The organism is Mycolicibacterium stellerae (genome assembly GCF_003719305.1).
GTDB classification, from domain to species: Bacteria; Actinomycetota; Actinomycetes; order Mycobacteriales; family Mycobacteriaceae; genus Mycobacterium; species Mycobacterium stellerae.
The window spans coordinates 170,741-211,840 of sequence record NZ_RARC01000009.1; the positions used below are offsets into that span (position 1 = coordinate 170,741).

General features: G+C 67.6%; 37 protein-coding genes and 3 pseudogenes (1 of these 40 running past the window's edge). 12 read left to right on the top strand and 28 right to left on the bottom strand.

Annotation, left to right across the window (positions count from 1 at the left end; all coding sequences use genetic code 11):
• From murG to D6M19_RS14250, 11 genes are all read right to left on the bottom strand, one after another.
• Positions 1 to 908: the 5' portion of an undecaprenyldiphospho-muramoylpentapeptide beta-N-acetylglucosaminyltransferase gene (gene murG / locus D6M19_RS14200; RefSeq protein WP_123025855.1), read on the bottom strand. 235 nt of this gene lie to the left of the window's left edge; the window shows 908 of its 1,143 coding nt (coding positions 1–908); it begins with the start codon at positions 906 to 908; its stop codon lies beyond the left edge, outside the window.
• A complete protein-coding gene (gene ftsW / locus D6M19_RS14205) occupies positions 884 to 2,452 on the bottom strand; it encodes a putative lipid II flippase FtsW (RefSeq protein ID WP_164478483.1) in 1,569 nt (522 codons plus the stop codon). The genes murG and ftsW overlap by 25 nt, the downstream gene beginning before the upstream one ends.
• Before the next feature lie 5 nt (positions 2,453 to 2,457).
• Positions 2,458 to 3,891 (bottom strand): UDP-N-acetylmuramoyl-L-alanine--D-glutamate ligase, encoded by a 1,434-nt coding sequence (murD, locus tag D6M19_RS14210; RefSeq protein ID WP_123025856.1) that lies wholly within the window; start codon positions 3,889 to 3,891, stop codon positions 2,458 to 2,460.
• A complete protein-coding gene (mraY, locus tag D6M19_RS14215) occupies positions 3,884 to 4,963 on the bottom strand; it encodes a phospho-N-acetylmuramoyl-pentapeptide-transferase (protein WP_123025857.1) in 1,080 nt (359 codons plus the stop codon). Before mraY ends, murD begins: the two co-directional genes overlap by 8 nt.
• Positions 4,960 to 6,441 (bottom strand): UDP-N-acetylmuramoyl-tripeptide--D-alanyl-D-alanine ligase, encoded by a 1,482-nt coding sequence (locus tag D6M19_RS14220; protein ID WP_123025858.1) that lies wholly within the window; start codon positions 6,439 to 6,441, stop codon positions 4,960 to 4,962. Before D6M19_RS14220 ends, mraY begins: the two co-directional genes overlap by 4 nt.
• Complete coding sequence (locus D6M19_RS14225; protein WP_123025859.1) at positions 6,438 to 7,961, bottom strand: UDP-N-acetylmuramoyl-L-alanyl-D-glutamate--2,6-diaminopimelate ligase; 1,524 nt, start codon at positions 7,959 to 7,961, stop codon at positions 6,438 to 6,440. The genes D6M19_RS14220 and D6M19_RS14225 overlap by 4 nt, the downstream gene beginning before the upstream one ends.
• Positions 7,962 to 8,003: 42 nt before the next feature.
• A complete protein-coding gene (locus D6M19_RS14230; RefSeq protein ID WP_164478485.1) occupies positions 8,004 to 9,917 on the bottom strand; it encodes a peptidoglycan D,D-transpeptidase FtsI family protein in 1,914 nt (637 codons plus the stop codon).
• On the bottom strand, positions 9,914 to 10,927 hold the full coding sequence (locus D6M19_RS14235) for a cell division protein FtsL (RefSeq protein ID WP_123025861.1): 1,014 nt from the start codon (positions 10,925 to 10,927) through the stop codon (positions 9,914 to 9,916). Before D6M19_RS14235 ends, D6M19_RS14230 begins: the two co-directional genes overlap by 4 nt.
• The gene (gene rsmH, locus D6M19_RS14240) at positions 10,927 to 12,105 is read right to left on the bottom strand and encodes a 16S rRNA (cytosine(1402)-N(4))-methyltransferase RsmH (RefSeq protein WP_206428526.1); all 1,179 of its coding nucleotides are present in this window, start codon (positions 12,103 to 12,105) and stop codon (positions 10,927 to 10,929) included. The genes D6M19_RS14235 and rsmH overlap by 1 nt, the downstream gene beginning before the upstream one ends.
• Positions 12,080 to 12,511: a division/cell wall cluster transcriptional repressor MraZ gene (gene mraZ / locus D6M19_RS14245; RefSeq protein WP_123025863.1), complete on the bottom strand. Its 432-nt coding sequence runs from the start codon at positions 12,509 to 12,511 to the stop codon at positions 12,080 to 12,082. The genes rsmH and mraZ overlap by 26 nt, the downstream gene beginning before the upstream one ends.
• A gap of 260 nt (positions 12,512 to 12,771) precedes the next feature.
• Positions 12,772 to 13,176, bottom strand: a complete 405-nt coding sequence (locus tag D6M19_RS14250) for an SCO2097 family morphological protein (protein ID WP_123025864.1) — start codon at positions 13,174 to 13,176, stop codon at positions 12,772 to 12,774.
• A 225-nt stretch (positions 13,177 to 13,401) separates the two neighbouring features.
• On the opposite strand from D6M19_RS14250, the gene D6M19_RS14255 reads away from it, so the two are divergent.
• The 4 genes from D6M19_RS14255 (at position 13,402) to D6M19_RS14270 (ending at position 17,383) form a co-directional block, all read left to right on the top strand.
• Positions 13,402 to 14,004, top strand: a complete 603-nt coding sequence (locus D6M19_RS14255) for a GNAT family N-acetyltransferase (protein WP_164478486.1) — start codon at positions 13,402 to 13,404, stop codon at positions 14,002 to 14,004.
• A gap of 26 nt (positions 14,005 to 14,030) precedes the next feature.
• A complete protein-coding gene (locus D6M19_RS14260; protein WP_164478487.1) occupies positions 14,031 to 14,714 on the top strand; it encodes an LppM family (lipo)protein in 684 nt (227 codons plus the stop codon).
• A 90-nt stretch (positions 14,715 to 14,804) separates the two neighbouring features.
• Positions 14,805 to 15,884, top strand: coding sequence for a bifunctional (2E,6E)-farnesyl/geranyl diphosphate synthase (idsA2, locus tag D6M19_RS14265; protein WP_123025865.1), 1,080 nt, complete (start codon positions 14,805 to 14,807; stop codon positions 15,882 to 15,884).
• 5 nt (positions 15,885 to 15,889) lie between these two features.
• Positions 15,890 to 17,383, top strand: a complete 1,494-nt coding sequence (locus D6M19_RS14270) for an alpha-(1->6)-mannopyranosyltransferase A (protein WP_234834850.1) — start codon at positions 15,890 to 15,892, stop codon at positions 17,381 to 17,383.
• Here the strand turns inward: D6M19_RS14270 and D6M19_RS14275 are convergent.
• Positions 17,338 to 17,742: an Rv2175c family DNA-binding protein gene (locus tag D6M19_RS14275; protein WP_123025866.1), complete on the bottom strand. Its 405-nt coding sequence runs from the start codon at positions 17,740 to 17,742 to the stop codon at positions 17,338 to 17,340. The genes D6M19_RS14270 and D6M19_RS14275 overlap by 46 nt on opposite strands.
• A 76-nt stretch (positions 17,743 to 17,818) precedes the next feature.
• Here D6M19_RS14275 and D6M19_RS14280 point away from each other — a divergent pair, with 76 nt between their 5' ends.
• On the top strand, positions 17,819 to 19,030 hold the full coding sequence (locus tag D6M19_RS14280) for a protein kinase domain-containing protein (protein WP_123025867.1): 1,212 nt from the start codon (positions 17,819 to 17,821) through the stop codon (positions 19,028 to 19,030).
• 6 nt (positions 19,031 to 19,036) lie between these two features.
• On the opposite strand, the gene D6M19_RS14285 is transcribed toward D6M19_RS14280, so the two are convergent.
• From D6M19_RS14285 to D6M19_RS14300, 3 genes are all read right to left on the bottom strand, one after another.
• Complete coding sequence (locus D6M19_RS14285) at positions 19,037 to 20,425, bottom strand: class II 3-deoxy-7-phosphoheptulonate synthase (RefSeq protein ID WP_123025868.1); 1,389 nt, start codon at positions 20,423 to 20,425, stop codon at positions 19,037 to 19,039.
• 593 nt (positions 20,426 to 21,018) lie between these two features.
• A complete protein-coding gene (locus D6M19_RS14295) occupies positions 21,019 to 21,498 on the bottom strand; it encodes a polyadenylate-specific 3'-exoribonuclease AS (RefSeq protein ID WP_123025870.1) in 480 nt (159 codons plus the stop codon).
• Positions 21,499 to 21,505: 7 nt separating this feature from the next.
• Positions 21,506 to 22,345, bottom strand: a complete 840-nt coding sequence (locus D6M19_RS14300) for a hypothetical protein (RefSeq protein WP_123025871.1) — start codon at positions 22,343 to 22,345, stop codon at positions 21,506 to 21,508.
• 129 nt (positions 22,346 to 22,474) lie between these two features.
• Between D6M19_RS14300 and D6M19_RS14305 the strand changes: the two genes are divergently transcribed.
• The gene (locus tag D6M19_RS14305) at positions 22,475 to 23,809 is read left to right on the top strand and encodes a glycosyltransferase 87 family protein (RefSeq protein ID WP_123025872.1); all 1,335 of its coding nucleotides are present in this window, start codon (positions 22,475 to 22,477) and stop codon (positions 23,807 to 23,809) included.
• 58 nt (positions 23,810 to 23,867) lie between these two features.
• Here D6M19_RS14305 and D6M19_RS14310 read toward each other — a convergent pair whose 3' ends face one another.
• The 5 genes from D6M19_RS14310 to D6M19_RS14330 form a co-directional block, all read right to left on the bottom strand.
• Positions 23,868 to 24,566 carry a lysophospholipid acyltransferase family protein gene (locus D6M19_RS14310; protein ID WP_123025873.1) on the bottom strand — a complete coding sequence of 233 codons (699 nt, stop codon included), beginning with the start codon at positions 24,564 to 24,566 and terminating at the stop codon, positions 23,868 to 23,870.
• Between the two features lie 52 nt (positions 24,567 to 24,618).
• Positions 24,619 to 24,987 carry a hypothetical protein gene (locus D6M19_RS14315; RefSeq protein WP_123025914.1) on the bottom strand — a complete coding sequence of 123 codons (369 nt, stop codon included), beginning with the start codon at positions 24,985 to 24,987 and terminating at the stop codon, positions 24,619 to 24,621.
• Positions 24,984 to 26,246, bottom strand: a complete 1,263-nt coding sequence (locus tag D6M19_RS14320) for an ArsA family ATPase (RefSeq protein ID WP_123025874.1) — start codon at positions 26,244 to 26,246, stop codon at positions 24,984 to 24,986. The genes D6M19_RS14315 and D6M19_RS14320 overlap by 4 nt, the downstream gene beginning before the upstream one ends.
• Complete coding sequence (locus tag D6M19_RS14325) at positions 26,239 to 26,676, bottom strand: SRPBCC family protein (RefSeq protein ID WP_123025875.1); 438 nt, start codon at positions 26,674 to 26,676, stop codon at positions 26,239 to 26,241. The genes D6M19_RS14320 and D6M19_RS14325 overlap by 8 nt, the downstream gene beginning before the upstream one ends.
• Before the next feature lie 74 nt (positions 26,677 to 26,750).
• Positions 26,751 to 27,140, bottom strand: coding sequence for a polyketide cyclase / dehydrase and lipid transport (locus D6M19_RS14330; protein ID WP_123025915.1), 390 nt, complete (start codon positions 27,138 to 27,140; stop codon positions 26,751 to 26,753).
• An 82-nt stretch (positions 27,141 to 27,222) separates the two neighbouring features.
• On the opposite strand from D6M19_RS14330, the gene D6M19_RS14335 reads away from it, so the two are divergent.
• Positions 27,223 to 29,028 carry an AMP-dependent synthetase/ligase gene (locus D6M19_RS14335; RefSeq protein WP_123025916.1) on the top strand — a complete coding sequence of 602 codons (1,806 nt, stop codon included), beginning with the start codon at positions 27,223 to 27,225 and terminating at the stop codon, positions 29,026 to 29,028.
• A 6-nt stretch (positions 29,029 to 29,034) separates the two neighbouring features.
• Here the strand turns inward: D6M19_RS14335 and D6M19_RS14340 are convergent, their stop codons facing one another.
• The 4 genes from D6M19_RS14340 to D6M19_RS14355 all read right to left on the bottom strand — a co-directional run bounded on the left by D6M19_RS14340 (position 29,035) and on the right by D6M19_RS14355 (position 32,517).
• On the bottom strand, positions 29,035 to 30,180 hold the full coding sequence (locus D6M19_RS14340) for a glycosyltransferase family 4 protein (RefSeq protein ID WP_123025876.1): 1,146 nt from the start codon (positions 30,178 to 30,180) through the stop codon (positions 29,035 to 29,037).
• Positions 30,181 to 30,185: 5 nt separating this feature from the next.
• Entirely contained in the window at positions 30,186 to 31,022 is an 837-nt protein-coding gene (locus D6M19_RS14345) for a peptidase (protein WP_123025877.1), read from the bottom strand.
• Positions 30,991 to 32,127, bottom strand: a complete 1,137-nt coding sequence (gene ripC / locus D6M19_RS14350; protein ID WP_407665341.1) for a peptidoglycan hydrolase RipC — start codon at positions 32,125 to 32,127, stop codon at positions 30,991 to 30,993. The genes D6M19_RS14345 and ripC overlap by 32 nt, the downstream gene beginning before the upstream one ends.
• A 153-nt stretch (positions 32,128 to 32,280) precedes the next feature.
• Positions 32,281 to 32,517 carry a hypothetical protein gene (locus D6M19_RS14355; RefSeq protein ID WP_123025879.1) on the bottom strand — a complete coding sequence of 79 codons (237 nt, stop codon included), beginning with the start codon at positions 32,515 to 32,517 and terminating at the stop codon, positions 32,281 to 32,283.
• Positions 32,518 to 32,622: 105 nt separating this feature from the next.
• Between D6M19_RS14355 and D6M19_RS14360 the strand changes: the two are divergent.
• Positions 32,623 to 34,422: pseudogene (locus D6M19_RS14360) on the top strand (DEDD exonuclease domain-containing protein); the annotation flags it as partial.
• On the opposite strand, the gene trpD reads toward D6M19_RS14360, so the two are convergent.
• On the bottom strand, positions 34,360 to 35,421 hold the full coding sequence (gene trpD, locus D6M19_RS14365) for an anthranilate phosphoribosyltransferase (protein WP_407665342.1): 1,062 nt from the start codon (positions 35,419 to 35,421) through the stop codon (positions 34,360 to 34,362). The pseudogene D6M19_RS14360 and the gene trpD sit on opposite strands and share 63 nt — an antisense overlap.
• Before the next feature lie 67 nt (positions 35,422 to 35,488).
• On the opposite strand from trpD, the gene ctaE reads away from it, so the two are divergent.
• The 4 genes from ctaE to qcrB are packed head-to-tail and all read left to right on the top strand — an operon-like array spanning position 35,489 to position 39,937.
• Positions 35,489 to 36,100, top strand: a complete 612-nt coding sequence (gene ctaE / locus D6M19_RS14370) for an aa3-type cytochrome oxidase subunit III (protein ID WP_123025881.1) — start codon at positions 35,489 to 35,491, stop codon at positions 36,098 to 36,100.
• Complete coding sequence (qcrC, locus tag D6M19_RS14375) at positions 36,097 to 36,966, top strand: cytochrome bc1 complex diheme cytochrome c subunit (RefSeq protein ID WP_123025882.1); 870 nt, start codon at positions 36,097 to 36,099, stop codon at positions 36,964 to 36,966. The genes ctaE and qcrC overlap by 4 nt, the downstream gene beginning before the upstream one ends.
• A 29-nt stretch (positions 36,967 to 36,995) precedes the next feature.
• Positions 36,996 to 38,210: a cytochrome bc1 complex Rieske iron-sulfur subunit gene (qcrA, locus tag D6M19_RS14380; RefSeq protein ID WP_123025917.1), complete on the top strand. Its 1,215-nt coding sequence runs from the start codon at positions 36,996 to 36,998 to the stop codon at positions 38,208 to 38,210.
• Complete coding sequence (gene qcrB, locus D6M19_RS14385; RefSeq protein ID WP_123025883.1) at positions 38,207 to 39,937, top strand: cytochrome bc1 complex cytochrome b subunit; 1,731 nt, start codon at positions 38,207 to 38,209, stop codon at positions 39,935 to 39,937. The genes qcrA and qcrB overlap by 4 nt, the downstream gene beginning before the upstream one ends.
• 30 nt (positions 39,938 to 39,967) lie before the next feature.
• Here qcrB and D6M19_RS14390 read toward each other — a convergent pair whose 3' ends face one another.
• From D6M19_RS14390 to D6M19_RS14400, 3 genes and pseudogenes are all read right to left on the bottom strand, one after another.
• Entirely contained in the window at positions 39,968 to 40,663 is a 696-nt protein-coding gene (locus D6M19_RS14390) for a DUF2561 family protein (protein ID WP_123025884.1), read from the bottom strand.
• Positions 40,663 to 41,007, bottom strand: a pseudogene (locus tag D6M19_RS14395) (MmpS family transport accessory protein); the annotation flags it as partial. The pseudogene D6M19_RS14395 and the gene D6M19_RS14390, both read right to left, overlap by 1 nt.
• Positions 40,988 to 41,100, bottom strand: a pseudogene (locus D6M19_RS14400) (NAD-dependent deacetylase); the annotation flags it as partial. The pseudogenes D6M19_RS14395 and D6M19_RS14400, both read right to left, overlap by 20 nt.

The following is a 41,100-nucleotide window of genomic DNA, read 5'->3' on the forward strand; positions in this document are numbered from 1 at the left end:
CGCTGCTCACCGTTGCCGATGGGCAGCGGGACGTACACCGCGGGCAGTCCGACGGCGGAGACCTCGGCGACCGTCATCGCACCGGACCGGCAGATCGCCAGATCGGCTGCGGCGTAAGCCAAGTCCATCCGGTCGAGGTACGGCACGGCCACGTAAGGCGGGTCGCCGTCGCCGGGTGCGCGCAGATCGAGGGTGTTCTTCGGGCCGTGCGCGTGCAGCACCGAGATACCCGCGGCGGCGAGAGCGCCTGCCGCAGGTGCCACGGCACGGTTGATCGACTGCGCACCCTGGGAACCGCCGAACACCAGAAGCACCCGCGCGTCGTCGGCGAAGCCGAAATGCGCGCGGGCTTTCGCCCGTTCGGCCATCCGATCCAGCGATGTGATCGCCGCGCGCACCGGCACACCGACGACCTCGGCGCGCGGCAGGCCGGGTTCGGCAACCGCGGAGAGCACGCGGCGCGCCGACCGGGCGCCGAGCTTGTTGGCCCAGCCCGCGCTGGCGTTGGCTTCGTGGACGACCACCGGCACCCGGCGTCGGCGCGCCGCCAGGTAGGCGGGTACCGCGACGTAGCCGCCGAAGCCGATGACGACGTCGGCCTCGACGTCGTCGAGCACTCGGCGGGTCTCGCTGACCGCACGGCGCACCCGCAGCGGCAGGCGCAGCAGGTCGGCGGAGGGCTTACGTGGCAGCGGTACCGGCGTGATGAGCTCGAGGTCATAGCCGCGCTCAGGAACCAACCGGGTCTCGAGGCCGCGATGGGTACCCAGAGCGGTGATCCGCACGTCGCGTTCGAGCGCGCTGAGCGCATCGGCGACGGCCATGGCGGGTTCGATGTGGCCTGCCGTCCCGCCGCCGGCGATAACTACCGAGATCGGCCCATTCACCCGTGACGTTGACCTTCCAATGTGCGAGCCCGTCGGCCCTGGTGGCGCTGTTGTCCAGCCGCACTGGAGCTGATTTGCTCCTCGCGTGCGCGATGAGCGCGCTGGTCGCCTCCATGATGCCCTGAGCGTCGCACCGGCCGGTCGGCCGTATGGGGTTTGCGTCGGTTGCCGCTTGCCGGCTTGCGTTGCGGCTTGGCCGCCTGCTTGCGGTGGGGCTTGGCCGCCGGCTTGCGTTGCGGCTTGGCCGCCTGCTTGCTGTCACGGGACCGCAGCCGGTCGCGAAGCGCCTCGGTGCGGGTCGGCGAGTAGGGCTCGGGTGGCGGCAGCCGCAGCAGTCGATTGACCCGGTCGTCACGGCCCGCGCGCAGCGCGGCCACCGCCTCGGGCTCGTGTCGCGCGGCGTTTGCGATCACGCCGATGATCAGAAGCGTTGTCGCCGTTGATGTTCCACCAGCAGAGATGAGTGGTAGCTGCAGCCCGGTGACCGGCAGTAGGCCGATGACGTAGCCGACGTTGATGAACACCTGACCGAGCACCCACATGGTGGCGGTCGCGGTGAGCAACCGCAGGAACGGATCGGCAGACCGGCGCGCGATCCGCATCCCGGTGTATGCGAACAGCCCGAAAAGGCACAGCAGCCCCGCGGCGCCGATGAACCCGAGTTCCTCGCCGATGATCGCGAAAATGAAGTCGTTGTGCGCGTTGGGCAGGTAGTTCCATTTCGCGGTGCCCTGCCCGAGCCCGTCGCCGAAGACACCGCCGTTGGCCAGCGCGAATCTAGCCTGCTTGGCCTGATAGCCGGAGCCCTGGGAGTCGGCGCCAGGGTTCAGCCAGGACATCACCCGGTCGGACCGGTAACCCTCCGACACGGCGAGGATGGCCGCCGACACCACGACGGCGAACATCGAGGACAAGAACACCCGCAGCGGAAGGCCGGCGTACCACAGCAATGCCAGTAGGATGATGCCGAGCGACACCGTCTGGCCGAGGTCGGGCTGGGCGACGATCAGCGCCAGTGCGATCACCGCCGCCGGCACCAGCGGGATGAGCATCTCGCGCAGCGATGCCCGCTCCATCCGGCGGGCAGCCAACAGGTGGGCACCCCAGATCGCGAACGCGATCTTTGCCAGCTCCGACGGCTGCATGGACAAGCCGGCGACGACGAACCAGCCGCGGGAGCCGTTGGCCTCCTTGCCGATTCCCGGGATGAGCACCAGCACGAGCAGCACGATGGTGATCGCGAAGCCGGTGAACGCGAGGCTGCGCATGGTTTGGACGCGCATCCGCATGGCCGCATAGAACGCGAACAGGCCGACGAGCGTCCAGATCAGCTGCTTGCCGAAGATCACCCACGGCGAGCCGTCCTCGTCGTAGGAGTGCACGCCGGATGCCGAGAGCACCATGATCAGCCCGAGCGAGGTGAGCAGCGCGGCGACGGCGATGATGAGGTGAAACGAGGTCATCGGCCTGTTGAGCCATGCGCCGAAGCGGGTGCGCGGAACGGCCGCATCGGCAGTCGTGGTGCCGGTCCGGCTGAGCCGCAGCCGGGTCAACAGGGTGCTCACGGCCGCTACCGGGTTGCGCGCACGGCGGCGGCGAAGGCATCTCCGCGCTCGGCGTAGCCGCTGAACTGGTCGAAGGACGCGCCCGCAGGGGCCAGCAGCACCGTGTCGCCATGGCGAGCCAGCCTGCGCGCCGCAGCAACCACAGCGGTCATCAAGCGAGTCACAGAATTAACATCTGACTCATTTGTCTCAGGCACCTCAGAATCCTCCCCCGTCACAACCTCCACAACGGGGACATCCGGGGCGTGTCGCGATAACGCATTGGCGACCAGTGCCCGATCCCGGCCGATCAACACGGCGCCGACCAGCCGATTCGACACGTCGGAGACGAGTTCGTCGACAGATGCGCCCTTGAGCAGACCACCGGCGATCCACACCACCCGCGGGTATGCGGCGATGGACGCGTGCGCTGCGTGCGGATTGGTGGCCTTGGAATCGTCGACGTAGGTCACGCCGTCGATCTCTGCGACCACCTCGGCCCGGTGCGGGCCGACGTGGAACGACGACAACGCATCGGCGATGGCGGCCGCGGGCACGTCGACGGCGCGGGCCAGAGCCGCGGCGGCCAACGCGTCGAGAACACCGACGGGCCCTGGCACGGGGACCGACGCGGCATCGGCGAGCACAAGGCCGTCGGCGAAAGCCCGGTCGATCAGCGCGCCGTCGCGAACCCCCAGCTGCCCGGCGGCCGGATCGCCGAGCGTGAAGCCGACCCGCACCGCTGCGGCGGCACCGTCGAGCAGCCCGGCGGCGATCGGATCGTCGAGCCCGACGACCGCGACCCGGCCGTCCAGCGCCCGCGCCTTGTCGGCCGCGTAGGCGTCCATCGAGCCGTGCCAGTCGAGGTGGTCCTCCGCGACGTTGAGCACCGCGCCTGCGTCGGGCCGCAGCGACGGTGCCCAGTGCAGCTGGAAACTCGACAGTTCGACCGCCAGCAGCTCGGCGGGCTCGGCCAGCATGTCGATCACCGGATTGCCGATATTGCCGCACAGCACCGCGCGTCGCCCGCCCGCGACCAGCATCGCGTGCAGCATCGACGTGGTGGTCGTCTTGCCGTTGGTGCCGGTCACCACCAGCCAGCGCTTCGGGGTGCCGAACCAGCCGGCCTGATCCAGCCGCCACGCCAGCTCGACGTCACCCCAGATCGGCACGCCCGCGGTCGCCGCGGCGGCCAAAACCGGTGCGGTGGGCGGAAATCCGGGGCTGGTGACGACAAGGGCGTAGTCGGTGATCCGGTCGACGGCCTCGACCGTGGTGACGACGGTCGCGGGCGTGATGAGGCGTTGAAGGGCCAGCGGGTCGTCGTCGCAGATGGTCAGGCGCACACCCGTCGGCTCGAGCGCGGCGCCCACCGAGCGGCCCGTGATGCCTGCCCCGGTCACCAGCACGCGGGTGCCGGGCGTGAGCGGCGCAACTGCAGAGCGGACCACGTCAGGCACCAACGGTGGTGAGCCACTCGCTGTAGAAGAGCGCCACCCCGAGGCCGCACGCGATCGCGGTCAACAGCCAGAAGCGGATGATCACCGTGGTCTCCGCCCACCCGACGAGTTCGAAGTGATGGTGGAACGGCGCCATCCGGAACACGCGGCGCCCGGTGGTGCGGAACGCGAGGATCTGCACCACCACCGACGTCACCTCGGCGACGAACAGTGCACCGAGCACCACCGCGAGCATCTCGGTGCGGCTGAGCACCGACAGCGCGGCGATGATGCCGCCGAGCGCCAGCGAGCCGGTGTCGCCCATGAAGATCTTCGCGGGAGCGGCGTTCCACCACAGGAACCCGATACACGCCCCCGCCGTCGCGGCGGCGATCAGTGCGAGGTCAAGCGGGTCCCGCACGTTGTAGCAGCCGACCCCCGGCGCCGTCGCGCACGCGTTGCGGAACTGCCAGAAAGTGATGATCACGTAGGCCGCACAGACCATCGCCATCGCGCCCGCGGCCAGCCCGTCGAGCCCGTCGGTGAAGTTCACCGCGTTCGACCATGCGTAGACGATCAGCACGCCGAACAGCACGAAAATGGCGGGAGCCAGTGTGACCGTGGCGATTTCACGCACGTAGGACAGTTCGGCACTGCCGGGCGTGAGGCCGTCGGCGTTGCGGAACTGCAGGGCCAACACGCCGAACAGCACAGCGGCCAGCAGCATGCCGACCGTTTTGGCGCTCTTGTTGAGGCCGAGGTTGCGCGATCGGCGGATCTTGATCAGGTCGTCGATGAATCCGACGATGCCAAGGGCGGTCGCCAGACCGAGGGCCAACAGGCCCGATGCCGACGGGCCGCGGCCGTCGAGCGCCAGCCCCACCAGGTGGGTGCCGAGGTAACCCGCCCAGATGCCTGCCAGGATCGCGACGCCGCCCATCGACGGGGTACCGCGCTTCTTGTGGTGGCTCGGCGGGCCGTCCTCGCGGATCTCGTGGCCGAAACCCTGCCGGGTGAACAGCCCGATCAGGACAGGGGTCAGCAGGATCGACACCGTCAGCGCGATACCGACGGCGATGAGGACCTGCCTCATGAGGCGACCAACGCCTCAGCCAGCTTTCCCAGCCCCGCAGCGTTCGATGCCTTGACGAGCACCACATCCCCCTCGCGAAGTTCTGCTCGCAACAATTCCAGCGCGGCGTCAGCGTCGTCGACCATGGTGGCCTCCCCTCCCCACGAGCCCTCCATGACCGCCCCGTGATGCATGGCGCTCATAGATCTCCCGGTTCCCACGACGATGAGTCGACTGACATCTAATCGCACCGCCAGCCGGCCGACGCGGTCGTGTTCCGATATCGCGTCGTCGCCGAGCTCGGCCATCTCGCCGAGCACCGCCCAGCTGCGCCGCGGCTCGGTGCCCTGGCGCGCCATCCAGGCCAGCGACTTCAGCCCGGCCAGCATCGAATCCGGGTTGGCGTTGTATGCGTCGTCGATGACGGTTACCCCGTCTTCGCGGGTGCTGACGTTCATCCGATGCTGCGACACCGGGCCCGCGCCCGCCAGTGCGGTCGCGACCTGTGCGCCGCTGGCTCCGCACTCCAGCGCGACGGCGGCCGCGCACAGCGCATTGGACACCTGGTGTTCGCCGTGCACAGCCAGCGAGATGTCGGTTTCGACGCCGCCGGCATGCATTGTGAAGTGGGGGCGGGCCACCTCGTCGAGCGCGACCGGGCCGGCCCACACGTCCGCGCCGGGTGACCGCGACACCCGAACCACCCGGGCCGCGGTCTGTTCGGCCATGCCGGCAACGGCGTCGTCGTCGGCGTTGAGGATCACCACTCCCGATGACGGAACAGCTTGTGGGAGTTCGGCTTTGGTGCGTGCGATGGCCTCGCGAGAACCGAACTCGCCGAGATGGGCGGTGCCGACGTTCAGCACGACCCCGATCGACGGTGGGGCGATCGAGGCAAGCGCCGCGATGTTGCCGGGATGGCGGGCAGACATCTCCAGGACCAGATAGTCGGTGTCCTCCCCCGCCCGCAGCATCGTCCACGGGGTGCCAAGCTCGTTGTTGAACGAGCCCGGCGGGGCGACCACCTCGCCGAGCGGAGCGAGCACCGCAGCGACGAGGTCCTTGGTCGAGGTCTTACCCGACGAGCCGGTGATGCCGACGATCGTCAGGCCACCCGCCACCAACTCCGCGGCCACCGCGGCGGCCAGCCTGGCCAGTGCGGCAAGCACGGCCGCGCCCGATCCGTCCGTGTCGTACTCCAAAACGCTGGCTCCCGCGTCGGTTGCGGCGTCGGTGCGTGGCGTGACGACGATCGCAGGCACTCCCACCGGCCGCGCGGCCAACACCGCTACCGCACCGGCTGCCACCGCCGTCGCCGCGAAGTCATGGCCGTCCGACCGCGCGCCGGGCAGTGCGATGAACAGCCCGCCGTCGGTCACCGCCCGCGAGTCGAACTCGACCGTGCCGGTCACCCTGGTCGCAGCGGCGTCGGCGGCCGAGATATCGGCGAGCTCACCACCGACGATGTCGGCGATCTGGGCGAGGGTCATGGCGATCATGCGTCCGGCCCAAGCGCCTCGATGGACCCGGCCAGCTCGTCGCGGTCGTCAAACGGCCGGGTAACGCCGTTGCTGGTCTGGCCCGCCTCGTGGCCCTTCCCCGCGATCAGCACGACGTCCCCCGCGCGGGCCCACGCGACGGCGTGGTCGATCGCTTCGCGCCGGTCGCCGATCTCGACGACCTGTGCCGGGCCACCCGCCGTGCCCGCGACGATCGACGATCGGATCGAGGCGGGATCCTCGTCGCGCGGGTTGTCGTCGGTCACCACGACGAGGTCGGCGAGTTCGGCCGCCACCTGGCCCATCGGCTCGCGCTTGCCCGGGTCGCGGTTTCCGCCCGCGCCGAATACCACCGCGACCCGACCGGTGGTCTGCCCGCGCAGGGTCTCCAGCACGGCGCGCAGCGCCCCGGGCTTGTGGGCGTAGTCGACCAGCGCCAGGAAGGGCTGGCCGCGATCGATGGGCTCGAGTCGGCCGGGCACCCGTGCATCGCGCAGCCCTGGCGCGGCCTGTTCAGGTGACACCCCGACCGCGTCAAGCAGCGCCGCGGCGAGCAGACAGTTGGCGACGTTGTAGCGGCCGGGAAGTCCGATGCGCAGCCCGTGATGCACTCCGGCGGGATCGACGGCGAAGAACTCCTGTGCGCCGCGCTCGACCGTGCGGATGTCCTCGACGCGCCAGTCGGCGGCCTGGTCGGTCGCGCTGACGGTGACCGGGTCAGGCGCCAGCTCGGCCATGGCGCGGCCCGCCTCGTCGTCGATGCATACCACCGAAGCGGCTGCGGCCGTTGGTGATCCGGGCGCGAACAGTCGCGCCTTGGTGTCGAAGTAGTCCTCCATCGTTGGATGGAAGTCCAGATGGTCACGAGACAGGTTGGTGAAGCCGCCGACCGCGAACTCGACGCCGTCGACGCGTCCGAGGCTCAGCGCGTGGCTGGACACCTCCATCACCACGGTGTCGACGTCCTGTTCGAGCATGAGCGCCAGCAGGGCCTGGAGGTCGGGCGCCTCGGGTGTGGTCAGCTTGCTCGGCAGATCCTCACCCGCGATCCGGATGCCGACGGTGCCGATCAGGCCCGCGACCCGATCCGCCGCCCGCAGCCCCGCCTCGACCAGATAGGTGGTGGTGGTCTTGCCCGATGTGCCGGTCACCCCGATCACCCGAAGGTGCCACGACGGGTTGCCGTACACGGTGGCCGCCAGCCCGCCGAGCACCGACCGCGGGTCGGCGCGGACCAGCACCGGCACCGTCGCGTCGCCGCCCATGTGGGTCAGGCCGTCCGAGTCGGTGAGCACGGCGACCGCGCCGCGCTCGATCGCGTCGGCCGCGAAGAGTCCGCCGTGCGACGACGCGCCGGGCAGCGCCGCGAACAGATCCCCCGGCTGGGTGTCCTGGCTGCGCAGAGTCACGCCGGTGACCACGGTCTCCCGCCCCGTTCCTGCAGGCGCGATGACCGCGCCTATCCGGTCGGCCAGTGGGCCGAGCGCCTGGCCGGCGGGATGCGAGGGACGCAGCTTCATGGCGATGACACAGTACCGGCCCGCCTTCCGGCGGCCCCGCCCTCAGGTGGCTTGCAGCGTAAGCGGCGGGCCGGGGTCGGGCGAGAGCGGGATGTTCTCGCGCTGCAGCAGCCAGCTGGCGATGTTGTGGAACAGCGGCGCCATCGTCGTGCCCGGCTGGCCGTCGGCGGTGCGGTGCGGGTTGTCTGCCATGATGCCAACCACATAGCGCGGGTTGTCGGTGGTGACCATGCCCGCGAAGGTGATCCAGTAGACGTCGCTGTAGTAGCAGCCGCAGGCCGGGTTGATCTTCTGCGCGGTGCCGGTCTTCCCGGAAAGCTGGTAGCCCTCGACCGCCCCGGTTGAACCGGTGCCTTGCTGGTAGCCCATCGGGTCGCGCTGCAGCGTGGCGCGCAGCATGTTGCGCACGGTGATCGCGGTCTGCGGGGAGACCACCTGCACGCCGTCGGGACGAGGTTCCTCGGTCCTGGTGCCATCGGGAGCGATGGTGGCCTTGACGATGCGCGGCGGGATGCGCATGCCGTCGTTGGCAATGGCCTGGTACATGGCCGTCATCTGCAACAGCGTCATCGAAAGGCCCTGTCCGATCGGCAGGTTCGAGAACGTGCTGCCCGACCACTGATCGATCGGCGGGACCAATCCCGCGCTCTCGCCGGGCAGGCCGACGTTGGTGCGCTGACCGAGTCCGAACTTGTCAAGCATCTCGGCGTACCGCTCCGGGCCGACTCGTTGCGCCAGCATCAGCGTGCCGACGTTTGAGGACTTACCGAAGATTCCGGTGGTGGTGTAGGGCATCACGCCGTGCTCCCACGCGTCGCCGACGGTGACCCCACCCATGTCGATGGAGCCGGGCACCTGCAGCACCTCGTCGGGGTTGGACAGCCCGTACTCGATCACCGAAGCGGCGGTGACGATCTTGTTCACCGAACCCGGCTCGAACGGTGACGAGACGGCCGGGTTGCCCAGCTCGCGGCTGTCCTGGCGGCCGATATCCTGGCTCGGATCGAACGTGTTGTCGTTCGACATCGCAAGCACCTCACCGGTTTTCGCGTCGAGCACCACCGCCGACACGTTGCCGGCGCCTGAGGCATCCTTGGCCTGCTGCACCTGCTGTTGAACGTAGAACTGGATGTCGTCGTCGAGGGTCAGCTGGACGGTCGAACCGTTGACGGCGGTGTGCCGGTTGCGGTAGCTGCCGGGAATCACCACGCCGTCGGAGCCGCGGTCGTAGGTCACCGACCCGTCGGTACCCGCCAGGGTGGCATCGAGGGAATCCTCGAGGCCGAGCAGGCCGTGGCCGTCCCAGTCGATGCCGCCGACGATGTTGGCGGCCAGCGAGCCGCCGGGATACTGGCGCAGGTCTTGCCGTTCGCTACCGACCTCGGGGAACTTCTTGGAAATCGCCTCGGCGATGGCGGGATCCACCGCACGGGCCAGGTAGACGAACGACTCGTTGCTCTTGAGCTTCTTGAGCACCGTCTTGGCGTCGGGCTTGTTGTTCAGCCGCGACGCCACCTCGGCGGCGATGTCGCGCAGCCTGCCATCGGGATCGGGCGCTTCCGGCGTCTTCTGCCTGGCATCGGCGAGCTGTTTGCGGATCTTGACGGGCTGGAAGGTCAGCGCGCGCGCCTCGATGGTGAATGCCAGCTTGTCTTCGTTGCGGTCGACGATGCTCCCGCGCAGAGCCTGGTCGACGTCGGTGACCTTGAGCTGACCCGCCGCCTCGGCGCGCAGCCCCGCCGCCCGCGGCACCTGCAGGTTGAACAGCTGCGCTGCCGCGACGATGAGGACAAGGAAGATGACGGCGTTGCCGGCCCGATGCCGGAATACGAACGACGCACTGCGCAAACCGGTGTCGGTGTCTGGCGCCCGGGTGCGGCGGGCACGGGCCGACCGCCCCTGACCGGGGCGCGGCGGTGGGGTCTTGCGGGCGCGCTGGCCGGTGTCGCGGCTCACGTCGTTGCGCCGGGGACGGTCACGGTGACCGGACCGAACTGCTCCGCGGGTGCAGGCGCGGCAGGTGCGACCGGCCCAGGCGGGGCAGATGCGACCGGCGCAGGCGCGGCAGGCGGCCCCGGCAACGGCCCTGCCAACGGAGCAGCCAACGGCTCTGCGGGTCCGGGCGCGGGTGGCTGGCCGCTGGTTCCGTGCGGGCTGTCGGGCAGTGGCGCCGCCAACGGGACGCCTGCCGGATCGGGCGCGGGAGCGGGCGCTGGCGGCTGCGCCCGGTCAGGCACCCGGACGACCATTTCGCGAGGATCGGCGACCGGCGGCGGTGCGGGCCTGCTCGCGGCGGCCTGGGCAGGCGGCGCAGGGGTGTCGTCGGGAAGCGGCACGTTGAGCGGCGGCGGCGGAACGCCTTCGGCCGGTTTGGGAGTGCCGACCACGACCCAGTTGCCTGCCGGATCCTGCACGAGGTGCGCAGTATCACGTGACGGGATCATGCCCAGCTCGCGGGCTGACTCGGCGAGGGCTGGTGCGGCCTGGGCCTCCAGCACGTCGCGCTCGAGGGCTTCCTTCTGCTGCTGCAGCGCCTGATTGATCTCCCTGGCGCTGCCCAACTGATACGACCGCTCGGCAGCGTCTGTCGACAGCCACAATGTGACGCCAAGGCCAAGCCCGAGCGACCCGATGACCAGCACCACAAACGGGACCCTGGCTACCAGCGTGCGCGGGTTGAGGTCGATCTCCGAGATCCGGACCAGCAGCCGCTCCCGCAGGAGTGGCCGGATAACCTTGGGCGCCTTGGCTTTCCGCGCCTTCGCGCGGGCCTTTGCCTGGCTGGCATTCTTCGGCCGGACCGGCTTGATCTGCGGCCGGGCGATCGGCGCAGTGTCGGTCGCGCGCGGCCGTCCCCGCCGCGGTGGCGCGTCGGGCGTGCGGCGTTGCGCTCCGCGCACGGGCTGACGCGTGGTGCGCCTGCGCTCGTCTGCGCCGCGCACTGCGGTGGATCGCTTGGCCTTCATCAGACAGTCCCTTCTGACCTTCCGGCAATCTTTTCCAGTGCCCGAAGCCGCACGGACGCGCTTCGTGGGTTGAGTTCGATCTCGCCCGCCCCCGCACGCTCGGCGCCGCGGGTCAGGCTCACGAATTCCGGCTCGTGCCCGGGGAGTTCGACGGGCAGTCCTGGCGGGGTGCGCGACGCCGTCGCCGCCGCGAAGACGTTCTTGACGATGCGGTCCTCCAGTGACTGGTAGGACATCACCGCGATACGCCCAGCCGGGCCGAGCGCGTCCATCGCGGCGGGCAGCGCGGCGCGCAGCACGTCCAGCTCGCCGTTGACGGCGACACGCAGCGCCTGGAATGTGCGCTTGGCCGGATGTCCACCGGTGCGGCGGGCCGGCGCCGGGATCGCCTCGTAGAGCAGCTCGACGATTTCGCCGGTGCGGACGAACGGCCTGCTGGCGCGCCTGCGGACGATCCTTGAGGCGATTCGGCTCGCGAACCGCTCCTCACCGAACTCACGCAGGATGCGCGCAAGCGACTTCTCGTCGTAGGTGTTGACGACTTCAGCTGCGGTCAGCTCTGCGTCTGGATCCATCCGCATGTCCAGCGGCGCGTCGGCCGCATAGGAGAAGCCGCGCTCGGTGCGGTCCAGTTGCATCGAAGACACGCCGAGGTCGAACAGGATCCCGTCGATCTTCGGATGGCCGGATTCGCTTGCCCAGTAACCTGATTCGGCGAGGACAGCTTCGATCCCGTCGAATCTCGCGCGGGTGAGCAGGACACGATCGGCGAATGGCGCGAGGCGCTCGCCGGCGATCCACAGGGCGTCGGGATCGCGGTCAAGACCGACGAGCCGCAGCCCGGGCAGCTCGGTGAGGAACCGCTCGGCGTGTCCACCTGCCCCCAGGGTGGCATCCACCAGCACGGCTCCGAAGCCGTCGGGGCTGCGCCGTGTCAGCGCGGGCGTGAGCAGTTCGACGCAGCGGTCGAGCAGGACCGGGACGTGTCCGTGGTCGCCGGCCGCCCGGCCGGATGTGTCAGCCATGGCAAGCCCTCCGAAGAAAGGCGCCGCTGCACCGGGGTCCCTGTCCGAGCGCGCGGACCTGGCGTTGGGGAAGTACGCCAGGGCCGGCTCGGACAGAGGCCGCGATGCACGGTCCCCTAAGCCCCAATCAAATGATGTCGCGCAGAATTTCATCGCTGGCCGCGGAGAAGTTCTCTTCGTGCGTCTCTTGGTAGTCACGCCAGGCCTGGGCATCCCAGATCTCCAGGTAGTCGACCGAGCCGATCACCACGCAGTCCTTGGAAAGGTTGGCGTAGCGGCGGTGGTCGGCCGACAGCGTGATGCGGCCTTGCGAGTCCGGATGCTGTTCATCGGTTGCGGCAGCGAGGTTGCGCAGGAAGGCCCGCGCATCCGGGTTGCTTCGGGACGCTTTCGACGCTCGCCTGGCCAGTGCCTCGAACTCGGTGCGCGGGTAGACGGCGAGGCTGTGGTCTTGGCCCTTGCTGACCATCAATCCTCCTGCCAGCGCGTCGCGGAACTTGGCGGGCAGCGTCAGCCGCCCCTTGTCGTCGAGCTTTGGCGTGTAGGTGCCGAGAAACATCCCCGCCACCTCCCGCCGGTGATGGAGCCCCGGTCGCTCCAACACACGCCACTTTACCCCACAATCCCCCACTTTGTGCCAAACGCCAGCAAATGTCCCCACCATTTCCCCACCATTAGGGATCGTGGGCGCGGATCCACCGCGAAGGTCACGGTGCCAACAAGGCAAACAGGCAGCTCACACCGCTGTGGGGGGATGTGGGGGACGTGAGCGCAAAAAAATGGGGCAGCCCGTTTGGCTACCCCATTGTGATAAGTGCGTTATTCGTCGAAGCGGCGGCGGAACCGGTCTTCCATCCGGCTGGTGAACGACCCACCCCCACCCTTGGCCCGCTTCTGCCGTGGCCCGCCCTGCTCGGGGCCCGAGCGGTCGCGGCCGCCGGACACCCGGTTGCCGGTGATCGCGAACACGACGCCGCCGAACATCACCAGGAAGCCGAAAACGGAGAGGATCGGGAAACTTCCGATCATGGTGGCTTTGAATGCCACACCGCACACCAGCATCGCCAGACCGATCACGAACAGGGCCGCACCCTGCAGTCGGCGCCGGGCCGACGGGGCACGAAGACCGCCGCCGCGCACGCTCGACGCGAACTTGGGGTCCTCGGCATACAGCGCGCTCTCGATCTGATCGAGCATGCGCTGCTCATGATCGGAGAGTGGCATGCGTCCCTCCTTGCCGCCCGTCGCTTGGTCTCACCGCAGTTTATGTCCGCGGCCGCGGACATCTAACAGTCATGATACGAGGTGAATCTGAGCCGTACCACCTAGTTCACCCCTTTCGATTGTATGACGTGTGCCGCCCAAGTGACCCACCGGCTCGCCATGCCGATAATGGCACTGGCTCTTGGGAGACATGCCCACGACGGCGCAGGAAGGCGGAGACGGAACTTGGCGACATTTCTCATCGATCTGTCGCCTGCCGACATGGAGCGAAGGCTTACCGATGCACTTGGCGTCTACGTCGACGCGATGCGCTACCCGCGCGGCACCGAGGACCAGCGCGCATCGATGTGGCTCGAACACACCCGCAGGGACGGTTGGAAGGCCGTCGCCGCGGTGGAAGTGGCGGATCGGCCGGACGCCGCCACAGCCACGGCCGCCGAGCTGACCGCGGCACCGATAGTGGGCGTCGCCTACGGCTACTGCGGCGCGCCCGACCAGTGGTGGCAGCAGCAGGTCGTAGCGGGGTTGCACCGGGTCGGCACCGACGGGGTGCGCATCGCCGAACTGATGACCAGCTACTTCGAGCTGACGGAGCTGCACATTCACCCCCGCACGCAGGGGCGCGGCCTCGGCGAGGCGCTGACCCGCAGGCTGCTCGCGGGCCGCGGCGAGTCCCATGTGCTTCTGTCCACACCGGAGATCAACGGCGAGTCGAACCGGGCCTGGCGGCTCTACCGCAGGCTCGGCTTCACCGACGTCATCCGCGGCTACCACTTCGCCGGAGACCCCCGCCCGTTTGCGATTCTCGGCCGGTCACTGCCCCTCTGACGGGCCGGGTCTGGCACGATGACCTGGTGTCGAACCGCCGCAGAATTCGCCTGCTGGCGATCGTGCTGCTGCTGGTGATCCTGCCGGCCGCCGTCGGCTGCGTGCGGGTCAGGGCGAGCATCACCGTGTCCCCCGACGACCGCGTGTCGGGGCAGATCGTCGCGGCCGCGAAGCCGCGCGGGGCCGAGGACAAAGGCCCGCAGCTGCTGAACAACCTGCCGTTCAGCAACAAGGTGGCGGTGTCGGACTACGAACGCGACGACTACGTCGGCTCCCAGGCGGTGTTCTCCGATCTGACCTTCGCCGAACTGCCGCAGCTGGCCAATATGAACCGCGACGCCGCTGGCGTCGACATATCACTGCGCCGCGCAGGCGATCTGGTGATCCTCGACGGTCGCGCCGATCTGACGTCGCTGACCGATCCGGACGCCGATGTGTCGCTTTCGGTGTCCTTCCCCGGCGAGGTGACGTCGACGAACGGTGACCAGGTGGCCGCGGAGGTCGTCGAGTGGAAGCTCAAGCCCGGCGTGGTGAGCACCATGTCCGCCCAGGCCCGGTACACCGATCCGAGCGCCCGGTCGTTCACCGGCGCCGCGATCTGGTTGGGCCTGGCGTCGTTCCTTGTGGCCGCCATCCTGGCCGCACTGGCGTGGGTGAACAGGGACCAGTCCCCTCGGTTCGCCGACCCTGCGTCGTCATCACGCCGTTAGCGGCGCCCAGACTTGCTACAAAGCTGTGGTCACGCTCTACTCTGAAGGCACTCACGGCCATCTGCGACTGAAAGGGGCGCCGCGCTGAGCGTGGATACAGCGGCACCGTCAGCCATCGAGTTGGCCAGCGCCGTGACCGACCAACTGCGGGAGTATCTCGAAGAGCGCCGCAGCCAGTGCGCCTACATCGGCACCGACTACGCCGACCTCACCGCGGCGCTCGAGGAGTTCGTGCTCCGCGGCGGCAAGCGCCTGCGACCCGCGTTCGCCTACTGGGGCTGGCGCGCCGTCGCCGACCGAGACGCAGATCCCGCCGCGCTGCGGCTGTTCGCGGCACTGGAACTGCTCCAAGCATGTGCATTGGTGCACGACGACGTGATCGACGACTCCGCAACCCGCCGGGGGCTGCCCACGGTGCACCGCCTGTTCACCGAGAAACACCGCGACAACCGCTGGAACGGATCCTCCGAACAGTTCGGTTTGTCGGCGGCGATCCTGCTCGGGGATCTCGCCCTTGTGTGGGCCGACGACATCGTTGCGACGGCTGAGCTCCGCCCGGACGCACAGCGTCGGGTTCAGCGGGTCTGGGCCGATATTCGAACCGAGGTGCTCGGCGGCCAGTATCTCGACATCGTCGCCGAGTCCAGCGGCGCGACGACGGTGGCGTCGGCGATGAACGTCAACACCTACAAGACCGCCTCCTACACCGTCGCCCGGCCGCTCCAGCTGGGGGTGGCCGCTGCCGCCGACCGGCCCGACGTGCAAGCGATCTTCCACGAGGTCGGCAATGACATCGGCGTCGCGTTCCAGCTGCGCGATGACGTGCTCGGCGTTTTCGGCGATCCGGCGGTGACCGGCAAACCTTCGGGTGACGATCTCCGCTCGGGTAAGCGCACGGTGCTGCTCGCCGAGGCTGTCGAGCTCGCCGACAAGTCCAATCCCGAAGCCGCCCAGCTCTTTCGGTCCTTGATCGGCACCGAGCTGTCCGATGACCAGGTCCGCGAATTGTGTCGGGTCATCGAGTCGGTCGGCGCGCTCGCTGCCGTCGAGCGCCACATCGACCTGCTCACAACGCGGTCGCTGGATGCCATCGGCACCGCACCGATCGACGCGCAGGCGAAGACGGGCCTGTCCAAGCTCGCCAGGTTGGCCGCAAACCGATCCGCCTGACTGTCGTGACAACGTTCGCGCGGCTGTCCGCGTTCACCACCTCACCCGAGGGCAGGCCCGCGCTACTGGGCTTTCTGGGTGCGGTGATGATCACCGCAGGCGGGCTCGGCGCGGGCAGCACGCGTCTGCACGATCCGCTGCTGGAGTCGATGCACCTGTCGTGGCTGCGGTTCGGTCACGGGCTGGTGCTGTCATCGGTGCTGCTGTGGGGCGGCGTCGCGGTGATGCTCTTCGCATGGTTGTGGTTGGGCCGCAGCGTGGTCGACGGGTCCGCACGCGAGTACACGATGGTCGCGACCACCGGCTTCTGGCTGGCGCCACTGCTGGCCTCGGTGCCGGTTTTCAGCCGCGATACGTACTCCTACCTGGCGCAGGGCGCGCTGTTGCGCGACGGCTTCGACCCGTATGCAGTCGGACCTGTCGATAATCCGAACTCGTTGCTGGACAACGTCAGCCCGATCTGGACGACGACGACCGCGCCGTACGGGCCGGCTTTCATCCTTGTCGCGAAGTTCGTCACCTTGCTGGTCGGCGATCACGTGATCGCGGGCACGATGGTGCTCCGGCTGTGCATGCTGCCCGGGCTGGTGCTGCTGATCTGGGCCGCACCCCGACTGGCCCGGCACGTCGGCGCCAACGGCGCCGCCGCGCTGTGGATCTGCGTGCTCAACCCGCTGGTGATCATCCATTTGATGGGTGGCGTGCACAACGAGATGCTGATGGTCGGGCTGATGGCGGCCGGTATCGCGTTGATATTCCAGCGCCATCCGATCGCGGGCAACGCGCTGATCGTGGTCGCGGTAGCCGTGAAAGCCACAGCGGGCCTTGCGCTTCCGTTCATGGTGTGGGTATGGGCCCGCCAGCTTCGCGAAAGCCGCGGCCTGTCGCCGCTGCGGGCGTTTGCGGCGGCAACCGCAGGGTCGATAGCCATCTTCGTAGCGATGTTCGCCGTGCTGTCCTGGCTCGCCGGTGTCGGCCTCGGCTGGCTTACCGCCCTCGCCGGTTCGGTGAAGATCATCAACTGGCTCACGGTGCCGACCGCCGTCTCCAACCTAGTCAACGCCGTTGGCGGACTGTTCTTCCCGGTGAATTTCTATGCCGTCCTCGAGGTCGCCCGGATCATCGGGATCGTCATCATCGCGATCTCACTTCCGTTGTTGTGGTGGCGATTTCGGCACACCGACCGCCAGGTGCTCACTGGCATCGCGTTGGCGATGGTAATCGTCGTGCTGTTCGTACCCGCAGCGCTGCCCTGGTATTACACGTGGCCGCTGGCGATCCTCTCAGCGCTCGCCCAGAGCAGGCGGTCGATCGCCCTGATCGCCGGGTTCTCCACCTGGATCATGGTGATCTTCAAACCCGATGGCAGCCACGGCATGTACTCATGGATCCACGTGCTGCTGGCCACGGCCTGCGCAGCGGTGGCGTGGTATTCGCTCTACCGGGAGCCCGATCAGTACGCCATCGCCTGGGCGCGGCGAACCACCTCGCGGGCCTGATGGCTGTGCAGCGCGTCGACCGGCCGGGCATTGTCCTGGCGATCCCCTGATCCGTCGCGCCTGATCGTCAGCGACGGATCCGGCGTGAACAACCAGCGCAGGATCTCGGTGTTCTGATAGCCGCCGTCGTGCAGCACGACGAGCAAGCCGGCCAGGCTCTTGACCACGTGACCGGTGTCGTCGAAGAACGCCCTCGGCACCACGACCGTCCCTTTGCGGCGGATACCGACCAGGTGACCTTCCCGCAACTGCTGGTGGACCTTCGTCACAGGCACGCCGAGCAGCTCGGCGACATGAGGCAGGTCGTAAACGTCTTCGCCAGGGTCGAGTACATCGTCAGCGGCTGGAATACTGCTCACCGCCCCGAGTCTAGGGCGCGCGACGCGTCCACGTTGGCGCTCCGCGACCACAGTTGCCGCCAATTCGCTCCGTAACATGTGTTCAGTGGAGACCCACCAGCAATCCGACCCGCTCGCAGGGGCCGTGCTGGACGGGCGCTACCGCGTCGACACCCTGATCGCCACCGGTGGGATGTCGGGTGTGTACCGCGGGCTGGACCTCCGGCTGGATCGGCCGGTGGCCCTGAAGATCATGGATTCTCGCTACGCGGGCGACAACCAGTTCCTGACCCGCTTCCAGCGCGAAGCACGCGCCGTCGCGCGGCTGAAGGATCCAGGGCTGGTCGCCGTGTACGACCAGGGCATCGACGGACACCATCCGTTCCTGGTGATGGAGCTCGTCGAGGGCGGCACCCTTCGTGAACTGTTGGTCGAGCGCGGACCGATGCCGCCGCATGCGGTCGCGGCGGTACTGGCACCTGTACTCAGCGGCCTCTCGGTGGCCCATCACGAAGGGCTGGTGCACCGTGACGTCAAGCCGGAGAACGTGTTGATCTCCGACGGCGGCGACGTCAAGATCGCCGACTTCGGATTGGTCCGCGCGATCGCGGAAGCCAAGATCACCTCGACCAGCGTGATTCTGGGCACCGCGGCGTACCTGTCACCCGAGCAGGTCAGCACCGGCGACGCCACCCCTGCCAGCGATGTCTACGGCGTCGGCATCCTCACCTATGAGCTGCTGACAGGCAGCACCCCGTTCACGGGTGACACCGCTCTGACGGTGGCATACCAGCGGATGGACCACGACGTCGCCCCGCCCAGCACCGTGATCGGCGGCGTACCAAAGCAATTCGACGAGTTGGTATTACGCGCGACCGCCAGGAATCCGGTCGATCGCTATCCAGATGCCGAGGACATGGCGGCCGAACTGGAGGCGATCGTCGACGAGTTGGGGTTACCCGACTTCCGGGTGCCTGCGCCGCAGAACTCGGCACAGCATCTGTCGGCGGAGGTACACCGCAGCAGGGTCAGCCAGAACGCCACCACCGACACCGTCCGTCCAGCGCCGCCGCGCCAGCACACCAAGGCACTCACGCGCGGCCCCGACGACTGGCAAACCGACGAATCGGAGTCCGAATCTTACGGCGTAGCAGCACAATTCGCGGGTATCGAGATGAGCGAGTTCTATTGGGCCAGGCAGCGCGCCAAACGCGCGCTGTTCTTCTGGGTGATCGCCGTGCTGGTTCTCACCGGGTCGATCGCGGCAGCCGCGTGGACGATCGGCAGCAACCTGTCCAACCTGATCTAGGCGTGTCTAGTCGCGCAGCATCTCCGCGACGAGGAACGCCAACTCCAGCGACTGCTGGGTGTTGAGCCGCGGATCGCACGCGGTCTCGTAGCGGCCCGCGAGGTCGGAGTCGGAGATGTCTTGTGCGCCGCCGAGACATTCGGTGACGTTCTCCCCGGTGATTTCGACGTGGATGCCGCCGGGATGGGTGCCAAGCGCGCGGTGCACCTCGAAGAAGCCCTGCACCTCGTCGACGATCCGGTCGAAGTGGCGGGTCTTGTAGCCGGTGGACGACTCGTGGGTGTTGCCATGCATCGGATCGCACTGCCAGATGACCTGGTGACCGGCCGCCTGCACCTTTTCGATGATCGGCGGCAACAGGTCTCGCACCTTGTTGTTACCGAGTCGGCTGACCACTGTCAGGCGACCCGGCTCGTTGTTCGGGTCGAGCTTCTCCACGTACTCGACGGCAAGCTCGGGTGTCATCGTCGGGCCGATCTTCACCCCGATGGGGTTGGCGATGACCTCGGCGAACGCGACGTGCGCACCGTCGAGCTGACGAGTGCGCTCACCGACCCACACGTAGTGGGCCGACAGGTCGTAAAGCTTCGGCGTGCCCTCCTCGTCGGTCGAAAGCCGCAGCATCGCACGCTCGTAGTCGAGCACCAAAGCCTCATGGCTGGCGTAGATTTCGGCGGTCTGCAGGTTGCGGTCGTCGACGCCACACGCGCTCATGAACGTCAGGCCGCGATCGATCTCGCCCGCAAGCGCCTCGTAGCGCGCCCCCGCGGGCGAGGTCCGGACGAACTCCCGGTTCCAGTCATGCACCGCGTGCAGCGAAGCCAGGCCCGACGACGTCAGGGCCCGCACCAGGTTCATCGCGGCGCTGGCGTTGGCATACGCGCGCACCAGGCGGGACGGGTCGTGCTCGCGCGCCGCGGCGTCAGGGGCGAAGCCGTTGATCATGTCGCCGCGGTAGGACCTCAGGCCGAGCGCGTCGATGTCGGCCGACCGCGGCTTGGCGTACTGGCCCGCGATACGGGCGACCTTGACCACCGGCATGCTGGCGCCGTACGTCAACACCACCGCCATCTGCAGAAGCGTGCGGATGTTGGCGCGAATGTGCGGCTCGGTGTTGTCGACGAACGTCTCGGCGCAGTCCCCGCCCTGCAGCAGGAAAGCCTTGCCGAGGGCGACGTCGGAAAGCAGGCCCTTGAGCTTCTCGATCTCCGAGGGCACCGTCACCGGCGGCACGCTCTCCAGCACCCTCCGCATCGCCTTGGCCTGCTCGGCGTCCCAGCTGGGCTGCTGTGCGGCCGGCTTGGCCAGTGCGGCGTCCAGCCGGTGCCGCAGGTCGTCAGGCAGCGGCGGCAGGTCCGGCAGCTGGTCGATAGGTACGTCGACGGTCCAGTTCACTCGTCAATGGTAACCAGCGCAAACCGCTCATCAGCACAGCGGGCCGGATCGGCAAACGTAGGGAAACACCCTTTTTTCACAGGTTCTTCGCAGCTAGCGTTTGCCGGCAGGGGGTCACCGACCAGCAGAACCTGCGAAATGGCGTAGCACAAATGTCGAAGGGCAATTTGACGACAATGCCGGTGTTCGCCGCGGCGGTTGCGATTGCCGGCGCAGGGGCGATGACGGTCACAGCACCTGCACAAGCAGCACCGGGCGACTGCCAGCAGTGGGGTTTCCGGACCAGGTGACCTTGCGTCAGGGCACCGGCGAACTGCTTGTGTTCAACTCGACGGGTCCCGCTGCCGGCGGGAACGTCAACGTCGCGGGCGCCATCGAGCCAAACGGAGCAATGCGCGTGACGGTCACCGAAAGAGGGACCGACGATCTCGTTCGATCCCACTCTCGGCGGCCTGGTCACCCACATCACCGACCGCAGCGGCGTGACCTCGCAGATCGTCCCGGCCATACCAGAACTCCGCGACCGGCCGATCGACATCACCGGCGACAACGGCACCGAAACCCACACCAGCACCTTCTTCTGAGGAGCGGCCTCAGCCAGAGGTCATCAGCTGATACCGCCGCAGGTTGTGTTTCGCGTCGACCAGGGCGTCGTGCGCGTCGCGCGGCCGCGGCGGCATCCGCGGACAGCCCCGCTCCTCCCAGAACTGGCGCAGCTCGCGGGTGAAGCGCGGAATGGCGGGCGGCAACGCGGTCATCGGCCCCCACAGCTGGCACAGCACCACGTGGTCGTAGGCGCCGACCCAGGCCCACAGCTCGATCGGCTCGTCACCGTCGACGCCGAAGAAGTCCTCCAGTTCCGACCGGATCTGTTTTCGCGACCGATAGAGCTGAGATGACGGTGACGGCAGTTTGGGCAGCACATGGGTGCGCACCCAGCGCCCCGCCCGCTCCGGATTGAATTCGCTTGAGATGCCGTAATATTCGCGGCCGTCCTCGGATGCAACGCCGATCGAGATGAGCTCGATGGTGCGTCCGTCGTCGATGAACTCGGTGTCGTAGAAGTATTTCACGCCGCGCCTACGCAGTCGCTTTCTCGGGGACGGCCTGCGGATCCGGCGGTGGCGCGGGTGCCGCGTGGATCTCTTTGTCGAGTTGCTGGTTCACCTCGGTGTCGTCGGGGAACCGGGGCTCGCCGGCAATGACATGCTGCAACCAGAGCTTGGCCTGCACCACCGGCCTGCGCAGCACGCGCTCCCGGACCAGTGCCCTGTGCATTTTGCGGGGCTTGTCCGTGTAGCGCCAACGCGCCCACGGCGCATGCGGCCGGGACAGACGGAACGCCCCGACGAACAGCAGCGGGGTGATGAACATGCCGATCAAGCCCGTCCATAACTTTCCCTTGAGCAGCACCACCACGGCCAGTGCCAGCGTGATGACCGCGAGGGCGACGACCGAGGCCCTGGCAGCGAGGTTGTGGTCTTCGCGCCAGATGTCGATGTCGAAGAACGACAGCGGGTTGAAACCGAGGACAAGCAGCCCGGCCACCGCGACCGCGGTGAACACCGCGTCGACGGATGTGCGGCCGTCCTCGGCCCAGTACACGTCCTCGAGGTGAAGGATCAGCGCGAACTCGTCCAGCACCAGTGCCGCACCGATCCCGAAAAAGGTTGCTGCGACGGTGAATTCGGGTACCCCTCCGTCGACAGCCAAAGTGACCATCGAGATGCCGGAGATCATGACCAAGATCACACCGATGACCACATGGTGGATGTGCAGGCCCCCTCCGGCCGAGATGTTCCTCGGTTGCCACCATTTGCGCGGTTTGTCGCTGCCGGCGTGGCTGCGGATGTATCGCACGATCGTGCGCGTGACGAAGAAGGTGAGGATGAACGCGACGAGGCAGAAGACCAGCGGCATCCGCCCCTGCGGTATCTCCAGACTCCAGTCCAACCTCAGGTGCACGAAGAGAACTTACGCTGCTCAGGCCGCGACGTGCCGGGGATATGGTCCGACGCGCCGCGACCGGCCGATAGTCTGGGCTGCACGATGAGTAGGTTGGGGCCGCGCACGCGAGGAGCGGAGAAGCCACGGCCCGGCGGGGCTGGTTGGTGGCCAACCGTGGCGTGGCGGCTGTTCCAGCTGGTGACGCTTGTGGCGCTGGTCTGGGCGTGTTGGCGGCTGCTCGGCCACGTCACGTACCGCATCGACATCGACGTCTACCGTATGGGCGGCAGGGCCTGGCTGGACGGTCGGCCGCTGTACGCCGACGGCGCGATGTTCGAGACCCGCGCTGGGCTGGAGCTGCCGTTCACCTATCCCCCTCTTGCTGCGATCGCTTTCGCGCCGTTCGCCCTGCTCCCGCTCTCGGTGGCCAGCGCCGCCATCACGGTGACCACATTCGTGTTGTTGATCGCATCCACGGTGATCGTGCTGACGCGGCTGGACGTCTGGCCGCAGTCGTCGATCACCACCGAGCCCGCTTGGCTGCGGCGGTGCTGGCTGGCCGCCGCAATCGTCGCCCCCGCCGCGGTCTACCTGGAGCCGATCCGGGCCAACTTCGACTTCGGCCAGATCAACGTTGTGCTGATGACGCTCGTCATCGCCGACTGTGTGCCCCGCAAGACTCCGTGGCCGCGCGGCATTCTGCTCGGTCTGGCTATCGCCCTTAAACTCACCCCCGCGGTGTTCCTGCTCTATTTCCTGCTGCGCCGGGACACCCGCACGCTGATCGTCACCGTGGCCGCGGCGGTGGTCGCCACTCTGGTCGGCTTCGCGTTCGCCTGGCGCGACTCGTGGGAGTACTGGACGGACACGGTGCGCAACACCGACCGGATCGGCACCGCGACGCTGAACACCAACCAGAACATCGCCGGCGCGCTGGCCCGCCTCGGCCTCGGTGAGGGCGAACGATTCGTGCTGTGGACGCTGGCCTGCTTCGCGGTGCTCGGGGTGACGATCTGGGCGGCGCGACGCGTGTTACGGGCTTCCGGAGCCGCTCGGCCGGCGACATCTGACCAAGGACCCGTGCTGGCGCTGATCTGTGTGGCGATGTTCGGCCTCGTGGTGTCGCCGGTGTCGTGGTCGCACCACTGGGTATGGGCGCTGCCGACGGTGATCGTGTGCAGCGTGGTCGCCTACCGGCGCAGGCATGTGTTGCTCGGCGCGGTCACCGCCGCAGGGGTGGCCCTGATGGTGTGGACTCCCATCACCTTGATGCCCGAACACCACGAGACGTCGGCGTCACTGTGGCGCCAGCTCGTCGGTGGCTCCTACGTGTGGTGGGCGCTTGCCGTCATCGTCGTCGCAGGTTTGGTGTCCACCCGCCAGACCGACTCACAACCCGCGGCCCTCAGCGCCTCGCCTGTGCCTGCGACCAGCTAGACGCCGGCTCTTTCAACGCGGCTCGGAGTTCGCCGCGTGATCGTCGCCCGGCGGAAGGCTAGGCAGCGAGCTCTGCGGCGGGTTGTTTACCCTCCTTGATGTCGGCGGCATACAGATCGACGTACTCCTGACCCGACAGGCGCATCAGCTCGTACATCACCTCGTCCACGACCGCCCGCTCGATGAACCGGTTGCCCTCGAGGCCCTCGAATCGGCTGAAGTCCATCGGTTTGCCGAACCGCACTGTCACCCGGCCGAACCGCCACATCTTGCTGCCCGGCGGATTGACCTCGTCGGTGCCGATCATCGCGACCGGGATGACCTTCACGCCCGTGCGCAGCGCGACCCGCGACATTCCCGTCTTGCCCTTGTACAGCCTGCCGTCGGGCGAGCGCGTGCCCTCGGGATACATGCCGAGCAGCTTGCCCTCATCCAGCAACCGCGAAGCGGTTTCGAGGGCGGCCTGTGCGGAGTCGGCGTCGGTGCGGTCGATCGGCACCTGCCCGGCCGCTGTGTAGAACCAGCGCTGGAACCACCCCTTGAGCCCGGTACCGGTGAAGTATTCGGACTTGGCCAGGAAGGTGATCCTGCGCTTGACGACGAGTGGTAGGTAGAAACTGTCCGCAACCGCCAGGTGGTTACTCGCCAGGATGACCGCGCCGGAGTCCGGAACATATTCCAGCCCTTCGACTTTGGGCCGGCCGAGCAAAGTCAGCACGGGTCCCATGAAGACGTATTTGAACAGCCAATACCACATGGACCCTCCCGGATTGGGGCGCACCGGACGGTGCTTGGCGCTAACTCTACCGTCACTCCTCGACGGTCACCGGGATGTGCTGATACCGGCTGGGTCCCGACGTTGGCGGCCCATCCGGCGGCGGTTCATCCGGCGGCGGCTGTTGCGGGCCCGGCGTCGACTCGATGTCGCTGACCATTGCGCGCACCACGGTCAGCAGCGCCACGCTGTGCTCGGCGATGATCGTCAGCAACGGGTGCTGCTCGCCGCTCACGAGTGCCGCCAGCGCGCACACCGGGCACCACACCTGCTGGCACTTGCCGGGTCCGTCGGCGCCGGCGGCCGCTGTCGCCGCGGCCCGCACCGCGGGGTCGATGCGGTCCAGAATGGACTGCGCCAGCGCCCTCAACTCAGGGCCAAGATCGGAGTGAGCATCATTCATGCCGGCCACACCTCCGGATCTGGTCTGAATCGCACGGTCAGCTCACTGCCCTTGAGCTGAGCGTCCATCACGATGCATCGCCGCAGGACAGACGCGAGCCGAACCCGGCGCCGCAGCCCACCGGCGCCGATGATCAAGTCGTCGCCGACCCGGCCAAGACGCAGGGCGCCCGACTCGATTTGAGGCAACTCTAGCCGCAATCGATACACCGAACCCAGCCCGGACCCGGACTCGCGGTCGACGATCGGGCGCAGCGGGCCTGGCGGCGGCGAGCCGTCGCGCCGGCGGGCGCATTCGAGCAGCTCGCCGAGTGCCTTCGGCCCGATCGGCTCGCCCGCGAGGTGCGGAACCAGCACCAACTGCACGTCGCCGACGGTGGTGTCGAGTTCGTCGAGCACGGCCTGCTGTTCGGAGATCCGTTCGGCGTACCAGTCGAATGCCGGATGTTCAGGCAGGTTGCGGTACTCGTATGAATCATCCTGCACCAAAAGCTGATTGACGATCAGCTCGTCGACGCGGACCCCCATCAACGCCAGCGAGCCGAGAGTGCGCGCAGCCTCGGCAGCGACCACCCGCTCCGCGGTGAGCACGAGATGCGCGCTCACCCAGTCTCCGTCGGTGAGCAAACCGGTCAGCGCACCGTTGCCCGCGTCGACGCGCTCCATCAGATCCACGATCGCCGCCGTGCGCGCGTCGCCGACCGCCGAGCTGAGCCTGCGGTGGCGCGGCCATGCCCGCTCCAGGTACAGGCCGAAGGTCGAGGGCAGTGTCAGCATCCGCATCGCATCGGCGGTCGACGCACAATCGACGACGATACGATCCCAATCCCCCGATTTCGCCAGCTCGCCGACCTCGTGAAGACCCAGCACCTCCTGAATTCCGGGAAGCGCCGAAAGTTCTTCTGGCGCAATATGCCCCAGCTCCGACTCGTCGAAACTTGCCGTCAGAACGCCGACGACGTCGCGCCAGCGCGCCTCCAGGAGGGCCAGTGTGTCCAGCGCCAGCGCGTCGAGGAACCCTCCGCCGGCATCCGCGTCGTCGGCGAGCACCCGCGTCGGCTCCCTGCGCCCGGTGGGCACCACCGGCGTGCCGAGTACGTCACCCAGCGAGTGCGCCTGGTCGGTGGACACCACAAGGACCCGCAGGCCGCTTTGCGCGTCGCGCACCGCGGTCGCGGTCGCCAGCGTCGACTTACCTACACCGCCCTTGCCAACGAAGAGACTGATCCGGGCGTGGGTAGGCGCGGGGGAATCACTCAGCCTCGACTCGTTTCTTGAGATCCTTCAGTGCGGTGTCGGTCAGCCTGCGTTCGGCCTTGCGCTTGAGCAGGCCGATCATCGGAATGACCAGGTCCACCGACAGTTCATAGGTGACATCGGTGCCAGATCCCTTGGGTGCCAACCTGTATGCGCCGTCAAGCGACTTGAGCAGCGAACTCGAGACCAGCTTCCAGGTGACCGAGCCATGGTCGGGCGGCCAATCGTAAGCCAGCACCATCGTGTCCTTGAGCACCGCTGCGTCGAGCACCAGCCGGGCCGTCTTCGGGTAGCCCTCGTCGTCGGCCTCGAGGACCTCGGTCTCCTTGTACTCGGCAACCCAGTCTGGATAGGAACCGATGTCGGCGATGACGTCCATCACCGTGGAAGGATCCGCATCGATGTAGATGGTCTGCGCCGTCTTGTCCGCCACGTGGTCTGTTCCCCTGATTGGATCGCACTCGATGGAATGGAAATCTACCCGTCGCCGCTGCGTCTAACCCAATATCAGGCTTGCGGGGGCATCCCGACCGGCCGCGTTGCCTCCAGCTTCTGCTTCAGCTCGAAGGACATCTTCTTGCCCGCCACCCGGCGTTGGTGGTTCAGCTTGGCCAGATTCATCCTGGCCAATTGCCACGCGGCAGCGCCGGCGGGCTCTGCGTGCAGGAAGTAGTTGAGGATGACGCCGTCCAGCGACGGCTCCAGCCAGACCTCCATGGTGCCGGTCAGCGCCCCATTGACGCTCCAGCGATGACCGACGGCGCCGCGGTCCTCGATCACCGTCAGATGCAGGTCCGGCCACCAGCGTCGCCAGCTCGCGGGGTCCGCCACCGCCTTGCCGACCTCGACCGGGTCGGCCGCCACGAACGTCTGATCGGCGACCTGAATGCTGTTCATCGCCATTAGCTTCACATATGGCACCGGGGTGCCGACTAGGCTGGTCGGTGGCAAAACCGCTACCACCTCGGAGGCCGACACCGTGCGCGAGTTCAGCATCCCCGCATCGTTCGAAGTCGGGGAGCATGACAACATCGTCGACTCCGTCTATGCGCACGAACGCGACGACCCCGACCACGTGATCTTTCAGCGCCTCGTCGACGGCGACTGGAAGGATGTGACGGCCGGGCAGGCGGCCGAACAGATTCGTTCGGTCGCACTCGGTTTGATCGCCGAAGGGGTAGCGCCAGGTGACCGGGTGGCGGTGTTTTCGGCAACCCGCTACGAGTGGCCGATCATCGACTTCGCAATCCTGTCGGTCGGCGCCCTGACAGTGCCGATTTACGAGACCAGCTCGGTCGAGCAGGTGCGCCACGTGCTCAGCGATTCGGGTGCTGTTCTGGTGTTCGCCGAGACCGACGCGCACGCAGACAAGATCGAGCATCTCGCCGACGAGCTGCCGGGGCTGCGGAAAGTGTTGTGCATCGACAGTTCCGGCACGTCGGCGCTGGACGAGCTGACCGAGGCGGGCAAGTCGATCGACCGTGGCGAGCTCGACAACAGGCTGGCCGGGATCAAGTCCACCGATCCGGCCACGCTGATCTACACCTCTGGCACCACCGGCAAGCCGAAGGGTTGCCAGCTGACACATTCGAACCTGGTCTACGAGATCCGTGGAGCCAAGGCGGCGTTCCCGACGTTGCTGAACAAGGGCGAGCGTCTGCTGGTGTTCCTGCCGTTGGCGCACGTGCTGGCCCGCGCGCTCACCATATCGGCGTTCTCGAACAAGGTGACGCTGGGTTTCACCAGCGACATCAAGAACCTGGTGCCGATGTTCGGGGTCTTCAAACCGACGCTGGTGGTGTCGGTGCCAAGGGTGTTCGAGAAGGTCTACAACACCGCCGAGCAGAACGCCCGCAGCGACGGCAAAGGCAAGATCTTCGAAATCGCCGCCAAGACCGCGATCGAATGGAGCCAGGCACAGGACGCGGGCACCGGGCCAGGCGTGCTGCTTCGCGTCAAGCACGCGCTGTTCGACCGGCTGGTCTACGGCAAGCTGCGGGCGGCGCTCGGCGGCCACTGCCACGCCGCGATCTCCGGCGGCGCCCCGCTGGGTGCGCGGCTCGGGCACTTCTACCGCGGCGTCGGCCTTACGATCTACGAAGGCTACGGGCTTACCGAGACCAGCGCGGCGATCACGGTGAACCAGATCGACAGTCTGAAGATCGGTTCGGTCGGAAAGCTGTTGGAGGGCAACAGCATGCGCCTCATCGATGACAACGAACTGCTGGTGCGGGGCGGCGTGGTGTTCGCCGGCTACTGGCACAACGAGGAGGAGACCAACGCGGCGTTCTCCGACGGCTGGTTCCACACCGGCGATCTCGGTGCGATCGACGACAACGGATTCCTGACGATCGTCGGCCGCAAGAAGGAGATCATCGTCACCGCTGGAGGCAAGAACGTCGCCCCGGCCGTCCTCGAGGACCGGCTGCGGGCACATCCGCTGATCAGCCAGGCGATGTGTGTCGGCGACGCGAAACCGTTCATCGCGGCGCTCATCACGATCGACCCCGAGGCGTTTCCCGGCTGGAAGGAACGCAACGGCAAGAGCGCCGACGCGACGGTCGCCGACCTCGCCGACGACCCTGACCTCACCGCCGAGATCGACTTGGCCGTCAAGGACGCCAACCAGGCGGTGTCGAAGGCAGAGGCGATCCGTAAATTCCGCATTCTGCCCGTCGATTTTACCGAGGACACCGGCGAGCTGACCCCGACGCTGAAGGTCAAGCGCAAAGTGGTGGCGGAGAAGTTCGCCAGTGATATCGAAGGGCTCTACGAGAAGGGCTGACCGAGGTCAACCGGCCAGCTGGCTGTGCAGCCGCGCGGCCTGATTGCGCCACTGCCAGTTGCCGACAGCCCAGCGACGCCCGGCGGCGCCCATCTCGGCCGCGCGCTCGGGGTCGGCGAGTAGATCACCTACCGCAGTGGCGATTTCGTCGACGTCCCTGCCGTTCACGACGCGTCCGGTGACCCCGTCCTGCACCGTTTCTGGCGCACCGCCGGAGTCACCCGCGACCACGGGCACTCCCGTCGAGGACGCCTCCAGGTAGACGATGCCGAGGCCCTCGACGTCGAGCCCGGCGCCACGCGTCCGGCACGGCATCGCGAACACGTCGGCCATCGCATGGTGGGCTGGCAGTTCCCCGCCCGGCACACCGCCGGTGAACACCACGTGCTCGGTGACCGCTGTCTCGCGGGCCAGCCTTTGCAGCGTCGCCAGATACGGCCCGCCCCCGACGATGACCAGCGCAGCGCCGTCGATGCGCTCGCGGATCGCGGGCATGGCACGGATCAGCATGTCCTGGCCCTTGCGGGGAACCAACCGGGACAGGCAGACGACCACCGGGCGGTCGCCGAGCCCATACCGCGACCGCATCTCCGCGCGGGCGCCCGGATCCGGCGCGAACCGGTCGGTGTCCACCCCCGGCGGCACATACTCAAGCGCGGCGTGCGGCCCGAACGCCGATGCGAATCGGCCGCGGGTATAGGCGCTGACGTACGTCACCACGTCAGTGTCGTCCCCGATGCGGCGTAATGCGTTGCGCGCCAACGGCAACATCGACCAGCCAACCTCGTGGCCGTGCGTGCTGGCGACAACGCGGCGCGCTCCTGCGCTGCGCGCACGCGGTGCCAGTAGCGCCAGCGGCGCCGCCGCACCGAACCAGACCGTCTCGACATCGTTGTCGACGATCAGCCGCCGCATCCTGTCGTCGACGCCTGGACTGGGCAGCATGAGGGTGGTCGGGTGGCGCACGACCTGATAGCCCGAAGCGCTGGCCTCTTCGTCGAACTCCTCGCAGCCCTTCCACTTCGGCGCATACACGGTCAGCGAATAGTCGTTGTCGGATTTCAGGAGTTGGCCGACGAGTTCGTGCAGGTACGACTGGATCCCGCCACGTCGTGGTGGAAAGTCGTTGGTAACCAGCAGAACCCGGGGCATCGCGGTCAGGCTATCTGAGAAAGCCAGCGCCGCCAGGCCACCAGCACCTCGTCGAGGTCGGTGCCCAGCGTCTCGGATACCGCCGCTTCGACGCCCGGGTGACCCGGGCCGCAGGCCCGCACGTAGAGGCGCCGCAAAGTCGACGTCCCGTACCGATCGGCCACGAAGCGGGTGAACCACCAGGCCCGGTCGTAGGCCAGCGTCCGGGTCGACCCCGCGGTGTCCAGGTCGGCGTCGGATGGCAGCACCGCGATCTCGGCTGCCTGCGCTTGGCCCGGCAGCGGCGTCGCAGGCCGTGCCACGAAGTCGGCGACGCCTTCGGTCAGCCACCGCAGCGCGTCTGCCGCCGTATCAGCGCGGGCCGCGTAGTGAAAGAGTTCGTGGCGCAACACGATTCGCAATGCGGCGTCGCTCATCGCGGCGGCCCCCGGCGCGAAGACGATGCGCCCGTCGGTGGTCGCTGCCGCGATGTCGGAGCCGCCACCGGCCAATGCGCGGAACTGCTCATCGGACGCGGTGGCCACCACGACGATGTCGCGTCGCCAGTCGGGGCCCCAGAACCCCGTCACTGCGCGTACGGCGTCGTCCATGGCGCCGGACACCCGGTCCAGCAGCGGTTGCGTTGTCGGGCCGCCCAGGCTCATCAGTTCCACGGTGCGGCCATCCGACATCGTCTCGGTGCGCGAGGCCACCGCGGTCGCGGCGGGTGGCGAAACGGGGGCCGGTTCCGGAGCAGACGTATCCGGCCTGCCGACGAGCATCACCGCCACGATCAGCTCGACGATCAGCAGCAGGCCCAGAAATGGACGTTCAGTACCGGCGGACGTTATAGATCGGGGCATTGTTCACCGGCGCCACTTGCACCGGCGTGCCGTAGGTGGACGCGTGCACCATCATTCCGTCGCCGATGTAGATCGCCGAATGCGACGCGTCGGAGTAGTAGTTGACCACGTCGCCGGGCTGCATCTGCGACATGTCCACCGGCTGCCCGCCCCTGGCCAGCGCCTGGCTGGAGTGCGGCAGCGAAACGCCCGCCTGCTGGAAGGCCCACATCACCAGGCCCGAGCAGTCGAACTGGTTGGGTCCCGATCCGCCCCACGTGTAGGGCGAGCCGATCCGGGTCAGCGCCGCCTGGACGGCCAGCGTGCCCTCGCCAGCGGGCGCCTCAGGGGCAATGGCGCCTTCCGGTGGTGCGACATCGCCCGGTGGGATACCGCCGGGCGGGGCGGCAATGACCGCGGGGTCCTCTGGAGCGGGCGGCGCCGCCTCCGGCGGCGGAGGTGCAGGCGGGATGGCCGCAAGGGCTTCCCGCTGGCCGGGTGTCAGGGCCTGGTACTGCGACTTGACCACGGCCATCTGAACCTGCAGCTGGCTTTGCTTGGATTGCAGGTCAGCGCGCACCGCCGCGGCCTGCTCGGCCGCGGTCTTCGCATCGCCGGCCGACTTGGCGGAGGCTTCCTGTGCCTTGGCCGCCTGATCGCTGACGGTTCGGTAGCTGTGCATCTGCGCCGACATCTCGGATGCCATCACCCGCTGAACCGAAAGCTGGTCGATGAGCCGCTGCGGGGAGTCGGCGGTCAGCATCGCGTCCATGCCGCTTGTCCTGCCACCCATGTATTGAGCCGCAGCAAATTTATCAACCGACGACTGGAAGGTTGCCAACTCGGAATTGGCCTTGTCGAACGCCGCCTGGTCCGCGGCGTACTTCGCTTCGGCATCCGCCTGCGCGGCCAGCTTGTTGTCGAGTTCGAGCTCTGCCGAATGCATAGCCTCGGTGGTCCGCTCGGCCTGCCGCGACAGCTCATTCAGCTTTGCCAACGCATCGTCTGCGGGATCTGCCTGCACAGTGCCGGCAAGAATGCCCCCGAATAGGGTCAGTGCCGATATCGCGCATATGACGGGTCGTTTGAATCCGCGCGTCATCCGCTGCGTCCGGTCGAACGTCAAGATTTGTGTCCTCAAACTGCCGTTGGCAAGTCGCCCCGAACTGTCTTAGGTCTCAGACAGGTTACGAAACGGCATCAGCCTTGTCCAAACAAGAGACGCAAATTTAACAGCCTCTCAGAGTTTTTCGGACGCCATCCGTTGCTAGGCGTGTCGTCAGGCGACGACTCCCGAATCACCATGCCGGTGAATCGGTACCAATCGAAGCCGCGGCGCAAGACCCGCCTCTGCGAGCACCTCCAGCGCCGCGCGCTCGTCGTGAAGCAAGGTGTCTGGAACGCCGAGCAACACGCTCACGACACAGTCCTTGCAGCCGGGGCCACGCACAGCGCAGTCATCGCAATCGATGGTCACCGCGCCGGTATCGGTGCCCCTCTCATCGGCCTCGTCCATCTGACCGTCCTCTCGTTGGAGTTAGTCGCACGCTAACGGGCACCACCGACATCTTTAGCGCGTGGCGCGCCTCAGCCTGTCGGTCGCAGTGCCTACCTTCAGCACATGGGCCGGCTCAGGTTCGCCGATGTGGAACAGCTGTCGCTCGACCTGGCGTCCGAATCACTACGCGACACCACGTTCGTCGTCGTCGACCTGGAGACGACCGGCGGCCGTGCGTCCGGCGACGGCGACAACGTCGACGCCATCACCGAGATCGGCGCGGTGAAGGTGCGCGGCGGCACCGTGCTCGGCGAGCTGGCCACATTGGTTGACCCCGGCCGCAGCATCCCGCCGCAGATCGTCGAACTCACCGGCATCACCTCGGCCATGGTCCGCGACGCGCCCAAGATCGACACGGTGCTGCCCGCATTCCTCGAGTTCGCCCGCGGCGCAGTGCTGGTCGCCCACAACGCGGGATTCGACATCGGCTTCCTTCGCGCCGCCGCGGAGCGCTGCCAGATCGTGTGGCCGCGCCCGCCGGTGCTGTGCACCGTCCGGTTGGCCCGCCGGGTGCTCACCCGCGACGAAGCGCCAAGCGTGCGACTCTCGGCGCTGGCCCGGCTGTTCGGCGCCGCCACCACACCTACGCACCGGGCACTCGACGACGCGCGAGCCACCGTCGACGTGCTGCACGCGCTCATCGAGCGGGTCGGCAACCAGGGCGTGCACACCTACCCCGAGCTGCGCTCCTACCTGCCCGACGTGTCACCGCAGCAGCGCCGCAAGCGAATCTTGGCCTCGCACCTGCCACACCGGCCCGGCGTCTATCTGTTCCGCGGGCCCGCCAATGAGGTGCTCTATGTCGGCACGGCGGTGGATCTGCGCAGACGGGCCGGCCAGTACTTCAACGGCTCGGATTCGCGGCCGCGCATCAAGGAGATGGTCGCGCTGGCCACCGCGATCGACCACGTCGAGTGCGCGCACGGCCTTGAGGCAGGCGTGCGTGAGCTGCGGCTGCTTGCCGCGCATGCGCCGCCATACAACCGGCGGTCGAAGTTCCCGCAGCGGTGGTGGTGGATCGTGCTGACGGCGGAGGCGTTTCCGCGATTGTCGATCGTGCGCACCCCGAAGAGCGATAGCACGGTCGGGCCGTTCCGGTCACGCGCCGACGCCGTCGAGACGGCCGACCTGCTCGCCCGTTTCACCGGCCTGCGCACCTGCACCACCCGGATCGCGCGGTCGGCGCGGCACGGGCCCGGCTGCGCCGAACGTGAACTGTCGCCGTGCCCGGCACCTCGCGGCATCCCCGCCGACGAGTACGCGGACGCACCGCGGCGGACGACGGCGCTGATCGACGGGCTCGAGGACGACGCACTCTCGGCGGTGCTCGCCCGCATCGGCGAGCTGGCGGACTGCCACCGCTACGAGACCGCCGCACGGCTGCGCGACCACGCCTGCGGCGCGATCGACGTGCTGTGGCGCGGTCAGCGGTTGCGCGCGCTGGCGTCGGTCACCGAGCTCGTCGCAGCGCGATCCGACGGCGACGGCGGATGGCATCTCGCGGTGATCCGGTGTGGGCAGCTCGCCGCCGCGGGTGTCGCGCCCCGCGGTGTACCGCCGATGCCGGTCATCGACGCGATAACCGCTGCAGCACAAGCGATTCTGCCGAACCCGGCCCCGTTGGGTGGCGCGCTCGTGGAAGAGGTGGCGTTGGTCATGCGCTGGCTCGCCCAGCCGGGCGTGCGCATCGTGCGCGCCGAACCCGGCTGGGCGTCACCGTCTGCGTCCGCGGGACGGTGGGCGTCGTGGGCTGCGTCTGCGAGGTCGGCACGGCTGGCCGCCGAGCAAACGCTCGACTCGTCAGACCTGCTGAGTGAACCGCACCCAACGCGCGAGCAGCTGTTCGGCCGCCCCGGAGTCGATCGCATCGACGGCCCGGCTCAGACCCGACTCCCACGCCGACAGCCATTCGGCGCCGCTGGTTAGTCCCGCATGGGCGACCATCGCGCCTGCGGCGTTGAGCACCACCGCGTCGCGCACCGGCCCCTTGGCGCCGGCAAGCACCTCGCGCGCCTCCGCCGCGTTGGACTCGGCATCGCCGCCAACCAGAGCCGAAATGTCGGCACGGGCGAACCCGAATCCCGCGGGGTCGAACGACAGCTTCTCCACGGTGCCCGCCTGCACGCGCCAGATGGTGCTCGTCGTCGTCGTGGTGAGTTCGTCGAGGCCGTCATCACCGTGCACGACCAGAACACTGGAGCGGCGAGTCGCGAACACCCCCGCCATCACCTCCGCCAGATCGGCCCATGCACAGCCGATCAGCCCGGCGCGCGGGGAACCCGGATTCGTCAGCGGGCCAAGCAGATTGAACACCGTAGGAACACCGATCTCGCGGCGGGCCACTCCTGCGTGCCGGTACGAAGGGTGAAACACCGGCGCGAAGCAGAAGCCGATCCCGACCTCCGCGACGCTGCGGGCGACATCCTCTGGACCGAGGTCGATGCGCACCCCGAGCGCTTCGAGGGTGTCGGCGCCACCGCTGCGGGACGACGCGGCCCTGTTGCCGTGCTTGACCACCGGCACCCCGGCGGCCGCCACCACGATGGCGGCCATCGTCGACAGGTTCACGGTGTTCGCCCCGTCGCCGCCGGTGCCGACCACGTCGACGGTGTCGGTGCCGATCTCGTCGGTCGGCACTCGGAGTGCGTAGGACAGCATCGTGTTGGCCAGCTCGGTCACCTCGGCCGACGTCGGCCGCTTCATTTTCATCGACACGCCGAAGGCCGCGATCTGTGCCGGCGTTGCGGTGCCGGTCATGATCTGGTCCATCGCCCACCCCGCCTGTCCCGCTACCAGCGGCTGTTGCGTGGTCAACCGGCCAAGAATCAGTGGCCATGACGGTTCGTTTTCGGCAGGAGTCACGCCAAGATTATGACGAATTGCTCCACCCGGGTGGAGTTGAACAACTACAAAGCGTCATACTTGCGTTGTGACGAGCGCTGTAGGGACCTCGGGAACCGCGATCACGTCCCGCGTGCATTCGCTGAACCGGCCGAACATGGTCAGTGTTGGCACCATCGTATGGCTTTCCAGCGAGCTGATGTTCTTTGCTGGACTGTTCGCGATGTACTTCACCGCCCGGTCGCAGGCCGGTGGCGAGTGGCCCCCGCCGCCGACCGAGCTGAACCTGGTCCAGGCGGTGCCGGTGACGCTGGTGCTCATCGCGTCTTCCTTCACCTGTCAGATGGGCGTGTTCGCCGCCGAGCGCGGCGACGTGTTCGGGTTGCGCCGCTGGTATGTCATCACCTTTCTGATGGGCCTGTTCTTCGTGCTCGGTCAGGGTTACGAGTACATCCATCTCGTCGAACACGGCACCACGATCTCCAGCAGCGCGTACGGCTCGGTCTTCTACCTGCCCACCGGATTTCACGGCTTGCACGTCATCGGTGGCCTCATCGCCTTCGTCTTCCTGCTGGCGCGCACCACCATGAGCAAGTTCACGCCGGCACAGGCCACGGCCGCGATCGTCGTCTCGTACTACTGGCATTTCGTCGACATCGTGTGGATCGCGCTGTTCGCCACCATCTACTTCGTCCGATGAGCAGGCTGCCGATGACAAGGGGTTCGATGAGCGGGAAGGCCCTCGGCGCCGGAAGGCCGGCGACATTGAAGCACCGTCGGCGCCTTCGTCGGCGACTATCAGCGGCGGTGTTGTTGCTGATCGGACTCGGGGTTGCGGGCGGCCTTGCCGCCACCCTCACGCCGACGCCACAGGTGGCGGTCGCCGATGAGTCGGCTTCGGCGATGCTGCGCACCGGCAAGGAGTTGTTCGACACCTCGTGTGTGACCTGCCACGGCGTCAACCTGCAGGGCGTGACCGACCGCGGGCCCAGCCTCATAGGCGTCGGCGAGGCCGCCGTGTACTTCCAGGTGTCGACGGGCCGGATGCCCGCCATGCGCGGTGAGGCGCAGGCGCCGCAGAAGCCGCCGCAGTTCGACGAATCGCAGATCGACGCGCTTGGCGCCTACGTACAGGCCAATGGCGGCGGTCCCGTGGTGCCGCGCACCGACAACGGCCAGGTCGCCTCGGAATCGCTTCTTGGCGATGACGTCGCCCGCGGCGGTGACCTGTTCCGGCTGAACTGCGCGTCCTGCCACAACTTCACCGGCAAGGGTGGCGCGCTATCGTCGGGCAAGTACGCACCCGAACTGACCGACGCCGACCCCGCGCAGATCTACACCGCGATGCTGACCGGGCCCCAGAACATGCCGAAGTTCTCCGACCGCCAACTCTCCCCCGAGGAGAAGCGCGACATCGTCGCCTACGTGCGGATGGCAGCCGAAGCGCCGGATCCCGGCGGCTACGGCCTCGGCGGTCTCGGACCCACGTCTGAGGGCATGGCCATCTGGATCATCGGGATTGTGGCCGTCGTCGGGGCGGCGCTGTGGATCGGAGCCCGGTCGTGACCGAGCGAGAAGCCGGAGACGGATCGCGCATGAGCGACGCCGATAACGCCCCCAAGGGCACCGACACCCCGGGCCAGACCGGAATTCCCGGGCAGCCCAGCGACGCCGAGCTTGCGTCGATGTCGCGCGAGGAGCTGCTCGCGCTTGGCGGCAAACTCGACGGTGTCGAGATCGTCTACAAGGAAGACCGCTGGCCGGTAAAGGACACCAAGGCCGAGAAACGCGCCGAACGTGCAGTGGCGAATTGGCTTCTGCTGGGCGGTCTTTCCGGCCTTGCCCTACTGCTGGTCTTTCTGTTCTGGCCCTGGGAGTACAAGGGCGGGGAAACCGAGGGCCACTGGTGGTACGACCTGGCCACCCCGCTGTACGGGCTGACGTTCGGCGTGTCGATCCTCGCGATCGGCATCGGTGCCGTGCTGTACCAGAAGAAGTTCATCCCGGAAGAGATCTCCATCCAGGACCGTCACGACGGTCGCTCCCCCGAGATCCAGCGCAAGACCGTCGCGGCCAACCTGAGCGACGCGCTGGAGGGCTCAACGATCAAGCGGCGCAAGATGGTCGGGCTGTCGCTCGGCATCGGCCTCGGCGCGTTCGGTGCGGGCACGTTGGTCGCATTCATCGGCGGCTTGATCAAGAACCCCTGGAAGCCCGTGGTGCCGACCGCCGAAGGCAAGAAGGCCGTGTTGTGGACGTCGGGCTGGACCCCGCAGTTCACGGGGGAGACCATCTATGTGGCCCGCGCCACCGGAAACGCCGGCCACGGAGCGCCTTTCGTCAAGATGCGCCCCGAAGACCTCGACGCAGGCGGCATGGAAACCGTGTTCCCGTGGCGGGAGTCCGACGGTGACGGCACCACCGTCGAGTCACACCACCGGCTCAACGAGATCATGATGGGTGTTCGGAACCCGGTGATGCTCATTCGCATCAAGCCGGGCGACATCAACAGGGTGGTCAAGCGTCAGGGCCAGGAGAGCTTTAACTTCGGCGACCTGTTCGCGTTCACCAAGGTGTGCTCCCACCTGGGTTGTCCCTCTTCGCTTTACGAGCAGCAAACCTATCGCATCCTCTGCCCGTGCCATCAGTCTCAGTTCGATGCGCTGCATTTCGCGAAACCCATATTCGGCCCGGCTGCGCGCGCTCTCGCGCAGCTGCCCATCACGATCGATCAGGACGGGTACCTGGTCGCCAACGGCGACTTCATCGAACCCGTCGGACCGGCATTCTGGGAACGGAAGACAATATGAGTCCGAAACTGCCGCAACCACCGAGCCTCAACGAGATTGCAGCCGCACAGGGCGACGCGATCGACTCGCGGTACCACCCCGCAGCAGCTGTCCGCAGACAGCTCAACAAGGTGTTCCCCACCCACTGGTCGTTCCTGCTGGGTGAGATCGCCCTCTACAGCTTCATCGTGCTCCTGCTCACCGGGGTCTACCTGACGCTGTTCTTCGATCCGTCCATGGTCGAGGTCACCTATGACGGCGTCTATCAGCCGCTGCGCGGCGTCGAGATGTCCAGAGCTTTCGCATCCACCCTCGATATCAGCTTCGAGGTGCGCGGCGGCCTGTTCGTCCGCCAGATTCACCACTGGGCCGCACTGCTTTTCGCGGCTTCGATCATGGTCCACCTGGCACGTATCTTCTTCACCGGCGCGTTCCGGCGGCCCCGTGAGGCCAACTGGGTGATCGGCTCTCTGCTGTTGATATTGGCGATGTTCGAAGGCTTCTTCGGATACTCGCTGCCCGACGACCTGCTGTCGGGAACTGGCCTGCGCGCCGCATTCTCGGGCATCACGATGGGCATGCCGATCATCGGCACCTGGCTGCACTGGGCCCTGTTCGGCGGTGACTTCCCTTGTGGCGGTGTTGGAAACGACTGTGCGATCGGCATCATCATCCCGCGGCTCTACGCCCTGCACATCCTGCTGATACCGGGCATCATCCTCGCGCTCATCGGTGCGCACCTGGCGCTGGTGTGGTTCCAGAAGCACACACAGTTCCCCGGACCCGGTCGCACCGAGACCAATGTCGTCGGCGTGCGCGTCATGCCGGTGTTCGCCGTCAAGTCCGGCGCGTTCTTCGCTGTGACGACGGGCATCCTCGGCATCATGGGCGGCCTATTGCAGATCAACCCGATCTGGCAGCTCGGCCCCTACAAGCCCTCCCAGATTTCGGCGGGCAGCCAGCCGGACTTCTACATGATGTGGACAGACGGCCTCATCCGCCTCTGGCCTGCGTGGGAGTTCTACCCATTCGGGCACACCATCCCTCAGCCGGTGTGGATCGCTGTGCTCATGGGCGTGGTGTTCATGCTCCTTCCCGCATGGCCGTTCCTCGAGCAGAGGTTCACCAAGGACAAAGCGCATCACAATCTGTTGCAGCGCCCGCGGGACGCTCCGGTACGCACCGCCATCGGCGCGATGGCCATCTCGTTCTACATCGTGCTGACATTCGCCTGCATGAACGACATCATCGCGCTCAAGTTCCACATCTCGTTGAACGCAACGACGTGGATCGGCCGCATCGGCATGGTGGTGTTGCCCGCGATCGTCTACTACATCACCTACCGGTGGTGCGTCGGGCTGCAGCGCAGCGACCGCGCCGTGCTCGAGCACGGCATCGAGACCGGCATCATCAAGCGGCTGCCGCACGGCGCCTACATCGAACTGCACCAGCCGCTGGGACCGGTCGATGACCACGGCCATCCGGTTCCGCTGGAATACCAGGGTGCCCCGGTGCCCAAGCGGATGAACAAGCTCGGCTCCGCGGGCGCTCCGGGTACCGGCAGCTTCCTGCGGGCCGATCCCGCCGACGAGCACGACGCGTTGGTAGAGGCCGAGCACGCCGGAGAACGCAGGGCGCTCACCGCATTACGCGAGCACCAGGATCGCAACGGGTCCAACGGACACGGGTCCAACGGACACGGGTCCAACGGCCACGGCTCGAATGGCCACGGGTCGAACGGGCACTGACGGACCACGCCGCGCTTGTCGGCAGATGTGTCAGCTGTCGACGAGCTGGTGCAGCTGGCGCAGATAGATCCATGGAATGGCCGGCATCGCCAGCGTGACGAGACCGGCTACGACGTAGGCCGCCCAAGCGAACGTGTCGTGGCCCGCTGCCATCAGATAGGTGGCGATACCGATACTCAGCAGCGCCAAACCGATGGCGGATGCGATGACCACGGCGCAGCGCAGCCACACCCGGTCGACGGCAGGCGGTAGCGCGGCGTTGAACGTGCTGACTCTGGATGAAGTCGGGTAGGCGCTGCGCCGCCTGCTCGTTGCGGCGGGCGCGGGTGATGAGGACCGCAGCTGCTGGGTGCGCGGCTCGGGCAAGCGTGTCGTCGCTTGAGTCCGCCCGCTGGTCGGTCGGACACCTGCGCCGCGGCTCGCCCGCGGATCATCGAGGGCCGCGCGTCGCGCCCGCACCAGCAGCGGAATGGCGCCAAGGATGACAAGCGCCGACACCCCGATCACGCCGTAAAGCAACCACGGTGTGCCCGAGTCACTGGATGACGACTCCTGGCGCCCACTGCCGAGGTCGACTAGGGCGACGGACGCGGCCACGGCAGACCCAAGTGCGGCAAGCCAGATCACCGCGCACACGGCGAGCAGAATCCGGTCCACATTGCCGGCGTCGCTCGACGTCGGATCGAGACGCGAGCGCGTCGCGGCCCCAGTGTTGTATGTCGTCATCAGCAGCTTGTCTGTGCGGAGTTGCCAGTATTCGAGGACAATACGGTGCCGTCGCTCGTGGTGATGGAGCAGTTGAGCCTGCTGACCAGAAACAGGCTCGACGCCTGCACCGAGCCGACCTCGGACTGCGAGATCGGTGTCACCGTGAGCGACCACGGAATGTAGACGTTGCGCTGAGTACGGCTACGGCCCGACGCGTCGATATAGGTGACCGTGATGATGTCGCCTGGCGCTTTCGTACCCGTCACCGAATAGGTCACCTGGCGGGGACCGGCACGCGTCGTCGTCGGCGGTGGAGGGGGCGCACTAGAGGGCTCCTCCGGAGCCGGCGGCGGCGGCGCGGTTGATGATCGCGACCGGAATGCCCAGTCCGGCCGCGTGCCGCACGAAGCGGAATCCGGAGAACACCGTCAGCGACGAGCCGGCCACCAACAGTG

Coding starts and splice junctions, on each gene's coding strand:
- D6M19_RS14390 (WP_123025884.1), bottom strand. CDS start 40,663: ATGACGACATACAACACTGGGGCCGCGACGCGCTCGCGTCTCGATCCG.
- D6M19_RS14250 (WP_123025864.1), bottom strand. CDS start 13,176: ATGCCACTCTCCGATCATGAGCAGCGCATGCTCGATCAGATCGAGAGC.
- D6M19_RS14355 (WP_123025879.1), bottom strand. CDS start 32,517: ATGGACGAGGCCGATGAGAGGGGCACCGATACCGGCGCGGTGACCATC.
- qcrC (WP_123025882.1), top strand. CDS start 36,097: ATGAGCAGGCTGCCGATGACAAGGGGTTCGATGAGCGGGAAGGCCCTC.
- D6M19_RS14345 (WP_123025877.1), bottom strand. CDS start 31,022: ATGCCCCGATCTATAACGTCCGCCGGTACTGAACGTCCATTTCTGGGC.
- D6M19_RS14225 (WP_123025859.1), bottom strand. CDS start 7,961: ATGAAGCTGCGTCCCTCGCATCCCGCCGGCCAGGCGCTCGGCCCACTG.
- D6M19_RS14315 (WP_123025914.1), bottom strand. CDS start 24,987: ATGAATGATGCTCACTCCGATCTTGGCCCTGAGTTGAGGGCGCTGGCG.
- D6M19_RS14300 (WP_123025871.1), bottom strand. CDS start 22,345: ATGCCGCTGGTCTTCTGCCTCGTCGCGTTCATCCTCACCTTCTTCGTC.
- D6M19_RS14220 (WP_123025858.1), bottom strand. CDS start 6,441: ATGATCGCCATGACCCTCGCCCAGATCGCCGACATCGTCGGTGGTGAG.
- D6M19_RS14310 (WP_123025873.1), bottom strand. CDS start 24,566: ATGTGGTATTGGCTGTTCAAATACGTCTTCATGGGACCCGTGCTGACT.
- mraZ (WP_123025863.1), bottom strand. CDS start 12,511: ATGTTTCTCGGCACCTACACGCCAAAGCTCGACGACAAGGGGCGGCTG.
- qcrA (WP_123025917.1), top strand. CDS start 36,996: ATGAGCGACGCCGATAACGCCCCCAAGGGCACCGACACCCCGGGCCAG.
- D6M19_RS14235 (WP_123025861.1), bottom strand. CDS start 10,927: ATGAAGGCCAAGCGATCCACCGCAGTGCGCGGCGCAGACGAGCGCAGG.
- rsmH (WP_206428526.1), bottom strand. CDS start 12,105: ATGAAATTCTGCGCGACATCATTTGATTGGGGCTTAGGGGACCGTGCA.
- mraY (WP_123025857.1), bottom strand. CDS start 4,963: ATGAGGCAGGTCCTCATCGCCGTCGGTATCGCGCTGACGGTGTCGATC.
- D6M19_RS14330 (WP_123025915.1), bottom strand. CDS start 27,140: ATGAACAGCATTCAGGTCGCCGATCAGACGTTCGTGGCGGCCGACCCG.
- D6M19_RS14340 (WP_123025876.1), bottom strand. CDS start 30,180: ATGCCCCGGGTTCTGCTGGTTACCAACGACTTTCCACCACGACGTGGC.
- qcrB (WP_123025883.1), top strand. CDS start 38,207: ATGAGTCCGAAACTGCCGCAACCACCGAGCCTCAACGAGATTGCAGCC.
- D6M19_RS14280 (WP_123025867.1), top strand. CDS start 17,819: ATGTGTTCAGTGGAGACCCACCAGCAATCCGACCCGCTCGCAGGGGCC.
- D6M19_RS14305 (WP_123025872.1), top strand. CDS start 22,475: ATGAGTAGGTTGGGGCCGCGCACGCGAGGAGCGGAGAAGCCACGGCCC.